This is a genomic window from Sagittula marina, from assembly GCF_014196795.1.
Classification (GTDB): Bacteria; Pseudomonadota; Alphaproteobacteria; order Rhodobacterales; family Rhodobacteraceae; genus Sagittula; species Sagittula marina.
The window spans coordinates 1-55,038 of sequence record NZ_JACIEJ010000018.1 but is presented as its reverse complement, the minus strand read 5'-3'; the positions used below and the strand labels follow the sequence as shown (position 1 = coordinate 55,038).

55 protein-coding genes and 1 pseudogene (1 of these 56 only partly in view) are annotated in these 55,038 nt (G+C 62.9%); 18 read left to right on the top strand and 38 right to left on the bottom strand.

All coding sequences use genetic code 11. The features are described 5' to 3' along the window. Positions 1-514 carry the 3' portion of a FadR/GntR family transcriptional regulator gene (locus GGQ68_RS22510; protein WP_183970008.1) on the top strand. Its footprint begins 212 nt before the window's first position, so only the last 514 of its 726 coding nucleotides appear in the window; its start codon lies off the left edge, out of view; the stop codon is at positions 512-514. Positions 515-603: 89 nt separating this feature from the next. Here GGQ68_RS22510 and GGQ68_RS22505 read toward each other — a convergent pair whose 3' ends face one another. Next, the gene (locus GGQ68_RS22505; RefSeq protein ID WP_183970007.1) at positions 604-1,029 is read right to left on the bottom strand and encodes a glyoxalase superfamily protein; all 426 of its coding nucleotides are present in this window, start codon (positions 1,027-1,029) and stop codon (positions 604-606) included. After that, a complete protein-coding gene (locus tag GGQ68_RS22500; RefSeq protein WP_183970005.1) occupies positions 1,029-2,423 on the bottom strand; it encodes an MATE family efflux transporter in 1,395 nt (464 codons plus the stop codon). Before GGQ68_RS22500 ends, GGQ68_RS22505 begins: the two co-directional genes overlap by 1 nt. A gap of 512 nt (positions 2,424-2,935) precedes the next feature. Between GGQ68_RS22500 and GGQ68_RS22495 the strand changes: the two genes are divergently transcribed. Both GGQ68_RS22495 and GGQ68_RS22490 read left to right on the top strand, forming a co-directional pair. Beyond that, a complete protein-coding gene (locus GGQ68_RS22495) occupies positions 2,936-3,565 on the top strand; it encodes a hypothetical protein (protein WP_183970004.1) in 630 nt (209 codons plus the stop codon). Positions 3,566-3,597: 32 nt separating this feature from the next. Further along, on the top strand, positions 3,598-6,969 hold the full coding sequence (locus GGQ68_RS22490) for a DUF4114 domain-containing protein (RefSeq protein ID WP_183970002.1): 3,372 nt from the start codon (positions 3,598-3,600) through the stop codon (positions 6,967-6,969). 268 nt (positions 6,970-7,237) lie between these two features. On the opposite strand, the gene GGQ68_RS22485 is transcribed toward GGQ68_RS22490, so the two are convergent. The 12 genes and pseudogenes from GGQ68_RS22485 to GGQ68_RS22435 all read right to left on the bottom strand — a co-directional run bounded on the left by GGQ68_RS22485 (position 7,238) and on the right by GGQ68_RS22435 (position 16,846). Beyond that, positions 7,238-7,666 (bottom strand): phasin family protein, encoded by a 429-nt coding sequence (locus GGQ68_RS22485; protein ID WP_183970000.1) that lies wholly within the window; start codon positions 7,664-7,666, stop codon positions 7,238-7,240. Positions 7,667-7,999: 333 nt separating this feature from the next. Continuing rightward, positions 8,000-8,179 carry a hypothetical protein gene (locus GGQ68_RS22480; protein ID WP_183969998.1) on the bottom strand — a complete coding sequence of 60 codons (180 nt, stop codon included), beginning with the start codon at positions 8,177-8,179 and terminating at the stop codon, positions 8,000-8,002. 250 nt (positions 8,180-8,429) lie between these two features. After that, the gene (locus GGQ68_RS22475; RefSeq protein WP_183969996.1) at positions 8,430-9,557 is read right to left on the bottom strand and encodes a zinc-dependent alcohol dehydrogenase family protein; all 1,128 of its coding nucleotides are present in this window, start codon (positions 9,555-9,557) and stop codon (positions 8,430-8,432) included. A gap of 14 nt (positions 9,558-9,571) precedes the next feature. After that, on the bottom strand, positions 9,572-10,504 hold the full coding sequence (locus GGQ68_RS22470) for a cyclase family protein (protein WP_183969994.1): 933 nt from the start codon (positions 10,502-10,504) through the stop codon (positions 9,572-9,574). Between the two features lie 31 nt (positions 10,505-10,535). Then, positions 10,536-11,195, bottom strand: a complete 660-nt coding sequence (locus GGQ68_RS22465) for an ATP-binding cassette domain-containing protein (RefSeq protein ID WP_183969992.1) — start codon at positions 11,193-11,195, stop codon at positions 10,536-10,538. Continuing rightward, positions 11,188-11,940, bottom strand: coding sequence for an ABC transporter ATP-binding protein (locus GGQ68_RS22460; protein WP_183969990.1), 753 nt, complete (start codon positions 11,938-11,940; stop codon positions 11,188-11,190). Before GGQ68_RS22460 ends, GGQ68_RS22465 begins: the two co-directional genes overlap by 8 nt. Further along, the gene (locus tag GGQ68_RS22455; protein WP_221235697.1) at positions 11,937-12,878 is read right to left on the bottom strand and encodes a branched-chain amino acid ABC transporter permease; all 942 of its coding nucleotides are present in this window, start codon (positions 12,876-12,878) and stop codon (positions 11,937-11,939) included. The genes GGQ68_RS22460 and GGQ68_RS22455 overlap by 4 nt, the downstream gene beginning before the upstream one ends. Further along, entirely contained in the window at positions 12,875-13,768 is an 894-nt protein-coding gene (locus GGQ68_RS22450) for a branched-chain amino acid ABC transporter permease (protein WP_183969988.1), read from the bottom strand. The genes GGQ68_RS22455 and GGQ68_RS22450 overlap by 4 nt, the downstream gene beginning before the upstream one ends. Before the next feature lie 74 nt (positions 13,769-13,842). After that, positions 13,843-15,111: an ABC transporter substrate-binding protein gene (locus tag GGQ68_RS22445; protein WP_183969986.1), complete on the bottom strand. Its 1,269-nt coding sequence runs from the start codon at positions 15,109-15,111 to the stop codon at positions 13,843-13,845. A 101-nt stretch (positions 15,112-15,212) separates the two neighbouring features. Continuing rightward, on the bottom strand, positions 15,213-15,866 hold the full coding sequence (locus tag GGQ68_RS22440) for a TetR/AcrR family transcriptional regulator (protein ID WP_183969984.1): 654 nt from the start codon (positions 15,864-15,866) through the stop codon (positions 15,213-15,215). A gap of 31 nt (positions 15,867-15,897) precedes the next feature. Continuing rightward, a pseudogene (locus GGQ68_RS24495) lies at positions 15,898-15,981 on the bottom strand (IS5/IS1182 family transposase); the annotation flags it as partial. A gap of 199 nt (positions 15,982-16,180) precedes the next feature. Further along, positions 16,181-16,846: a TetR-type transcription factor C-terminal domain-containing protein gene (locus GGQ68_RS22435; RefSeq protein WP_221235696.1), complete on the bottom strand. Its 666-nt coding sequence runs from the start codon at positions 16,844-16,846 to the stop codon at positions 16,181-16,183. A gap of 170 nt (positions 16,847-17,016) precedes the next feature. Between GGQ68_RS22435 and GGQ68_RS22430 the strand changes: the two genes are divergently transcribed. From GGQ68_RS22430 to GGQ68_RS22415, 4 genes are all read left to right on the top strand, one after another. Further along, positions 17,017-17,445: a MaoC family dehydratase gene (locus GGQ68_RS22430; protein WP_183969982.1), complete on the top strand. Its 429-nt coding sequence runs from the start codon at positions 17,017-17,019 to the stop codon at positions 17,443-17,445. Positions 17,446-17,536: 91 nt separating this feature from the next. Beyond that, on the top strand, positions 17,537-18,454 hold the full coding sequence (locus tag GGQ68_RS22425) for an SDR family NAD(P)-dependent oxidoreductase (protein ID WP_183969980.1): 918 nt from the start codon (positions 17,537-17,539) through the stop codon (positions 18,452-18,454). A 4-nt stretch (positions 18,455-18,458) separates the two neighbouring features. Next, on the top strand, positions 18,459-18,932 hold the full coding sequence (locus tag GGQ68_RS22420; protein WP_183969978.1) for an acyl-CoA thioesterase: 474 nt from the start codon (positions 18,459-18,461) through the stop codon (positions 18,930-18,932). Further along, a complete protein-coding gene (locus GGQ68_RS22415) occupies positions 18,932-20,134 on the top strand; it encodes an acetyl-CoA C-acyltransferase (RefSeq protein WP_183969976.1) in 1,203 nt (400 codons plus the stop codon). The genes GGQ68_RS22420 and GGQ68_RS22415 overlap by 1 nt, the downstream gene beginning before the upstream one ends. Positions 20,135-20,238: 104 nt before the next feature. On the opposite strand, the gene GGQ68_RS22410 is transcribed toward GGQ68_RS22415, so the two are convergent. From GGQ68_RS22410 to GGQ68_RS22380, 7 genes are all read right to left on the bottom strand, one after another. Next, positions 20,239-20,712 carry a thioesterase family protein gene (locus tag GGQ68_RS22410; protein WP_183969975.1) on the bottom strand — a complete coding sequence of 158 codons (474 nt, stop codon included), beginning with the start codon at positions 20,710-20,712 and terminating at the stop codon, positions 20,239-20,241. Then, complete coding sequence (locus GGQ68_RS22405; RefSeq protein WP_183969973.1) at positions 20,709-21,686, bottom strand: branched-chain amino acid ABC transporter permease; 978 nt, start codon at positions 21,684-21,686, stop codon at positions 20,709-20,711. Before GGQ68_RS22405 ends, GGQ68_RS22410 begins: the two co-directional genes overlap by 4 nt. Position 21,687: 1 nt before the next feature. Continuing rightward, positions 21,688-22,575 (bottom strand): branched-chain amino acid ABC transporter permease, encoded by an 888-nt coding sequence (locus tag GGQ68_RS22400; protein ID WP_183969971.1) that lies wholly within the window; start codon positions 22,573-22,575, stop codon positions 21,688-21,690. Between the two features lies 1 nt (position 22,576). Further along, positions 22,577-23,320, bottom strand: a complete 744-nt coding sequence (locus GGQ68_RS22395) for an ABC transporter ATP-binding protein (protein ID WP_183969969.1) — start codon at positions 23,318-23,320, stop codon at positions 22,577-22,579. Beyond that, positions 23,313-24,101: an ABC transporter ATP-binding protein gene (locus GGQ68_RS22390; RefSeq protein WP_183970016.1), complete on the bottom strand. Its 789-nt coding sequence runs from the start codon at positions 24,099-24,101 to the stop codon at positions 23,313-23,315. The genes GGQ68_RS22395 and GGQ68_RS22390 overlap by 8 nt, the downstream gene beginning before the upstream one ends. Positions 24,102-24,117: 16 nt before the next feature. After that, on the bottom strand, positions 24,118-25,323 hold the full coding sequence (locus GGQ68_RS22385) for an ABC transporter substrate-binding protein (protein WP_183969967.1): 1,206 nt from the start codon (positions 25,321-25,323) through the stop codon (positions 24,118-24,120). 72 nt (positions 25,324-25,395) lie between these two features. Next, positions 25,396-26,142 (bottom strand): enoyl-CoA hydratase/isomerase family protein, encoded by a 747-nt coding sequence (locus tag GGQ68_RS22380; RefSeq protein ID WP_183969965.1) that lies wholly within the window; start codon positions 26,140-26,142, stop codon positions 25,396-25,398. Positions 26,143-26,282: 140 nt separating this feature from the next. Here GGQ68_RS22380 and GGQ68_RS22375 point away from each other — a divergent pair, with 140 nt between their 5' ends. The 3 genes from GGQ68_RS22375 to GGQ68_RS22365 all read left to right on the top strand — a co-directional run bounded on the left by GGQ68_RS22375 (position 26,283) and on the right by GGQ68_RS22365 (position 30,649). After that, on the top strand, positions 26,283-27,914 hold the full coding sequence (locus tag GGQ68_RS22375) for an AMP-binding protein (protein ID WP_183969963.1): 1,632 nt from the start codon (positions 26,283-26,285) through the stop codon (positions 27,912-27,914). 80 nt (positions 27,915-27,994) lie between these two features. Further along, positions 27,995-29,449: an NAD-dependent succinate-semialdehyde dehydrogenase gene (locus tag GGQ68_RS22370; RefSeq protein WP_183969961.1), complete on the top strand. Its 1,455-nt coding sequence runs from the start codon at positions 27,995-27,997 to the stop codon at positions 29,447-29,449. Positions 29,450-29,482: 33 nt separating this feature from the next. Beyond that, entirely contained in the window at positions 29,483-30,649 is a 1,167-nt protein-coding gene (locus tag GGQ68_RS22365; RefSeq protein ID WP_183969959.1) for an iron-containing alcohol dehydrogenase, read from the top strand. Between the two features lie 345 nt (positions 30,650-30,994). On the opposite strand, the gene GGQ68_RS22360 is transcribed toward GGQ68_RS22365, so the two are convergent. From GGQ68_RS22360 to repA, 11 genes are all read right to left on the bottom strand, one after another. Further along, positions 30,995-31,855, bottom strand: a complete 861-nt coding sequence (locus GGQ68_RS22360; RefSeq protein WP_183969957.1) for an amidohydrolase family protein — start codon at positions 31,853-31,855, stop codon at positions 30,995-30,997. Next, positions 31,852-32,988, bottom strand: coding sequence for a mandelate racemase/muconate lactonizing enzyme family protein (locus GGQ68_RS22355; RefSeq protein ID WP_183969955.1), 1,137 nt, complete (start codon positions 32,986-32,988; stop codon positions 31,852-31,854). Before GGQ68_RS22355 ends, GGQ68_RS22360 begins: the two co-directional genes overlap by 4 nt. Next, complete coding sequence (kdgD, locus tag GGQ68_RS22350; protein ID WP_183969953.1) at positions 32,985-33,887, bottom strand: 5-dehydro-4-deoxyglucarate dehydratase; 903 nt, start codon at positions 33,885-33,887, stop codon at positions 32,985-32,987. The genes GGQ68_RS22355 and kdgD overlap by 4 nt, the downstream gene beginning before the upstream one ends. Positions 33,888-33,990: 103 nt before the next feature. Beyond that, positions 33,991-35,511 carry an aldehyde dehydrogenase (NADP(+)) gene (locus GGQ68_RS22345; protein ID WP_183969951.1) on the bottom strand — a complete coding sequence of 507 codons (1,521 nt, stop codon included), beginning with the start codon at positions 35,509-35,511 and terminating at the stop codon, positions 33,991-33,993. Between the two features lies 1 nt (position 35,512). Next, positions 35,513-36,319, bottom strand: a complete 807-nt coding sequence (locus tag GGQ68_RS22340) for an NAD-dependent epimerase/dehydratase family protein (protein WP_183969949.1) — start codon at positions 36,317-36,319, stop codon at positions 35,513-35,515. A 5-nt stretch (positions 36,320-36,324) separates the two neighbouring features. Beyond that, positions 36,325-37,602, bottom strand: a complete 1,278-nt coding sequence (locus tag GGQ68_RS22335) for a TRAP transporter large permease (RefSeq protein ID WP_183969948.1) — start codon at positions 37,600-37,602, stop codon at positions 36,325-36,327. 4 nt (positions 37,603-37,606) lie between these two features. Beyond that, complete coding sequence (locus GGQ68_RS22330; RefSeq protein ID WP_246429507.1) at positions 37,607-38,113, bottom strand: TRAP transporter small permease; 507 nt, start codon at positions 38,111-38,113, stop codon at positions 37,607-37,609. Between the two features lie 76 nt (positions 38,114-38,189). After that, positions 38,190-39,158, bottom strand: a complete 969-nt coding sequence (locus GGQ68_RS22325; RefSeq protein WP_183969946.1) for a TRAP transporter substrate-binding protein — start codon at positions 39,156-39,158, stop codon at positions 38,190-38,192. A gap of 510 nt (positions 39,159-39,668) precedes the next feature. Further along, the gene (gene repC, locus GGQ68_RS22320) at positions 39,669-40,850 is read right to left on the bottom strand and encodes a plasmid replication protein RepC (RefSeq protein WP_183969944.1); all 1,182 of its coding nucleotides are present in this window, start codon (positions 40,848-40,850) and stop codon (positions 39,669-39,671) included. Positions 40,851-41,036: 186 nt separating this feature from the next. Continuing rightward, complete coding sequence (gene repB / locus GGQ68_RS22315) at positions 41,037-42,029, bottom strand: plasmid partitioning protein RepB (protein ID WP_183969943.1); 993 nt, start codon at positions 42,027-42,029, stop codon at positions 41,037-41,039. Between the two features lie 13 nt (positions 42,030-42,042). Further along, entirely contained in the window at positions 42,043-43,227 is a 1,185-nt protein-coding gene (repA, locus tag GGQ68_RS22310) for a plasmid partitioning protein RepA (protein ID WP_183969942.1), read from the bottom strand. A 261-nt stretch (positions 43,228-43,488) separates the two neighbouring features. Between repA and GGQ68_RS22305 the strand changes: the two genes are divergently transcribed. After that, entirely contained in the window at positions 43,489-43,845 is a 357-nt protein-coding gene (locus GGQ68_RS22305) for a TA system antitoxin ParD family protein (protein ID WP_183969941.1), read from the top strand. Further along, positions 43,842-44,429, top strand: a complete 588-nt coding sequence (locus tag GGQ68_RS22300; protein WP_183969940.1) for an ATPase — start codon at positions 43,842-43,844, stop codon at positions 44,427-44,429. The genes GGQ68_RS22305 and GGQ68_RS22300 overlap by 4 nt, the downstream gene beginning before the upstream one ends. A 32-nt stretch (positions 44,430-44,461) precedes the next feature. Here the strand turns inward: GGQ68_RS22300 and kduD are convergent, their stop codons facing one another. After that, complete coding sequence (kduD, locus tag GGQ68_RS22295; protein WP_183969939.1) at positions 44,462-45,205, bottom strand: 2-dehydro-3-deoxy-D-gluconate 5-dehydrogenase KduD; 744 nt, start codon at positions 45,203-45,205, stop codon at positions 44,462-44,464. Further along, complete coding sequence (gene kduI, locus GGQ68_RS22290) at positions 45,205-46,029, bottom strand: 5-dehydro-4-deoxy-D-glucuronate isomerase (RefSeq protein WP_183969938.1); 825 nt, start codon at positions 46,027-46,029, stop codon at positions 45,205-45,207. Before kduI ends, kduD begins: the two co-directional genes overlap by 1 nt. A 140-nt stretch (positions 46,030-46,169) precedes the next feature. Between kduI and GGQ68_RS22285 the strand changes: the two genes are divergently transcribed. Beyond that, on the top strand, positions 46,170-47,054 hold the full coding sequence (locus GGQ68_RS22285; protein WP_183969937.1) for a sugar kinase: 885 nt from the start codon (positions 46,170-46,172) through the stop codon (positions 47,052-47,054). Between the two features lie 66 nt (positions 47,055-47,120). Here GGQ68_RS22285 and GGQ68_RS22280 read toward each other — a convergent pair whose 3' ends face one another. Both GGQ68_RS22280 and GGQ68_RS22275 read right to left on the bottom strand, forming a co-directional pair. Then, positions 47,121-47,441 carry a cupin domain-containing protein gene (locus GGQ68_RS22280; RefSeq protein ID WP_183969935.1) on the bottom strand — a complete coding sequence of 107 codons (321 nt, stop codon included), beginning with the start codon at positions 47,439-47,441 and terminating at the stop codon, positions 47,121-47,123. Between the two features lie 77 nt (positions 47,442-47,518). Next, positions 47,519-48,271, bottom strand: a complete 753-nt coding sequence (locus GGQ68_RS22275) for a FadR/GntR family transcriptional regulator (protein ID WP_183969933.1) — start codon at positions 48,269-48,271, stop codon at positions 47,519-47,521. 219 nt (positions 48,272-48,490) lie between these two features. Between GGQ68_RS22275 and GGQ68_RS22270 the strand changes: the two genes are divergently transcribed. The 5 genes from GGQ68_RS22270 to GGQ68_RS22250 are packed head-to-tail and all read left to right on the top strand — an operon-like array spanning position 48,491 to position 52,983. After that, on the top strand, positions 48,491-49,513 hold the full coding sequence (locus GGQ68_RS22270) for an ABC transporter permease (protein ID WP_221235695.1): 1,023 nt from the start codon (positions 48,491-48,493) through the stop codon (positions 49,511-49,513). Further along, a complete protein-coding gene (gene nikC / locus GGQ68_RS22265; protein ID WP_183969931.1) occupies positions 49,510-50,412 on the top strand; it encodes a nickel transporter permease in 903 nt (300 codons plus the stop codon). The genes GGQ68_RS22270 and nikC overlap by 4 nt, the downstream gene beginning before the upstream one ends. Positions 50,413-50,415: 3 nt before the next feature. After that, complete coding sequence (locus GGQ68_RS22260; protein WP_183969929.1) at positions 50,416-51,258, top strand: ABC transporter ATP-binding protein; 843 nt, start codon at positions 50,416-50,418, stop codon at positions 51,256-51,258. Beyond that, entirely contained in the window at positions 51,255-52,001 is a 747-nt protein-coding gene (locus tag GGQ68_RS22255) for an ABC transporter ATP-binding protein (protein WP_183969927.1), read from the top strand. The genes GGQ68_RS22260 and GGQ68_RS22255 overlap by 4 nt, the downstream gene beginning before the upstream one ends. Continuing rightward, positions 51,985-52,983 carry a CocE/NonD family hydrolase gene (locus GGQ68_RS22250; protein WP_183969925.1) on the top strand — a complete coding sequence of 333 codons (999 nt, stop codon included), beginning with the start codon at positions 51,985-51,987 and terminating at the stop codon, positions 52,981-52,983. The genes GGQ68_RS22255 and GGQ68_RS22250 overlap by 17 nt, the downstream gene beginning before the upstream one ends. Before the next feature lie 66 nt (positions 52,984-53,049). Here the strand turns inward: GGQ68_RS22250 and GGQ68_RS22245 are convergent, their stop codons facing one another. Together GGQ68_RS22245 and GGQ68_RS22240 are read right to left on the bottom strand one after the other, a co-directional pair. Further along, complete coding sequence (locus tag GGQ68_RS22245; RefSeq protein ID WP_183969923.1) at positions 53,050-54,648, bottom strand: ABC transporter substrate-binding protein; 1,599 nt, start codon at positions 54,646-54,648, stop codon at positions 53,050-53,052. A gap of 70 nt (positions 54,649-54,718) precedes the next feature. Beyond that, positions 54,719-55,038 (bottom strand): SGNH/GDSL hydrolase family protein (locus tag GGQ68_RS22240; protein WP_484592951.1); only part of this gene is annotated, 320 nt, incomplete at its 5' end.

The window sequence follows — 55,038 nt, the reverse complement described above, 5'->3', positions numbered from 1 at the left end:
ATCAGGCGTCTACGCGCTGGACCCTGTCAAAGTGCAGCAAAAGCCCTTTGCCGATCTTGATACAGAGCGGCTGTCCGGTGTCATCGAGCTGTTCGAGTTGCGCTCCGCGTTTGAAATCCGGTCCGCTGCGCTCGCCGCGTTAAGACGCTCCGGCGCACAGATCGACAAGATCGTGCGGGCGCAGGAGGATCTCTCGAAGTGCTTTGACACCGGCGTATCGACCCGCGAGGCGGACTTTGCCTTTCACTACGCTATTGCCGAAGCCTCTCAAAACAAAAGGTTTCCCGAGTTTCTGTCGCTGATCCGCTCTGGGTTGGTGCCTCGGGTTGAACTGGAGGCAGGCAACGGGCCAGCGCGCGCCTACGTGCCGAACCCGGATCTGGTGGCAGAACACAACCGCATCATTGACGCGATCATCAACGGCGACCCCGACGCCGCCGAGGCCGCCATGAAGGCCCACCTGGAAGGCGGTCTTGACCGCTATCGCTCTTTGCTGCGGACGTCCTATCGCTGACGATATTGCGCCCGCAGCGCATTGTGATGCGGGGCTTGCACCCTTGATTTTGCCCGTTCAGCGGCGCGCATCCTTGGCTCCGGTCGCAATCAATTCGGAAGGGTGATGACCAGATGTGGTGCCCCGTTGGATGTCTTTTGCGGTGATTTCCCGTCGGCTCCGATGGTGCCCCTGATGTGATGGCGCAAGCTTGAAAAGCTCTCGAACTGCACGACGTCGACCGGGGCATTCAGCTGAAGCGAAACCTGAAAATGCCGGCCGACCCTGGTCAGACCCACGATCCGTCCGGTAAAGTCCTGACCCAGATATTGACCGCGGACCTCGGCATCAATCTGTAGCGGGGCCGGCTCTGCCTTGGCCAATCTGGCCTGCAAGGTGTTCCAGTCCCGTGCGCCGTTTTGACGGGCCACCAGCTCCAATGCTTGGGAATGGCTTATTGCCGTTCCCTGCGTCGCAAGCCCTTCGCGCAGAGCACGCGCTTGGGCCTTGGCAGTATGCAGTGATTTCAGTGACATCACGTGTCCTTTTGAAAGGTCAGGCCGAAGCCGCTGGTTGGAGTGCTGTGCGACCGACTGCTGGCAACGATCCAGAGCGCGATCGCAGCCACGATCCCATCTGCGATCGGGAAAGCATACCACATCGCGCCCTCACCCAAGGCAAGCCCCAAGGTGGCGATCAGAAGCGGGCTCAGCAGGAAGGGCTTTGCCAGCGTCAGGGCAGCCGTCACCGCAGGCCGTCCGATGGCTTGAAAATACATGGCGAGCACCAGAACCGGGCCGGTAAAGAGGTATAGCGCGGCCATTTTGTGCAAGACATTTCCGACGCCGGCAATGACCGCCGTCTCTGATACGAAGGCGGGGCCGATCCATGGCTGGCCCAGCAACATGGCCGCTTCGACCGTTCCGCAATAGACAAAAGCAACGATCAGCGCGAGGCGCAGCACCGCATCCGAGCGGTGATAGAGCCTCGCGCCCACGTTGTTGCCCACGATGGCCTGCGTTGCTAGGGCTATCGCCATCATCGGCATAAACGCAAAGCTGAACATCCGCGTCACGATCCCATAGGCGGCGATACTGTCAACATATCCGGGTCCAGCCGAGAGGCGCAGGGTTGTGATGACGGTGGCCGACACCAGGGCGATTCCGACAAAGCTCAGGCTGACAGGTGCGCCAAGCGTCGTGATGGCCCGCCATCCGCCGATCCAGCGCGCCCGCAAAAGGCCTGGGAGCGTCAGGGGCCCCGTGCCAAACAGTCGAAGCCCAAGCAACAGCGCCAGGCCAAGCCCCTGCGCCATCGCTGTCCCCCAGGCCGACCCCGCCACGCCCATGTGCAGTCGCGCAATCAGCAGGTAATCCAGCACGATGTTGGCAAGGGTCACGCCAAGCGACAACAGCGCCATCAAGCCCGCGCGCCCTTCGTTTCGTCCCGCATCGGCATGGACGCTCAGCAGCAATTGTATCGGCGTCGCGCCGATCAGGATCGCGAGATAGGTATAGGCCATGCGCGCGACCACTGGTTGGTTCGCGGCCAAAGTCCTGGTCGCAAGGCCACCGCCCAGTCCGAACAGCGCGATCGACACTGCCGACAGGAACAACGCCAACCCATGCGCCTGTGCAAAGACGGCCTGCGCGTCGCCGGTTTTGCCCGCCCCCAGATGGCGCGCGAGCAGGCTGGACATGCCACTTCCCACCAGCGTCGAAAGCGCAATGGTGATCATGACGGCAGGGAAAACGACACTGACCGCAGCAAGGGCATCCGTCCCCACGAACCGCCCGAGAAAGGCGGCGTCGACCACCGTCAACACGCCGCTCATCAACATGACGACCAGCATGGGCACGGCATTTGCGACAAAAAGCGGCCCGGTCGGGCGCGTCAAAAATCGGTTCTCGGATGCGTTTTGAGACGACATCGCACACTCCTCGTCTGAGGCATTCCGATTGGGATGGGGGCCTGCATTGCCCACCTACGAAATGCTTCGAGGGTGAGGATCGTCTTCGCTTTGGACTTCACCGTGACAAGGTGTCTGCAGGCGGCAGGTGTCCAAGACCTGCAAGCCGTCTAAAGCGGGGGTGTTGCCGGTGTCAAGCGGGACGGACAACGTGTGGAGAGGGGGATGACGCGTGCGAATCTTCCAATGCCCGGTTTCATCCTGATCCGCGCTTTCATCTTCGACTCTGCAGTCATGACAGGAGGACAAAGGATCGCCCTGGAACTGAACCGCGAATCTTCTCCACTGCAGAAATAGTTAAGGAGCCTAACAAGTTAGCGCCTTGGATGGCGAATAATTTTCGTTGATTCATCGAGAATCTTGTGTAAACTATAGGTAATAGAATGATTCAAATTTATTTTACTTTGCGTTCATGAAGCACTTTATCTCTCCCTGATTTTAGGGGATTTTATTGATGTCTAAGGCAAATTTTAATGCAAACCATTCGTGCGCTGCCTCTCAAGCTGCTTTTGCTCTTTGCGACGCTCTCGTTATTTGCCGCAACTCCGGGCGTCGGCATGGCTGATGATGCGCGCGTGTCATGCTTGCCGGGTATGAGCTTCCAGACCAATGACATTCATGTATCAGTCGGGCGCGACGGAGACGGCTTCTGGGCCGAAGAATTCTGGACCCACCCCAAGAATGCCGCTGCCGAAGACGCCTTGGCGGCGCTTGAGACAGGCTCCGAAATTTCCATCTCGGAGCGTTTCTTTCTGGATTTGATGCCGTGGCATTACCCGGAAACGACACCAGCATGTGGCGAAGATGAAGATTGCGCCATGACGCCACTACAAGTCGTGCACCTCTATGCGCCGGAAGTTGACAGCCTATTGCGGCACATCGTGTTTCGCTCTGAAGCGGATACGTTGGTCATGCGCGAAAACGGCGAGGATATTTTACGTATAACCAGTGAACCCCAGCAGCCCGTCCTCGAAGCAGGAGCCGTATTGAGCGGCAGGGTTTTCTGGGTTTCCGCTCGCTATCGGAAGGCCATTGTTTCAACCCCGGCCAGCCGAAAAGAACTTGCGCGCAAAACCAGCGCGTTATTGGAAAAGTGTAATTAAAATCAAAATTTTATCGGATAGGGCACTGAATTATGGCTAACACCACAACGCATACCGCAACCGACAATACTTTTTTGAAAGGGCTGGAGTCCTCGCCTATCTGGAATTTGGCGGATGTTGGCGACCTGACCTATTCTTTCGCAGGGTCAGGCGAATTGACCACCATCAACACGGCAATTACAGACAGTGGTCGCACCGGCACCGCCGTTGCCGTGACGACTGCCATGCAGGGCCACCTCACGGCCGCCCTCAATGGCTGGGCCGCGGTGTCTGGATTGTCCTTCACGGCCGAAGCAACCTTCGACGATGCGAATTTCCAGTTCGGTTTCGCAAACAGCCTTCAATCACCCTCTGGCGGGTTGAACGGCTTCATGCAGTTTCCGTCGACGGGCGGTGAAAGCTTCGGCGTGTTTTCAACAAACACCGGCATGTCGATCACGCCGGAGACCGGCGCAGGTGCGCCGGTCAACCGGGTCTCACTGCATGAAATCGGTCACGGCCTCGCCATGTCGCATCCGCACGGCGCGCCCGGGGTGCCTTGGGCAATTTCCGCTGCCACCGGTGCCGGCGACCATCAGCTCGACAACAACCGCTACACTGTCATGTCGTACGAACGCGGCGGCCTCGACGTCAAATATGACAACAAGGCTTACGGCTATTCCGTCACGCCCATGGCGCTGGACATTGCCGCAATCCAGGCGATGTACGGCGTGGACACCTCCACCAATACCACCGCGACAACCTACAACCTGACAGATGCCGGCACGACGGCGCTCGACCTTGACGGCAGCGATGGCTCCGTGTCGATCGGTCGTGCCTTTTACGCGATCTGGGACAATCAGACTGACGGCGCGCGCGACAAGATCGCCTATTCCGGCGCGATGCGGGTTCTTATCAACCTCAACGATGCGACGCTCGACACAACGGTGAACGCCGAAGACAAGGCCTGGATCGACGATCTGGCCACCTCCGCCACCGTGGCGTCCGACCTTCCGACGGAATTCAAGCTCGACTTCTTTGATAGCGGGATGGGCGCCTCTGCCGAATATCATGCCGGGGGGTTCTTCTCGCGCGTTTTCAGCTCCGCCACGAGCTACGATCTCGGCGGTTATTCCATTGCCAAAGGCGTGGTCATCGAGGACGCTGACGGCAGTTCCGGCAAAGACGTGCTGATCGGCAACCAGGTGGCCAACACGCTTGACGGTAAGGGCGAAGCGGACGTCATCCACGGTGCGGGCGGCGACGACACCATCATTGGCGGTGCCGGTGACGACGAAATGTGGGGCGGTGCGGGCAACGATGACATCGACGGCGGCGATGGCACCGGCGATGTCGCGGCCTTCTCCGGTCTGTGCGCCGAATACACCGTCGAAAAAGATGATACGACGGGGGTCTTTACCGTTACGCATATCACCGATGGCACCGATGGGACCGACACGCTGCGGAACATCGAAAAGCTGAAATTCGCGGATGGTGTCATCGACATTACCGGTGACGGCCCCTATGGCTGTCCGCCGGTCGATTTCATCTTTCTCGTGGACCTGTCCGGATCCTATTCCGATGATCTGGCCAACTTCGTGTCGAACGCGCGGTCCATCGCGGCCTCTGTTCTGGCCACGTCGCCGGACTCCCAGTTTGCCATCGCGTCCTTCGTTGACAAGCCGGAATCTCCCTACGGCAGCGCGGGCGATTACCTTTACCGCGCCGACCTTCCACTGACGGCATCGGTGGCAGATTTCGAAGCCGGTCTCGCCGCGTTGTCCACGCTCAGCGGTGGCGACACGCCCGAAGCGCAGTACGTCGGTCTTTGGCGCGCGGCGAATGGCGTGGGGCTGAACCTGCGGGAAGACACTCAGAAGATCATTCTCATCGCAACGGATGCGCCGGCGCATAGCGCCGCCGACTACGGGCTCGACGAAAACACGATCAGGGACTTCCTTGAAACCGAGGGCATCGTAGTGGCCGGCGATGATGCGGCGGCTGCCGCGGATGTGGCCGGGGAAGACGTGGCCGATGACCACGAGGTCCACTGGGGCGACGAAGTGGGCGAAACCCCGGTCGACGGAACCGAAGAGTACGGCTACGTCCCGTCACTGCCGGACAGCGGCTCAGAGCTGTTTCTCGAAACCCTGGCCAGCCAGTTCGGTATCGGCAATGTTGCCCCGATTTTCGCCGTCACAAGCGGTGCCGAAAGCTTCTACGAAGGCATATCGTCCGCCTTCCGTCGCAGCAGCGTGGTGCCGATTTCCAGCAGCTCCACCGACATCGGGGACTCGGTGCGCGAGGCGTTGCTGGAACTGACCTCTCCCGGTGCCCTTTTGGGTGACGCGGACGACAACCTTTTCGAGGGCACCCCGGGAAATGACATATACGCCGGCAGCCGTGGGTCTGATACCCTCCGCGGTGGCGAGGGTGATGATCTGCTCGACGGGGGTGCCGATGACGACACGGTCGAGGGTGGCGGAGGCGCCGACACCCTCAGCGGCGGCACTGGCGCGGATGAGATCGACGGCGGCTCTGGCGACGACAGCATCGATCCCGGCGCCGGTGTCGACTTGATCACCTTGGGGGATGGTTTCGACAAGGTACTGGGCACTCTGGCGGAACTGCTGGGCGACACCATCACCGACTTCACGCATGAAGACGCGCTCAAGTTCCGTGGTGCAAGCCTCGTCCGTGAAGGCCTGCTGTACGATGCGCTGACCGGCGTCCTCCAGATTGACAGCGACGGCGACGGCGCGTTTGAAGGCTCGTTGACGATCGGCACCGGGCTGAGCGGTGGCGACTTCATGGCGGCGCGCCTCGAAGATGGCACCGACGTCAGTTTCCATAGCTTCCTGGCCCCACTTGCGGAGGGCAGAGCTGTCGGCGCGAGCGAGATCAATGGTATCGTGAACGCTGACTTCCTGAATGGGTTCAACATCACTGACATGTCTGTGACCTTCGCGGCCAATGCCGCAGCGGGCTTCAGCAACACGGTCGGTTACTATGAAATCGACCCGACCGGACAATTGGTCAATGTCACGATCCTGGCCACCAATGCAAAGACCGCCACCGCGCCGATCGACATCACCGTGAGCGATCCCGACAACGACATCGGTTTCTTCCTCGTTCAGGACGGTGCGCGGCGTATCAGCGAGGCCGAGTTCACGGCTGACAGCTTCGAGTTCGTCGACAACGGAGCAGGTGGCTTTGATCTTGCCAGCCAGGGCACGGTCCTCAGCGGGGTCAACGTGTTTTTCTCGCACGATGCCGACCTGAATCCCGATGGGATGGAGCACGTCATGTCCGGGGTCTCTGACGATGATGAGGGTGCCTTGATCATCGGCTTCGAAGATCTGCTGCGCAATGGACGCAGTGACGACGACTTCCAGGACGTTCTCCTCTACGTGGATGTTGCCTGATACGAGGTGCGGTTGACTGCCGAAAGAATGGGATGGCTCTCATCCGAGAGCCATTTCGCTTGTTTAGGGTCGGTCGCGCGGGTCAGGTGCAGACCCGGACGGATCAACAGCGCCGCCGCCAAGGCCGCCCGTTTATGGACGTCACATGACAAACGCCAGACGAGGCGATTAAGTCTGACCAAATTCAGCTGTTGTCTCTCCAACAAGAACGGCGAGCCCTTTGCAGGACCCGCCGAGTAACATCTTTCGATTTCTGCGACGTGCGGCTTCAGGCTGCTTTTTTGGCCGCCGACTGAACCTTCTGGGCTGCGCCTTCTGCGGCGGTGGTCACCTTTGAGCTGATCTCTTCGCCCGCCTTGGAGGTCAACTCAGCGGCTTCGCTGCCGACTTTCTGAGTTTCGGCCGAATAGCTCTGCACGGCGCGCTGGAGCAGTTCTGTCTGCTTTTTCATGAAATCGGTGTAGGCGTTGCCATACTCGGAGACATCGTCGCGAGTTTGCGTCAGCTCGCGCATGTTCCAAAGCGCTTCCTTCGTGGTGTCGCTGGCGATGTCAGTGGCCCGAGTACCGGCGTCGACGAAGATCGTCGCCATGCGCTCATTCATGGTCGCCCACGTTTTGAAGGCATCCTGAACGCCCTGTGCGTTGAACAGGTTCTGAATGTCGTTTGCAGCGGATTGTGTGTTCTGCTTGGCCATGTCGGGTCTCCTTTCGGGAGTGTTTCGTGTCTCGTTCAATTCTACACTCCATCTATTGCTGCACCGCAGCATTTCAACCCCACGATGCCGCAGTGCAGCGTAAAATTTTTCGCGCCGTTTGGACCAGTACCTCCAGAAGGGACTCTGGGCGCGCGGGAGACTGCTCACCGCATCGGCGCAGCCGGGCCTTGGTTGTAGAAGGGAATTACCCAGCGACCCCCGGCTTTTCTCGCAGAAGCCGAAGGTCACAAACAGGGAGGTTGCTTACGGTCTGGCCTCATGGCCAATAGATGATGGCCGCAGCGAGTGAGATCAGCGCAGGCTGCGCGCCGTTCATCGCGTGTGCTCCGGCGCCGGTCCGTCGAGCGGCACCATGTCGAACGCGTCGATGCGGTCCATGACGCGATCGAACCGGAAGGCTCCCGGCGTCTGCGGATAGCCTCGCAGCTCTGTCGGTTCGCCCAGAGAGTGAAAGAAATCCTCGAACACGCCGGGACAGAGCCAGCCGACCATGCAGGTGTAAGGCCGCAGGACGTATTCCTCGGGTCAGGGCTGCTGCCGCGTGCACCAGCACTTCTAATAAGGTTAATTATGTTATATTCACCAGATGATTGCCGGCGGTCATATGCTGTCTGCACTTGGGCAACTACGCCGCCGAAACACCGGTTTGGAATTCACTGGCGTGACAGTTTGAAAACAATCCCGAACAGCTTTGCCAAGGCCGCCCGGGGTTGGTCAGACACAGACGTCACGCGGACAGTGGTCAGTCGAAGACAATCACCTGGCGGATCGCCTCGCCGGCTGCCAGACGTTCGAACCCTTCGTTGATCTCGTCCAGAGTGATCCGGTGCGTCATCAGCTTTTCAATCGGCATTTCACCGGCCTGCATCAGCCGGGCAAAGCGCGGCACGTCGCGCTTGGGGACACAGGACCCGACATACGATCCGCGCAGGGTCTTTTCGCTGACCGTGAGGGATGTCGCGGGGATGGACAGCATGTCATCGGGATGTGGCAGACCGCCCGTGACGGCGGTGCCACCACGTTTCAGGCAATCATAGGCAAACCGCAGCGCCCGGGCAGAGCCTGCCAGTTCGACGGCCACGTCACAGCCGCCGCCGGTCAATTCCCTGAGCTGTTCAAGCGCGCCCTCTGCGGACGGGTCGATGGCATGGGTGGCGCCCAATTCCAGCGCAAAGTCGCGCTTGTCCTTGGCCAGATCCACAGCGATGAGCGGATAGGCACTGGCCGCGATCGCCGCCAGCAGCCCGGCCAAACCGACGCCGCCCAGACCGACGATTGCGCAGCTTTGCCCCGTCCTGAGGTTGGCGGTGTTCAGCACCGCCCCCGCCCCCGTCAGAACAGCGCAGCCCAGCAGCGCGGCCTTTTCCAGCGGGATGGACTTGTCGATGGCGACGCAACTGCCCTGATCAATCACCACGTAATCGGAAAAACACGACACCCCGACATGGTGGTCAATCACCTCGCCATCCAGATGGATGCGCTTGGCCCCGGACAACAGCGTGCCCTTGCCGCCCGCCACGGCCGCCGGTTCGCACAACGCCGGACGGCCTTCGGCACAAGGCGTGCACTGGCCGCACGATGGCGCAAAGACCAGCACCACGTGATCGCCCTTGGCAAAACGGGTGACGCCCTCGCCGACCCCGTCCACCACGCCCGACGCTTCGTGCCCGAGGGCAAGCGGCAGGTCACGGGGCCGATCACCGTTGATCACCGACAGGTCGGAATGACACAAGCCGGCCGCCGCGATCTTGATACGCAGTTCGCCGGGGCCGGGGTCCTCCAGCTCCGCCTCGACAATGCTCAGAGGTTTCGAGTCCGTGTAGGGCCGGGGCAGCTTCATTTCACGCAGCAGGGCGATGCGGGTCTTCATGCCGGTTGGCCTCCTTATTTGATAGCGATAGGATTGATGAATGCCTGAACCGCGCCTTCGAACCGGGGCTGGCCCAGCACGAAGAAAAAGTCCGTCACGCCGTCAGCGGCCAGACCGGACGTGTCCATGACTTCGAGGATGTAGACGCCGTTCTTGGCCAGAAGCTCCTGGTGCGCGGTGAACAAGGTGCCGTCGGGATGTGGCACCACGTCAAGACCCCAGGTGTCCGCGCCCACGGCAACGACACCCTGTTCGGCCAGCCAAGCGGCGGATGTCGCGTCAATTCCGGGCTCGCCCCCGGCAAAGCGTTGAGGCTCGTCTTCAAGCACCGACAACCAGCCGGTGTGAAACAGAACAATATCGCCAGAGGAAAGCGTCAGACCGGCGTCGGATACAGCCTGCTGAACCTCTTCGAGGGTGAACAGCTCGCCCTCGGCCACGACATCGGTGCCACGCAACTTGGCCATATCCAGCAGGACACCGCGTCCAACGATGGGGGGCACATTGTGGATACCCATCTTGGTCAGACCCGTGGTCGCCACGTAATCTTCGGGCGTGTTCCCGTTGTAGAAATGATTGTCGATACCCAGATGGCCCAGCCCGTCGATCTGGCTGCCCAGTCCGACCCAGCCGACGATCATGTCATCGACATAACTCATCGCATTGGACCCCAGGGTACGGCCACCTTCCTGACCCGGCATCATGATGGTGAAATCCAGCTCGCGCGAGCCGAAGCCGGGTGTATTGCGGCCCACCGGCACACCCAGAGCATAGGTCTTGCCCGTGGTGATCAAATCCTTGGCCGACAGCACATTTTCCGGCGTCAGCAGGTTCGCGGCGCCGATTTCATCCTCTGCGCCGTAGGTCGAGGGGTACCACGGGGCATCGTCAGTCTGTGCAAATGCAGGGCTTGCCGCCAGCAGAGCCGCCATGATCACGGTTTTCATGTCTTTTTCCTCCCAGAAAAGTGGCCGGACTTTATGCCTCGGCCGTGCGTTTTTCGCGAACTTCGCCGCGTTCGATGACGTAAAGGGAATCCAGAAGATGCGTCGAATGCACGGCGTCGGATTCTGACAACAGGACCGACAGCCCTTCGCTGCGCAACGTGCCAATCACCTCCATCAGGCGCTGCGCCAGTGCGGGCGCCACGCCCTCGAACGGTTCGTCCAGCAGCAACATCTGTTTGCCGATGATCAGCGCCCGACCCAGCGCGACCAGCTTTTGCTGGCCCCCGGACAATTGCAGCGCCCTGCGATCCTTGAACCGTCCGATTTCGGGCAGTAACTCGTAAACCCAGTTCAGGCGCTTCTGGTCAATCGGCGCGTTCACGGCCCGGATCGGCAGCAAAATATTGTTTTCGACCGTGAATTCCGGAATCAGCCGACGGTCCTCCGGCATATAGCCGACCCCCATGAAGGCCCGCGTGTGCGCCGGTTGGTCCGTGACATCCGTGCCGTCGATCAGGATGCGGCCACTGTCCGCGCGCAGCAGTCCCATGACAGCGCGCATTGTCGTGGTCTTGCCCGCGCCGTTGCGTCCGACCAGCCCGACCGTCTTGTTGTGCGGTACGTGCAGCGCAGCCCCCCGGAGGATCTGCGTCCCGGCGATGGCCGCGTCGAGTCCCTGGATCTCAAGCATGCGAGTCTCCGATCACATATTTTCGCACTTTTTCGTCTTCCAGCACCACGGCGACATTGCCATCGGCCAGAACAGTGCCTTCGTAGAACGCAATCACGCGGTCGGCGTAGCGGCGCACCACATCCATGTCGTGCTCGATGAACAGGATCGTCGCACCGCTGGCGTCCAAGGGGGCAATCGCCGTGTCCATCATCGCCATCTTTTCATCCGCCGACACACCAGAGGTGGGCTCGTCCAGCAGGACCAGACGTGGATCACCCACCGCCGCCATTGCGATATCAAGCTGCTTGCGCGTGCCCTGTGGCAGGGTGCCCGCAGGCGTGTCCGCGATCACCGACAGACCGAACCGGTCCAAGGCGCTGCGCGCAATGTCGATCCGCTCGGGCGTGATGGCCGCCCGCGCCGAAGGTCTGCCGTCCTGTCCGGCGATCAACGCGATCAGCATGTTTTCCAGCACCGTCATTTCGGCAAAGACCTGCGCGATCTGAAACGAACGACGTATGCCGGCCTGCGCTGTCTGGCGCGGGTCCAGCCCGGTGATGTCATGCCCGTCGAACAGGATCTGACCAGCCGAGGGCGTCAGGTATCCGGTGACCATGTTGACGAAGGTCGTCTTGCCCGCGCCGTTCGATCCGATGATGGCGATGCGCTCACCGGACATGACGTCGATGCTGATATCCTTGGCCGCGACCACGCCGCCAAAGGTTTTCTCAAGGCCGATGGTGCGGAACAGTGGCGCGCTCATGTCCGCGCCCTCGCAACCAAAGACCACAACCCGCGCGGCAGCAGCACGATCACCGCCAGCATGGCTGACCCCAGGATCAGCTGCCAGGCGTTCGGCGCAATATCGAGCGCGTAGGTGCGCAACAGTTCCAGCAGGAAATAGGCCATCACAGGGGCCACGACGCTGCCACGCCCCGCCAGCAGCGCGACAAAGACAAACTGGCCCGAGGTGGTCCAGTAGGTCATCTCGGGGTCGACGTGACCGCTCGATATGGCCCACAAACCGCCCCCCAGGCCCGATAGCACAGCGGCCACCGCATAGACCACAAAGACCAGAACACGCGGCGAGGTGCCAAGGTAGCTCAGGCGGATTTCGTTTTCACGCACGGCGTCCAGCATGGCACCGGCCCCTGACCGCAGGTAGGCAAGTGCGCCCAAGCAGCCCGCCAGAACGACAACGCCGGTCAGGGCATAGCTCCAGTCAGGCCGCGCCGCCTGATCGGGAACAAAGCCGAAATAGCTGACGGCGGGGATGTTGAACCCATCGGTGGACCCCAGCGACGCGGCCTTGACCAGCAGGCCGTACAGGATCATCGACACCGCCAGCGTCAGCATTGCGTAAAAGATCTCGCGGTACCGTGACAGCAGCAGCCCCAGCACCAGCCCGATGACCAACGCCGCCAGCGCCGCGGCAGGCAGCAGCAGGGCCACATCGGTGATCCCTGCCTTGGCCGCCAGCAGACCCACGGCATAGCCGCCGATGCAGAAAAACAGACCCTGCCCAAAGGACACCAGCCCCGCGCGCATTTGCAGCATCACACCCAGCGCCACCAGGCCCGACGCCATCGCCGTCTGGATCAGGAACCGCATCCACGAGGGCAGGAAAAAGCCGACAATCACCAGCAGGGCCAGCACAGCCACGAACAGATGATCGCGGCGAAAATCGAGAGTAGGCATCATATCTTGCGTCCTTCGGCCCGCGCAAAAAGTCCATGCGGGCGGATCGCCAGCACCACGGCCATCACCGCATAGATCGCGAACAGTTCGAATTGAGGGGCCACGTGTACACAGATCGCCCGCGCATAGCCGGCAAAGATCGCGCCGACCACGGCACCGGGAATAGAGCCCAGCCCGCCGATCACCACGACGGCAAAGGCGAGGATGATGACCTCTACTCCGATGCCGGGGGTGACAGCGATCTTGGGCGCGGTTGCGGCCCCTGCCACGGCGGCCAGCACCGTGCCAATGGCAAAGGTCAGCGCAAAGATCCGGGTGACGTTCACGCCCATGGCAGCGGCCACTTCGCGGTCGGCCACGACGGCAGTCATCAAGATGCCGGTCCGCGTCCGGTTCAGCCAGTACCACAGACCGATGCCCGCCACGATCGCCAGCCCGACCACCAGCAGGTCATAGACCTGATAGGGAAGATTGCCGAACTCGATATATCCAAAGTAGGCGTAGGGCTGAAACACATAGTAGCTTTCGACGCCCCAGGTCAGCTTCACCGCGTCCGACAGGATCAGGAAAAGCGCATATGTGACCAGCACCATGATGACCTCGTCCTGACCATACAGTTTGCGCAGCACAACCCGTTCGATCAGCAGGCCGACGACAAAGCCCGCGACAAGCGCAGACAGTCCCATCATCAAAAAAGCACCCGCTTCCGGCAGTCCGGCACTGTAGTACAGCCCCAGTGCCGAGGCGCAAACATAGGCACCGATGGCGTAGAACGCACCATGCGCGATATTCAGGATGCGCATGACGCCGTAGATTAACGTCAGACCCACGGCGACAAGGAACAGCCAGGCCGAATAATTCAGCCCGTCCAGCAGGATCGCGACAAGTTTCATGAAGGCACCTCAAGGGTCAGAAGCCCGGGCGGACATCCTGTCAGGACACGCCCGGGCGGTTGCTCGGGGTCAGATCAGTTACAGCTCGCGCCGGGGAAGCCCGCTTCGATCCAGGCCGCCGCCGTGGTGTCGTTGGGCGGGTTCACGCACTCCGCCGCATAGGCGATAACATTTTCCACACCCGGATTGCCGTCGGCATCCTGTTTGTACGTCCCATAGGCGATGCCCTGGACCGCCTGATGACCATTGCCGATGGCCATGCGCACCGTTCCCGCCGGCGTTTCGTACTCAAGGTTCTCGAACGCCTTGGCGATGGCCGCAGGGTCGTCGGACCCAGCCTTTTCCCAAGCGGATTTCAGACCCAACAGCGCCTGCGCCATTTTCCACGCGGGATAGGACGGCGGCTGACCGTGCGCCTTTTCATACGCATCGCGGAACCAGGTGGCCAATTCGCTTTCGGGCGCGAAATAGCTGTACGGCCCACGTGCGCCAATGATCGCGCCTTCGGGGATCTCGTTGGGCAGGCGTTGCATCGCCGCCTCGCCGGTGGTCATGACGACCGCGGACCGGGCGAACAATCCGCGCGGAGCGGCCTGCAGGATGAAGGCTTCGAGATCACCGCCCCAGAACGAGGTGTGGATCGCCTTGGCCCCCGATGTCAGGAGCGCAGAAATCTCGGCACCGTACTGGCCCGCGAACACTTGGGGGAACTGTTCCGTCGCGATGTCGGACCCGGTGTCCAGCGCGATCAGGGAGCCGGTGAAATCCGCCCAGGCATCCTGTCCCCAGGCATAGTTCTGGTTGATGCCCGCAACTTCGGACATGTCGACACCGGTATCCACCAGATATCGCGCCGCGCCCACGGAATCGATGGTGCCTGTCGGCCCGGTCCGGAACAGATAGGTCGGGTCTGTGACAACGCTTTCAAAGATCTGCGGTGTGCCGCAATCCACCAGAACGGTCAGCTGCTGCAATTCTTCGGCCAGTGGCGCGACGGCCTTGCAATTGCCGGACGAGGTATAGCCGACCACGGCATCCACACCTTCGCGTTCTGCCATGTTGCGATATTCCTGAACCGCATCGGCAGCTTCATCGACATAATTGGCCTCAACCATGCGGCCGTTGATGCCCTTGGTGTCATAGGGCGCGGGCAAATTGCCTGCGTTCAGCTCTGCAATGATCACCTCGGCGGCGTTGCGCTGCGGCAAACCGAACGGCCCGGATGCCGCGCCCGACAGGAACACAGGAATGCCCAGAGTGATCGGCTCCTGATCCTGCGCCTGCACGGCTCCAGCGATCAGGCACAGCGAAGCCGTGCCCGCAAGGACAGTTTTCAACGTCATGATTTCCTCCCGTTACGCGCATGCTGTTGGTCGCACGCTGCGTTTCATACCCGGGAGTATGAAAGTATTTTGCGGGAATGCAACATAAGTCTGCAGAATTTTCAATCTGTCCGAGAAAGGATCCCATGCACCTGACCGCGCGCCAGGGTCTGCGCGATCTGTTCCCGGGACGGGCCCTGTCCATCAAGCGATTGACGATACCAGATGGCCATCCAGTTGATTGCGCCCAGCATGGCCTTGACTGCCAGAGATGCGTCGTCTTGGCGCACCGACCCGTCCTCGATTCCGGCGTCAAAGGCATGGCGGAACCGCATCTCGAACTTCTGGCGCGCCGCGTTCAGATCGGACAGGATGCTGCGCTGTTCATCGGACAGCCCGGACATGCGCTGCATCTGCACCCCTTGAATCACAACACTGACAAAGTCGGTGTCGGTCATCATCGTCATCGCGTGCGCGCGCAGCATGCTTTCAAGTCGCAGCGCGCCGCTTTGCTCGGGCTTGTCCGCCGCGTCAATGCCGGCGAACAGCCGCGTCATCGCGACAGTATAGACTGCGAGCAACAGGTCCGTCTTTGACTTGAAATGGTTGTAGACCATCCCTTTGGTCGCCGAGACATGCTGCGCCACCATTGTCATGGTGGTCCGTTCATATCCGTGCTCCGCGAAACAGGCCGCCGCCGCGGCGACAATCTGATCCACATCCACGCGCTGCGGGCGGCCAATAGACGGGCGTCCACAGCCCTCAACCTTCTCCATGAATCCCACTCCAATAGTCTCGGGTCAGGCTTCATAACCAATAAATGACAATGGATGCGAGGGCGATGGCTGAGAGGAATGTCATGGGACAGGAGTCGCGGCGGGCCGCAACTCGTCACCATGCGACCCTTTCTGCCAATCGACTGAAACGTAACGCCGCATTTATCAATGAAAGAGCAGCGCCGACCAACGGACCGTTTGATTTGACGCCGAGCGGCACGCCCTCGGTTGAAAACGTAACCTGACCGCAACAGATCACTGGCCGGAAAAGCGCCCGCTCCAGCCTGCTTGCATGGCCGAGCACACGCCGTCTGTCAGGCGATTCCGCTGACCTGCAACTCCGCGACGTGTCGGGCAATCAGCTGTTGTTGTTCGGGGGTTTCATCCGGGCGCGGGCGATACCAGATCGCCATCCAGTTCACCGCCCCCAGCAAGCCCTTCACCGCCAGCGACACGTCCGCGCCTTCGCGAACGCTGCCGTCTGCCTGGCCTTCGCGCATCGTCTCGACAAAAAGCTGTTCGAAGCGGTGCCGGATGTCCATCAGCTCATCCAGGCTGACGCGCTGTTCTGGGGTCGTGGCGCTGAGCCGATGCATGTGCACGCCCTGCACGACGACCGCCTCATAGGCCGTGTTCTGCATCATGGTCAGGGCGTGCGCCTCGATCATGTGCAGAAGTTTTTCGCGCCCCGTGCCGCCTTGCGACATTGCAGAGTTCACGGCATCCATAAGCCGCCGCATACCCTCGCGGTGCACCTCGAAGAACAGGTCCGTCTTGGAGCGGAAGTAGTGGTATATTCGCCCCTTGGTTGCACCAAGGCGACGGGCGACGTCGTCGATGCTGGTGCCCTGAAATCCCATTTCGGTAAAGCAAAGCGCAGCGCAATCCAGAATTTCGGCAACGCTGTCTGCCAGATGACCCGAATCTTCCTGACCTCGCGTTTTCGAAGCCCATTCGCGGTGCATGTCGTGGTTCGCCACCTGGCTCCTCCTGAAGGCAATTCAATTTGGTCACGTCCTTTCAGCCATAGAGCCGATCGCAAAATCGAACAACCTTGTTCGCGATCCGCAAGGGGTCTGGACAGTTCCCACCTCGCATACTACTGAGTATGTCGCAAGATGAAAGTCACGCCCGACCAAGGACCTCCGCAATGCAAGATGCCCAAGCAACGCTCGTTTCCGACTGGATTGAAGTTGATCAAAAGATTGTCGACGGCTTCGCCGACGCGATCAACGACCACCAGTTCATCCATGTCGACCCTGCGCGCGCAAAGGCCGAAACCGCATATGGCGGCACCATCGTGCACGGGTTCTACCTGCTTTCCATGCTGACAGCCTTTACCCGAAGCGCCCTGCCGCCCCCGGCGCCCGGCTCGGTCGAGGTGAACTACGGCTTCGACAAGGTGCGCTTTCTTGCGCCGGTGCCGGTGGGATCGCGCCTGCGCGCCAGCTTTGTCCTGCAGACAGAGACGCCCAAGGCAGGCGGCATGCTGCGCAACTATGCCGTGAGCGTGCATATCGAAGGCACCGACCGCCCGGCCCTAGCGGCAAGCTGGCTGGTGCTGGAGACCCGCGGCTGAACGCCCGCCCGGTCACGACACGGCCCGGGCGCCGCCGCGCGCCCCGGCCCCCCAATTGGACAACACACAGACCACATCGGAGGAGATGGACATGCCGGTTTCATTCAAGGATCAGGTGGCAATCGTCACCGGGGCGGGCGGCGGGCTTGGCCGCTCGCACGCGCTGACCCTGGCGCGCCACGGCGCAGCGGTCGTGGTGAACGACTTCGGCGGCGCGCGCGATGGCAGCGGCGCCGCGACCGACGCCGCGCAGGCTGTGGTGCAGGAAATCACCGACGCCGGCGGGCGCGCCATCGCCAATGCCGGCAACGTCGCATCGCAGGATGACATGGCCGCAATGGTCGATCAGACGCTGTCGGCCTTCGGTCGGATCGACGTGCTGATCAACAACGCAGGCATCCTGCGCGACAAGAGCTTCGCCAAGATGGACATGGAGGATTTCCGTCGCGTGGTCGAGGTGCACCTGATGGGCACCACCATCGCGACACAGGCGGTCTGGGCGCAGATGCGCAAGCAGGAATACGGGCGCATCCTTGTCACCTCGTCGACCTCGGGCAGCCACGGCAATTTCGGCCAGTCGAACTATGGCGCGGCCAAGATGGGCGTGCTTGGCCTGATGAACGTGTTGCATTTCGAGGGCGCGAAATACGGCATCCACGTGAACGCCATCGTCCCCACCGCCGCCACGCGCATGACCGGCGACATGATGGACCCCGAGATGCTCGACCTGCTGGCGCCCGAACTGGTGTCGCCCGCGGCCGTCTGGCTGGTCAGCCGCGATGCCCCCTCGCGCACGGCGCTGCTTGCCGGGGCGGGCACCGTCGCGCGGCTTGCGCTGGTCGAAAGCCAGGGCGTGTGCTTTACCGGGCAGGACTTCACGCCGGACGCCGTCGGCGCGCGCTTTGACGAGATCGCCGATCTTGACGGGCAGATCGAGGTTCAGGCCGGGCTGGACCATGTGGCGCGCATCGTTGCCAATGCCCGCGCCGCGCTGGCCGCGCAGGGCTAGGGCGATGACCGAGCGCCTCCCCCCCCTGCCCCACGCGGCCTATGCCTGGCATTACGAAACGGCCCCCAGATGGGCCGATTCCGACATCTACGGCCATGTGAACAACGTGACCTACCTGTCGTATTTCGACACCGCGATGAACATCGCCCTGGTCGAGCACGGCGCGCTTGACCTGTCGGCAAGCGCCAGCGCCCCGATCGGGCTGGTCGTCCAAAACGGGGCGCAGTTCTTTCGCGAGATCACCTTCCCCGCCAGCCTCAGCGTCGGGGTGCGCATCGAGGCAATCGGGCGCACCAGCCTGACCTGGGGCTTTGGCCTGTTCGATCTGGGCGCCGGGGCCTGCGCCGCACGCGGGCGCATCGTTCACGTCTATGTCGATCGCGCGTCCCGCAGGCCCACACCGCTGACCGCCGAGCTGCGCCACTGCGCCGAGGCGCTGTTCCGCGACCCCGCCAATGACACAGAGGAGACAAGCTGATGAGGGAAGCCGTCATCGTTTCGACCGCCCGCACCCCGATCGGCAAGGCCTATCGCGGGGCGTTCAACGCCACCACCGCGCCGCATCTGATCGGCCACGCCATTCACCACGCCGTGGAGCGGGCCCGCCTCGCCCCCGCCGAGGTCGAGGACGTGACCGTCGGGGCCGCCCTGCAACAGGGCACCACCCACATGAACATCGCGCGCACCGGGCTGCTGCGCGCGGGCCTGCCCGTCACCGTGCCGGGGCAAAGCGTCGACCGGCAGTGCGCCTCGGGGCTGATGGCAATCGCCATCGCGGCGCGCCAGATCATCGCCGACGGCATGTCGGTGACGATCGGCGGCGGGGTCGAACAGGTCTCGCTGGTGCAGACGCCGGACATGAACACCCGGCACTGGCACGACCCCTGGATCGACCAGCACCTTCCCGCGACCTACATGTCGATGGTCGAAACCGCCGAGATCGTCGCCCGCCGCAACGGTGTGAGCCGCGCGGCGCAAGATGCCTATGCCCTGCAATCCCAGCAGCGCACCGCTGCCGCGCAGGACGCCGGCCGCTTCGATGACGAGATCGTTCCCATCACCACCGTCATGCAGGTGCGCGACCGTGACACCGGCGAAACCTCGATGCGCGAGGTGACGCTTGCGCGCGACGAAGGCAACCGGCCCGGCACCACGCTGGACGGGCTTGGCGCGCTGGCGCCGGTGTTCAGGGACGGCCAGCAGGTGGCCGAGGGACAGTTCATCACGGCCGGGAACGCCTCGCAGCTGTCGGACGGGGCCTCTGCCGCCGTGCTGATGGAACGGCGCGAGGCCGAGCGCCGGGGCCTTGCGCCGCTGGGGCTGTACCGCGGGATGGCGGTGGCGGGCGTTGCGCCCGACGAAATGGGCATCGGCCCGGTGCCAGCGGTGCGCAAATTGCTGGCGGCCCACAATCTGCGCGTCGATGACATCGACCTGTGGGAGCTGAACGAGGCTTTCGCGGCGCAGGTCATCCCGTCGCGCGATCAGCTGGGCATTCCGGACGAGCGGCTCAACGTCAACGGCGGCGCGATCTCGATCGGGCATCCCTACGGCATGTCGGGCGCCCGCATGGTCGGCCACGCCCTGATCGAGGGCAAGCGGCGCGGTGCGCGGCGTGTGGTCGTCACCATGTGCGTGGGCGGCGGCATGGGCGCGGCGGGCCTGTTCGAGGTGCTCTGACACACCCCTCCCGAATGCACTGAAAAGGCCGCCGGAAACCGGCGGCCTTTGTATTTCTGCCCCACTCGGCACTGGGGCCGGGCGCGCGTGGTCAGGCCCGTCCGTCAGCCAAGCCCGGTGCGCCGGTCGAGCCATGCTGGCCGCGCCTCGTCCCGCTGCGCGGTTTCCAGCGCGCCCAGACGCGATGCGGCAGCAGGCGGGAACGGCGCGGCGCGGGGCGTGCCTCCCTTGCGCGCAACATGCAACAGCACCTGTTCGCACCAGGCAAGGCGGCTGCCATCGCTGCCCAGCATCTCCTGATACAGATGCATTCGCTTGGCATCGACGGCCAGGACCCGGGTGGCAAGCGACAGCGCATCGCCCTCGTGACATTCGCGCTGATAGCCGATCCGCATTTCCAGCGTGTACAGGGTCGCCTCGTTTTCGGCGCGATAGCTCTCGTCCAGGCCGATCTCGTCCATCAGCGCGGTCACCGCCTGCGAGAAGACGATGCCATAGGCGTAATCGCCCATGTGGCCGTTGTAATCGACCCAGTCGGGCAGGACGCGAAAGCTGCGCAGGGGAATGTCGGGGGTCATTTCTTGCTCCGTGCGGCAGGCAGGCGGTGGCGCAATTCTCCCACGATGCCGCGCCGGAACAGCAGCACGCACAGGATGAAGGTCGCGCCAAGCGCAGTGGTCACGGGAAAGCCCGTGGTGGCAAGGTAGTTTTGCAGCGATACGACCAGCGCGGCACCGACGATGGGCCCCGCGATGCTGCCGATGCCGCCAATCAGCGTCATCAGGATCACCTCGCCCGACATGTGCCAGTTGACGTCCGTCAGCGTGGCGAACTGGAACAGCAGCGCCTTGAGCCCCCCGGCCAGCCCCGCAAAGCCCGCCGACATCACGAAGGCACCCAGCTTGTAGCGCTGCACCGAATACCCCAGCGAGATCGCCCGCTGTTCGTTTTCCCGGATCGCCTGCAGGATCATGCCATAGGGCGAATGCACGATGCGCCAGATCGCAAAGACGCTGGCCACGAAGACGGCGGCCACCGCGTAATACAGGACGGTGCTGTCGGACAGGTCGATCAGCCCGAACAGGTGCCCGCGCGAAAAGCCCTGGATGCCGTCCTCGCCTTCGGTGAACGGCACCTGAAGGCAGAAGAAATAGAACATCTGCGCCAGCGCCAGCGTCACCATCGCGAAATAGATCCCCTGCCGGCGGATCGCCAGAAGTCCGATCGCCAGCCCCAGCACAAGTGCCGCGACCACGCCTGCCAGGATCGCCAGCTCTGGGGTCAGCTCCCAGACCTTGAGCGCATGGGCGGTGACATAGGCGGCCCCGCCAAAGAACGCGGCGTGGCCAAAGGACAACAGCCCCCCGTAGCCCAGCAGCAGGTTGAAGGCCGACGCAAACAGCGCAAAGCACATCAGTTTCATCAGCAGCACCGGGTAGACCCACAGCGGCAGCACCATGAGCACGGCGATCAGCGCCACCACGACGATCCGTTGCATCCGGTGGGGACGGGTGGTTTCGGCCACCGTCTCGAAATCCTCGGCCTTGATCATCTCAGTATTCCTTTCCGAACAGACCCGCGGGGCGCAGCAGCAGCACCACCGCCATGAGCACGAAGATCACGATATTCGCGGCCTCGGGGTAGAACACCTTGGTCAGCCCCTCGACGATGCCCAGAAGGTAGCCGGTGGCGATGGCCCCCAGGATCGAGCCCATGCCCCCCACCACGACCACGGCAAAGATGATGATGATCAGGTTCGACCCCATCGTCGGGCTGACCTGAAAGATCGGCGCGGCCAGTACGCCGGCGATCCCCGCAAGGGCGCAGCCAAAGGCATAGGTCAGCGTCAGCAGCAGCGGCACGTTGACCCCGAAGGACTGCACCAGCGTGGCATCTTCGGTCGCGGCCCGCAGGTACGAGCCGATCTTTGTCTTTTCGATCAGCGCCCAGGTGCCCAGACAGATCAGCAGCGACGCCACCACGACCCAGCTGCGATAGATCGGCACGATCACGAAATCGGTCCGCACGATGCCGGTCAGGGCCTCGGGGGCCGAAAACGGTTTGCCCGACGCGCCAAAGACATGCTGGAACGAGCCTTCAAGCAGCAACGCCAGCCCGAAGGTGAACAGCAGCCCGTAGAGGTGATCCAGCTCGTAGAGATGGCGCAGCATGGTGCGTTCGACCACCGCCCCGACACAGCCCACGATCAGCGGCGCAATCACCAGCGATGGCCAGAAGCCAAGGCCAAGGTACTGCCCCAGCATCCACGCGGTGAACGCGCCAAGCATATAGAACGCCCCGTGCGCAAAATTCACCACGCGCAAAAGGCCAAAGATCACCGCCAGCCCGAGCGAGAGCAGCGCATAGAACGAACCGTTGATCAGGCCGATCAGCATCTGCCCGGTCAGCACCATCAGCGGCACACCAAATATCATTGTCATGTCAAACCCCCAGGGCCTTGTTCAGCGCTTCGCGCTTTGCGGGCAGTTCGCCCACGGCGAAGCTGTCGATCATCTCGCCATGATCCATGACGTAGAAATGATCCGCGATCTTGGCGGCGAAGCGAAAGTTCTGCTCGACCAGAAGCACGCTCAGCCCGTGGGCCTTCAGCGACTTCAGCATCTCGCCGATCCGGTTCACGATCACCGGGGCCAGCCCCTCCGTCGGCTCGTCGAGCAGGATCATGCTGACGCCGGTGCGCAGGATACGCGCGATGGCCAGCATCTGCTGCTCGCCGCCCGACAGCTTGGTGCCCGGACTGTGACGCCGGTCCAGCAGGTTGGGAAACAGCGTGTAGATCTCGTCGAGCGACATCTCCTTGCCGCTGCGCGCCACCACCGGCGGCAGCATCAGGTTCTCTTCGACGGTCAGAGAGGCAAAGATGCCGCGCTCTTCGGGCACAAAGCCCATGCCGGCGTGGGCAACGCGGTGCAGCGGAAGGCGCAGGATCGACCTCTCGTCGAATTCGATCTCGCCGGTGCGCTTGCGCAGGATGCCCATCAGGGTGCGCAGCGTCGTGGTCTTGCCCACGCCGTTGCGCCCCAGCAGCGTGACAGTCTCGCCGGGATAGACATCAAGATCGACGCCATACAGCGCCTGGCTTTCGCCGTACCAGGCCTCCAGCGCGCGCACCTTCAGTTGTGCCGGCCCCCTGCCCTCGCGCCGCAATGCGGATACGTCAGTCATCGTCCTCGGTCCCCATGTAGGCTTCGCGCACGCGCGGATCGGCACTGACCTTGGCATAGCCGCCCTGGCTCAGGATCTCGCCGCGTTGCAGCACGGTGATGTCGTGGCCGATGTCGGCAACGACGCTGATGTTGTGTTCCACCATCAGGACGGCGCAGTCCCGGGCCACGTCGGCAATCAGACCGGCCATCGTTTCGACGTCCTCCTGCCCCATGCCCGCCAGCGGCTCGTCCAGCAACAGAACCCGCGGGTCCAACGCCAGCGTGGTCGCGATCTCGAGCGCGCGCTTGCGCCCATAGGACAGATCCGCCGCGCGGTGGTCGGCCATGTCGGCCAGCCCGACACGATCCAGCAGGTCCATCGCCCGGGGCCGCAGCCGGGTCAGGCTGGACAGCGGGCGCCAGAACTGCACCGCAAGCCCATTGGGCCGTTGCAGCGCCACGCAGACATTGTCGACCAGCGACATGTCCCCGAAGGTGGCAGAGATCTGGAAGGACCGCGCCACCCCAAGCCGCGCCACATGGGCCGGGTCCATGCGGGTGATGTCGGTTTCGCCGTACATGATCTTGCCGGCGCTGGGTTGCAGGAATTTGGTGAGCAGGTTGAACACCGTGCTCTTGCCCGCCCCGTTTGGTCCGATCAAAGCGTGGATCCGGCCATGGCGGATGTCGATATCGACATCTTTCACCGCCTGGAAATTCCCGAAGCTCTTGCTCAGCCCCCGCGCCGACAAGGCAGCGCGGGGGCGTGCCGGCGCGTCATGCGCCGAAACATTCGCCATCATCATGATGTGGCCTTTACCGGTCGAGGAGCGGGCAAGCGCTCTGTTCGATCGGGCGGAACGCCTCGTCCCCGGGGATGGTGCGCAGAACCTTGTAATAGTCCCACGGACCTTTGGATTCCTCGGGTGTCTTCACCTGCACGAGATACATGTCATGCACCACGCGGCCGTCCTTGCGCAGATAAGCGTTGTGGTTGAAGAAATCGTCGATATCCATGTCGCGCATGGTGTCCATGACCTGGGTGCCGCTCTTGGCCTGGCCGGATTTCTCGGCCGCCTTGAGATAGTTCGACACCGCCGAATACACCCCCGCATGCACCATCGTCGGCATCTTGCCGTCCATCCGTTCGGCAAAGCGCTCGGACCAGGCGCGGGTTTCTTCGTTCATGTCCCAGTAGAACGCGGTGGTCAGGGTCAGGTTCTTGGCAATGTCCAGCCCCACGCCATGCACGTCGGTCAGAAACAGCAGCATCCCGGCGATGTCCTGGCCCAACGCCGTGACGCCGAATTCCTCGGCCTGTTTCAGCGCGGTCATCGTGTCGCCCGAGGCATTCGCCAGCGCGATCACGTCGGCCCCCGATCCCTGCGCCTGCAACAGGTAGGACGAGAAATCCGAGGTTTCGCGCGGGTGTGTGACAGAGCCGACCACGGTGCCGCCCGCAGCCTCGACCGCGGCGGTGGTGTCGGCCTCAAGCGCATTGCCGAAGGTGTAATCGACGGTCAGGAAGAACCATGTCTTGTCGCCTTCCAGCGTCATGGCCCGGCCCGTGCCGTTGGCCAGCGCGTAGGTGTCCCATGTCCATTGCGCGGTCGAGGGCGAGCAGGACGCACCTGTCAGCTCGGACGACCCTCCGGTCGAAATCAGCAGCGCGGTGTCGCTCTGGCGGGTGATTTCCTGCACCGCAAGCGCCACCGACGAGGTCGGCAGGTCGACCACGGCCACCACGTTCTGCTCGTCGATCCAGCGCCGCGCGAGCGTCGATCCCACGTCCGGCTTGTTCTGGTGATCGCCGACGATCACCTCGATCTGCTCACCCAGCAGCGTGCCGCCGAAATCCTCGACCGCCATGCGCGCCGCCACTTCCGATCCCTTGCCCGAAAGGTCGTAGTTCATCCCCGACATGTCGGTCAGAACGCCGATCCGGTAAGGTTCGGCCTGTGCGCCCGCAGCCAGCGCGCCACAGACCACCGAGGCCAGAAGGGCCCTTGTTACTGTCGTCATTTGTATATTCCTCCCATTTTCACACCGCTTCGGGTGCATTGAAAACCGCACGCTCCCACGCGCGGGCGTTCATCAGGCCCCGCTGCCGCGCTCGGCAAGCAGCTTGGCCAGCAAAAACTGGTCGCCCTCGGCGCCCTCGGCCCAGTTGCGCCGGGCATGGGCATCGACGGCGGACTTGGTCATGCGCAGCGACATCGCCGGGGCGCGGGCGATCTCACCCGCCCAGCCCTGCGCCGCCTCAAGCGCGGCGCCCGCCTCGACCGTGCGGTCGGCAAGCCCGAGCGTCAGCGCCTCTTGCGCATGGATCGTCTCATCGCAGCACAGGATGCGCTTGGCGCGCCCCGCCCCGACCCGTTCGGTGAGCAGCGCCAGCCCGCCCCACCCCAGCGTCATGCCAAGGCGCACCTCGGGAAACCGAAGGTAGGCATCAGCGGCCATGACCCGGAAATCAGCGCAAAGCGCCAGGATCGCGCCGCCCCCGATGGCCGGCCCCTCGATCGCGGCAATGACGATCTGCGGCAGGCGGCGCCAGGCCGCGCTCATGCGCCCGCCTGCGTTCATCGCAAGATGCCGGGCAACGTCGCCCGCCTCGGGGCTCCACAGCCGCGCATCCTTGAGATCGACGCCAGCGGCAAAGATCCCGGGCGTGCCCGCCAGCACGATCACGGACACATCGGGGTTGCGCGACAGCTCTGTCGCCGCCGATTCCAGCGCGTCGATCATCGTGGAATCCAGCGCATTCGCCTTTCCGCCACGGTCGAATCGCACGGTCGCGATAGCCCCCTCAGTCTCGACAATCACACCTGACATTGCAGCCATTTCTCCTTGTCCCGGTCCCGCCGCCATGCGACATACTACCAAGTATGTTGCACATCGAGTCGCAACAATGCAATATGAAATCTGACAGCGCAGAAAACCGGCGCGCCCATGAACCCGACCTTTTCCAGGAGGAGGAGAAGATGCCCCAGACGCCCACGGACACGGTCCGCCCGTTTGACGCAGCGCAGGATCCCGCGCTTGATCGCACCCGCTCTGTTCTGCGCTATATTCTTGATGGATATGCACAAACTCAGGCCGACGCGCCCTTTGTGCAATTCTGGCCCGGCCCGACATGGAGCTATGGCGAGCTGCACCGCAGGGTCCGCATCCGGGCCAGCGCCCTGGCCCGCGCCGGGGTGAAACGGGGCGATCACGTGCTTTGCCTGATGGGCAACAGCCCCGATCTTCTGTGCAGCTGGTTCGCGATCAACTACCTTGGCGCGGTCTATGTGCCGATCAACACGGGCGCGCGCGGGCAGATGCTGGAACACATCCTGCTGGATGCCGACGCCCCCGTCCTGATCGCGCAGGCCGCGCTGGTGGATCGCCTCGCCGATGTCGCCCCCGGCCGCGTGACAACCGTTCTGACCGTCGAAGGCGATGCCCCTGCCATGCCCGGCTACGACATCCGCCCGCTGGTCGATCCCGACACCGAGGATGCCGCCGCGCTGGAACTGTCAGAGCCGATCGAGCCCTGGGATCTGCATGCAATCATGTACACATCGGGCACCACTGGCAACGCCAAGGGCGTGATGAGCAGCTATGCCCAGCACTACACCATGGGGCCCGATGCCTTCGATTGCGTTGCATCCGATGACCGCTGCCTGATCTGCGGCCCGGTCTTTCACTGCGGATCGACGCTTTACGTCAACGCGATGCTGGCGCGCGGCCTGTCGATCGGAATGATGCGCGAGTTCAAGACCGACACCTTCTGGCAGGCGGTGCGCGAAACCGGCTCGACCTATTGCCTGCTTCTGGGGGTGATGGCCGCCTTCCTGCTCAAGGCGCCGGCCAGCGCCGATGACCGCGATCATTCGCTGCGCCGCGCCTTCATCACGCCTTTCGGCGAGGATGGCCCGCTGTTTGCAGAGCGGTTCGGGGTCGAGGCCTGGACCATCTACAACATGACCGAGATCGCAAGCCCGATGCACGCCGGCCCCGGCATCACCCGCAAGGGCATCGCAGGCACCCCGCGCCCCTGGTGCGAGCTGAGGATCGTCGATCAGAACGACATCCCCCTTCCCGATGGCGAGGTCGGCGAGCTGATCATCCGCTCGCACCGCCCCTGGGCGCTGATGTCGGGCTATTACAACAACCCCGCCGCCACGGCCGAGGCCATGCGCAACGGCTGGTTCCACACCGGCGACAGCTTCCGCCGCGAGGCGGACGGCACCTATTACTTCGTCGACCGGCTCAAGGACGTGATCCGGCGGCGCGGCGAGAACATCTCCTCCTTCGCGCTGGAAAGCGAGGTTCTGAACCTGCCCGAGATCCGCGAATGCGCCGCCGTTGCCGTGCCCAGCGAGTTTTCAGAAGACGAGGTGCTGATCGTGGTCTCGCCCGCCGAAGGGCAGCGCATCGACCCGGCCTCGATCAGCGAACGGCTGGCCTCGGCCCTGCCGCGCTTCATGGTGCCGCGCTACCTGCGGGTGCTTGACGAGTTGCCCAAAACCGCATCGGGCAAGGTGCAAAAGCACCTGCTGCGCAAGGAGGGCGTGACCTCCGACACCTGGGATCGCGAGACGGCGAAGGCGCCCCGTTCGCGGGCCTGACACGCCGTGCATCTGCCGATCCCTTGACCCCAGACACCCGGTTTGCGCGTGGCGCCCACCGACCCTCAGCAGGAATTGAAATGTCCACACAGAACCACCTCAGCGACCCGACGCTCCTGCGCGAGGCCTGCCTGATCGACGGCACCTGGTGCCAGGCCGCCTCGGGCAAGACCATCGCCGTTCTCAACCCCGCCGATGGCGCAACCGTCGGACATGTACCGCAGATGGCGCCCGAGGAGATACCCGCCGTCATCGAGGCAGCGGCGCAGGCCCAGGCCGAGTGGGCGCAATGGGCCGCGTGCGAACGCGCGGCCGTGCTGCGCCGCTGGTTCGATCTGATCAAGGCCAATGTCGACGATCTGGCCATGATCATGACGCTTGAGCAAGGCAAGCCGCTGGCCGAAGCGCGCGGCGAGATCGCCTATGCGGCCTCTTTCGTCGAATGGTTCGCAGAGGAAGGCAAACGCATTTACGGCGAAACGATCCCGGCCCCCCGCCGCGACCAGCGCATCACCGTGATGCGCCAGCCTGTCGGGGTCACCGCAGCGATCACGCCGTGGAACTTCCCGGCGGCGATGATCACGCGAAAGGCAGCGCCCGCGCTGGCGGCGGGATGTTCGATGATCCTGCGACCCGCCGACCTGACACCCCTTAGCGCCACTGCGCTGGCAGAACTGGCGCAGCGCGCCGGGCTGCCCAAGGGGGTGCTCCAGGTCGTGACCGGCCCCGCCTCAACGCTTGGGAAGGTGCTGACTGACAGCCCGGTGGTGCGCAAACTCTCCTTCACCGGGTCGACAGAGGTGGGGCGGCTCCTGATGGCGCAATGCGCGGGCACCATCAAGAAGCTCTCTCTCGAACTGGGCGGCAACGCCCCCTTCATCGTCTTCGACGATGCCGATCTGGACAAGGCCGTCGAAGGGGCCATGACGTCGAAGTACCGCAACGCCGGGCAGACATGCGTCTGCACCAACCGTTTTCTGGTCCAGTCCGGCATCCATGACGCTTTCGTGGCCAAGCTCAGCGAGCGCGTGTCCGCGTTGAAGGTCGGCAACGGCACAGCGGAGGGCACCGAGATCGGTCCGATGATCGAAGCCAAGGCGCTCGACAAGGTCGAGGACCATATCGCGGACGCAGTCGCGCAAGGTGCGAACCTTCTTCAAGGCGGCAGACGCCTCGGCGGCCTGTTCCTGGAGCCTGCCGTGCTTACGGGCGTCACGTCAAACATGAAGGTCGCGTCGGAAGAGACCTTCGGCCCGCTCGCCCCCGTCTTCCGGTTCGAGACCGAGCAACAGGCCATCGCCATGGCCAACGACACGATCTTCGGCCTTGCTGCCTATTTCTTCACCCGCGACCACGCCCGTGTGGTGCGCGTGTCGGAGGCGCTCGAATACGGCATGGTCGGGCACAACACGGGCCTGATCTCCAACGAGGTGGCCCCCTTCGGCGGGATCAAGCAATCGGGCCTCGGGCGCGAGGGCTCTCGCCATGGCCTCGAGGAATACCTCGAACTGAAATACCTCTGCAGCACAGTCTGATCGCCCTGCCACTTTCAAACCAAGGACCCACACATGACGGATGGCATTGCCTCTTTCTCCTTCGACAGCCCCGGTTCGATCTTCGTGGATTGGGGCGGAGCACGCCGGATCGGCGAAACCCTCTCTGGCTGGTTCTCGGAGCGTACCCTGCTGATCGTGACGGATCGCTTCCTGCACGAAAGCGGTGCGCTGGATGACGCACTGGCGTCGCTGGCGGCAAACGGTTTCTCGGTCACCGTCTTCGATCAGGTCGTCGCGGACCCGCCGGAATCCGTGTTGATGGCCTGTGTCGGGCAAGGCAAGGCCGCCGGGGCCGACCTTGTGCTCGGGTTCGGCGGTGGATCGTCTATGGACATCGCCAAGCTGGCGGCGGTGTTGCTGGTCGGTGCGCAAGAGCTGTCGGATCTCTACGGTATTGGCAAGATCAGCGGCGGCCGCGTCCCGCTGGTGCAGGTGCCGACCACGGCGGGGACCGGATCGGAGATGACCAACATCACCATCCTGACAACCGGCGAGACGACCAAGATGGGCATCGTCGGTCATCAGCTTTATGCAGACCGCGTGCTTCTCGACGCCGAGCTGACCCTCGGCCTGCCTGCCCTCCAGACCGCCGCAACCGGGATCGACGCGATGGTCCACGCCATCGAGGCATTCACCAGCCGTCATCGCAAGAACCCGCTGTCAGACGTCTTCACGCGCGAAGCGCTGCGCCTGATGGCGCCCAACCTGGTCACCGCCTGCACAGAGCCGGACAACCGCGCCGCGCGCGAAGCCATGCTGCTGGGCGCGGCCCTCGCGGGGCAGGCCTTCGCCAACAGCCCGGTGGGGGCCGTCCATGCCCTCGCCTACCCGCTTGGCGGTCATTTCCACCTGCCGCACGGGTTGACCAATGCGCTGATGCTGGGGCCCGTGCTCCGCTACAACATGCACGCCGCTGCGCCGCTTTATGCCGAGCTTGCCGATGTCGTCCTTGGCGCGTCGGAGGAAGGCCTGCAGGCGCGCGCGGCCGCCTTCGTGCAGTTCATGGAGGATCTGATGGACCGCTCCGGCGCACCCCGTCGCCTGCGGGATTGCAAGGTCACCGAAGACAGCCTGCCGATGCTTGCCCGGGACGCCATGCTGCAAACCAGACTGCTGGTAAACAACCCGGTCGAGGTCACCGAAGCGGACGCCTTGGCGTTGTATCGCGAGGCGTTCTAGTCCGTCGCATCCCCTTTTTGGTGGCGTTTGGAATGGCTGTACGCCTGCGAAACGCTCGTGTTGCACAGCACCCGTCAATTCAGAGAGGGCACTGATTTCCTGATGGATGGGACCCACTGATGCCGCGCACAGTCAATGACGCGCGGCATCACACCGTCAAGAAGACGTCTCGGATATCGAGACTGGGCCGACTGCACCCGAAGGCAACGACCCGGGCTTTTGAAGGCCAAGGAATTGGTAGGATCACGCCGCCATTTCGGCGGTGTAACCGGCCCGGAGCCTGCGCCCTGCCCCGTCCGGATCATGCCCCCACGGCCAGACCGCCCTCAAAGGCAATCGCACTCTTCACACGGGATCAAATCCGTAAAGCGCGCGCGGCGTGTCTACCAGCGCGGCCTGGCGCGCGGTATCGTCCGGCAACCACGACATCGCCAAATCCAGAAGCTGCGCGTCGTCCGGGTAATCTTCGCTGCGGTGCGCCGCATTGTGCGGCCAGTTGGTGCCCCAGACAATGCGGTCGGGCGCGTGTGCCGCAATCTCTCGGGCAACGCTGGCAATGTCGGGATAATCCGGCCCGCCGTCGCGGGAGCTTTCGTAACAGCCCGCGAACTTGAACCAGCAGCGCCCGCCATCCATCAACCGCTTGATGACGTCGAGATGCGCCGGTGTCGCGCCGTCAAATATCTTGGCGTGATGATCCAGCACCCAGCGCGATTTCAACGCGGCAAGACGCGGCTCCAGCTCCGGCAGATGCGAACCGTCGAATTGCACGGCCATCATCCAACCCGCATCCGCAGCCATGGCATCGACCGCCTCAAGCGCATCAAGGCCCACCGCCCCACCCGGCAGATCCATGATGCGCGCGCCCACGATCCCCCCGTCTGACAGGCGCGCGATCTCCTTTGCCGTGGTGTCCGGCGTGATGACCGCAACGCCGCGCGCGCAGTCCCCCATCTCCCGCAGGCAAGCGAGCAACGCGGCATTGTCTGCCCCATGGGCGTTGCCTTGCGTGATCACCACCGCATCAAGGCCAAGCCAGCGCATCGTCTCGCGGTACATGTCCGGCGTCGGCAAGGGATCGGCGGGCCGCCCCGCGCCATCCGCGCGCATGGCGAACCCCGGCAGATACATGTGCATCTGCGTGTCCACAGCGCCCCTCGGCATCGGCGTCAAAGGCGCGGCACCGTTCAGCTTTCGCGTAATCATGCGGCCTCCGGGGCAAAGCGTTTCAGGGCGTCGCGGTCGATCTCGATCCCGAGGCCGGGGGCGTCGGGAATGCTCAGCACACCGCCGTCATGTTCGAAGGGCGTCTTGACCACCGCCTGACGAAACGGATTGTGGGTGCGGTCGAATTCCATGATCGGCTCGACCGGATTTTTGCGCACCGGGTTCGGAACCATCGCCGCCATGAACTGTAGCGCAGCGGCGATATGCACTGCCGTGCCCCAGACATGCGGCACAAGACGCACCCCGTGCAGCGCGCACAGATCGGCCACGCGCTTTGCCTCGGTGATCCCGCCGACCCCGCACAGGTCCGGCTGGGCAATGTCGACGCACCCCGTCGACAAGGGCTCGGCAAAGCCCCAGCGCGTGTGCCACGTCTCGCCCCCGGCCACCGGGATCGGCTGACCGGCGCGCACCTTGCGATAAGCGCCAAGCTGTTCGGGCACCACGGGTTCCTCGAACCAGTCGATGCCGAATTTTGCCGCCGCCTGCCCCAGCCTGATCGCCTCGATCACGTCATAGCCGTGGTTGGCGTCGATCATCAGTCTGGTGTCCGTGCCGATGGCATCGCGCACCGCCTCGATCACCTTCAGATCCTCGTCCACGCCGAAGCCGATCTTGATCTTCACCGCATGGAACCCCGCCTTGGCATGGCCCGCGCATTCGGCGGCGTTGTCGGCCACGCGGTCGACCCCGTCACGTTTGAAGCTGCCGGTGGCATAGGCGCGCACGCTTTCGCGCCAGCGCCCCCCCAGCAGGACAGACACCGGCTGACCATAGGCCTTGCCCTTGATGTCCCACAGCGCGATGTCGATCCCGGACAAGGCCGTGACGCTGATCCCACGCTGTCCCTGGTCCCGCATGGCGTTGTACAGCGTGGCCCAGATCTTTTCGTGCTCCAGCGCGTTCATGCCCTTCAGCCAACCGCCATAGGCATGCACGGTGGCCGCGTTCGGCCCCGCCGGGCCAAGGCATTCGCCCCAGCCCGTGGTGCCATCCTCGCAGATCACCTCGACCAGCAGATGCACACGCTTGTCAAACCGCATGGAGGCGGATTCAAACGCGGTGTCCAGCTTGTGCTCGAGCAGATGCGTGCGGATGTCTGCAATCTTCATGAATGGGCCTCGATCAGATCCTTCAGGATCTCCTCCTCTTCGCCGGTCAGATCCGACAGCGGCGAGCGTACCGGACCCGCGTCAAAGCCCACAAGGCGCACACCTGCCTTGATCGCAGACACGGCATAGCCCTTGCGGCGTGCCCGCAGGTCCATGAACGGGTAAAAGAAGCTGTTCAGGATGCTCTCGCAGGTGGCGCGGTCACCGGCGCGCAGCGCGGCGTAGAACTTGTTCGCCAACGCGGGCACGAAGTTGAACACAGCGGAGCTGTAGGTGGTGAACCCCGCGCCCAGATAGGCTTCGGCAAACAGTTCCGCCGTGGGCATCCCGCCAAGATAGGTCAGCCGGTCGCCCATCTTGGCCGTCACCTGCCGCACGAGGCCGATGTCGCCGGTGCCGTCCTTGAACCCGACAAGGTTCGGGCACGCATCACACAGCCGCGCCAAGGTGTCCGCCTGCAACACCGCGTTGTCCCGGTTGTAGACCATGACGCCCATCTCGGTGGCGTCACAGACCGCTTTGACGTGGGCATACAGCCCCTCTTGCGGCGCATCGATCAGGTAGTGCGGCAGCAGCAGAATACCGTCGCCGCCCGCCTTTTCCACGTCCCTGGCGATGGAAACCGCCATTTCCGTGCCATAGCCACAGCCCGACACGATGGCCGTGTCCCCGGCGACCTCCTTGGCAGCGGAGACGATCGCCGGGATTTCGTCGGGGCTGAGCGAAAAGAACTCGCCCGTGCCGCCAGCGGCGAACAGGACCGGCGCGTCAAAGCCGGACAGCCATTCCACATGGGCCTTGTACGGCTCGGGCGCGAAACGGTTTTCAGCGTCGAACGGCGTCACCGGGAAACTCAGCAGGCCAGAGCCGAGAGCAGTCTTGATATCTTTGGGGTCCATAGGAACGGTCCTTTGCAGGCATGGGGAGGGTGTCGGGGGGCGTCGCCCCCCTTGGCCATTGCGGCCGCACCCTCCAAGGTTTTGATAAACAGTTAAGTGGCGGTCAGCCCCAGTCGCCGGGCATCAGCGCATCCGGCATGTTCTGGTAGCAAACCGGACGCAGGAAACGGCGGATCGACAGGGTGCCGACAGAGGTCGCGCCAAAGTTGGTGCTGGCCGGATACGGGCCACCGTGAACCATGGCATCAGCCACTTCGACCCCGGTGGGGAAGCCATTGACTAACACGCGGCCTGCCTTGCGTTCCAGAACCGGCGCAAGTCGACGACCAAGCGCCGTATCGCCGTCATCCATGTGGATCGTCGCGGTCAGCTGACCTTCAAACCCGCTGGCAAGCGCAAGCATGTCATCCGGGCCGGTCACGCGCACCACGAGGCCCAGCGGGCCAAAGACCTCTTCGCCAAGCGCGTGATCCTGAAGGTAGCTGTCGGCATCGGTTTCAAACAGGTTCGGCGCGGCGTTGCGACCTTCGCTGTCGGTGGTCAGCAGCGGGCGCACGGCGTTGCGCCCGTCAAAGCGGGACTTGCCGTCCTTGTAGGCCTGCGCAATGCCGTCGGTCAGCATGGTCTGCGGTGCGGCAGAGGTCAGCGCCTCAGTGGCCGCTGCCACAAAAGCGTCCCCCTCGGGGCCGGTCCCGATCACGGCAATGCCGGGGTTGGTACAGAACTGCCCTGCCCCCATGGTGAGTGACGCGGCCCAGCCTGCGCCGATCTCCGCGCCGCGTGCCTTCGTGGCCTCCGGCAGCACGAACATCGGATTGACGCTGCCCAGCTCACCGAAAAACGGGATCGGCTCCGGCCGCTGTGCACACAGATCAAACAGCGCGCGCCCACCGCCCAGCGACCCGGTAAAGCCCACGGCCTTGATCAGCGGGTGCTGCACCAAAGCCTGACCCACATCACGCTTGCCGCCCTGGATCAACGAGAAGACGCCCTTTGGCATGCCGCAGCTCTCGATGGCGGCGGCGATGGCCTCGGCCACGATCTCGCCGGTGCCGGGGTGCGCAGAGTGGCCCTTGACCACCACCGGACAGCCGGCCGCCAACGCGGCAGCGGTGTCCCCGCCTGCCGTGGAAAACGCCAGCGGGAAGTTCGACGCGCCAAAGACGGCAACCGGGCCGATAGGCCGCTGCAGCATCTTGAGGTCGGGGCGCGGCAGCGGCTGGCGGTCGGGCAGCGCCTCATCGTGGCGACGGTCAAGGTAATCGCCCTTCAGAATATGCTCTGCAAAAAGGCGCAGCTGGCCTGTGGTGCGGCCCCGCTCGCCGTTCAGCCGCGCTTCGGGCAGGCCGGTTTCCTGCGTGCCGATCAGGGTGATCGCATCGCCGCGTGCCTCGATTTCATCCGCGATGGCGTTCAGAAAACGCGCGCGGTCTTCACGGCTGGAATAGCCGTAGGTGGTGAAGGCCTCTTCGGCGGCCTTGCAGGCGGCATCGACCAGATCGGGCGTGCCCACGCAATATGCGTGCGCCGGGCCGCTTGCCGGATCAGAGGTAAAGGTCGTCTCGGATGCGATCCACGCGCCTGCGATAAGGTGTTTGCCGTGCGGGGTGAAACTGTCAAGCATGTCAGTCCTCCTTTGAGGGGTGAATGGGTTCATCGGTGAAAACGCCGCCCTGATAGCGGGCGACGGCCTCATCCCGGCCCGGTCGGGGCACGGTGCGGGCGATCTCTTCGGCATAAGCGGCGGCGTTGTCCTTCGGGTGCCAGCCGAGGAAAGCGGCGTGGGTATTGTCCCACCAGCCGTGGTCGTTTTTGGAGGCGCCCCAGACCATCGTGCAGCCAAGGCGCGGCGCCGCGAAAACGGCATCGATCAGCGACACGAAATCGTCCTGACTGAACCATGTGGCCAGCATCCGCCAGTTCTCGGGGCGCGGCGTGCAGGAGCCGATGCGCACGAGTGCGCTCTCCTGGCCGAACTTGTCATGATACAGGCTGGCCACCGCCTCGCCAAAGATCTTGGACACCCCGTACAGGCCGTCGGGCCGATACGGCGCGGTGTGGTCGAGCCGCGTGGTTTGGTCGTGAAACCCGATCGTGTGGTTCGAGGAGGCAAAGATGATGCGCGGCATCCCGTTTGCCCGCGCCGCGTCGTACAGGTTGTAGACACCGCGCAGGTTGGCGGCCTCGATCAGATCAAAGCTGCGCTCCACACTGATGCCGCCAAGATGCACGATGCCGTCACATCCTTCGACCAGCTTCCTCACCGCCGCGCCATCGGCCAGATCGCAAGGCACGACCTCTTCGCCGTCTCGCGCCGCAGGGATTTCGGCAATGTCCGACAAGCGCAGCACCGCCGCATGGCCCCGCAGTTTTTCGCGCAGCATCGTGCCAAGCTGGCCTGCCGCGCCGGTGATCAGAATACGGTTCATCATATCGTTCACTCCATCAGGCCAGGCAGCGTCATCGACACTGCCGGCACATAGGTGACCAGCATCAGCGCGACAAAAATCGCGAGGTAAAACGGCCAGATCGTGCGCACGGCCTCATCAATGCGGACACCGCCCACGACGCAGCCGACAAACAGGCAGGCCCCCACGGGCGGCGTGCACAGCCCCAGCCCGAGGTTCATCATCAAGATCACGCCGAACTGGATCGGGTCCATGCCAAGGCCAACAACCACCGGCAGAAAGATCGGCGTGCAGATCAGGATCAGCGCCGCCATGTCCATGATCATCCCAAGCCCCAGCAACACGATGTTGAGCAGCAGCAGGATGATGATCGGATTGTCGGAAATCCCGGTCACGGCCACCGCCAGCAGATCCGGCACGCGGTACAACGTCAGCAGGTACGAAAACGCAGAGGCCGTCGCCACCAGCAGCATCACCAGCGCGGTGGTCCGCACAGAGGTCACAACCGCGACGCGGAACTTCTCCCATGTCAACTCACGGTAGACGAACACCGTCACCAGCACAGCCCAGATCGCGCCGAACGCGCCGCTTTCGGTCACCGTCATCACGCCGGACAGCACACCGCCCACGATGATCACCGCCGTCATCAACCCCGGCAACGCCACGATGGTCGAGATCGCCAGCGTCCTGAACCCGGGAAAGGTCTCCGCCGGGTAGCCGCGCTTGACCGCGATGACATAAGCCACCACGCCCAGACACAGGCACATCAGGATCCCCGGCACGATGCCCGCAATGAACAGCTTGCTGACCGATACGCCGCCCGCGGCCACGGCAAACAGGATCATGTTGTGCGACGGTGGGATCACCACCCCCGCCACCGACGACGTCACGGTGACGTTGACGGCGTAATCCGCGTCATACCCCTTTTCCTTCATCACCGGCATCAGGATCGACCCCAACGCCGAGGTGTCCGCCACCGCCGACCCGGAAATTCCGCCAAACAGCATCGACGACGCGACATTGACCACGCCAAGCCCGCCGCGCATCCAGCCCACCGCGTAGCTGGCCAGTCGCACCAGCCGCCCCGCGATACCGCCCTGCATCATCAACTCGCCGGCAAAGATGAAGAACGGGATCGCCAGCAGCGAAAACACCGAGATCCCCGACAGCACGCGCTGAAAGGCGATGAACAGCGGCAGCCCTTCGTACAAAAAGCCCCCGACCGTCGCGAGGCCAAGCGCGAAAGCCACCGGCATCCCGCTCAGAAGGCCCAGGAAAAACAGCCCGAAAAGTAATGCCAGCCCCATGGGTTCAGTCCTTGCCAGTGGCCAGCGCCACCGCTTGTTGAAGTGTGAACAGCGCCGTCAGCGCGCCGCAGATTGCCATTGGCACCGCCCGAAGCCCCTCCGGGATACCCAGCATCGGCACCCGGCGGGTCCATGTGCTTTCGGCCAGCGTCCAGCCCTGCCAGAACAGCACAACGCCAAAGACCAGCATCCCGGCCAGCGCCATCCAATGCAGCGGCATCCGCAACCAACGCGGCATCATTTCACGCACAAATTCGATGGAGAGGTGGCTTTGCGTCTGCACACCGGCAGCGCCGCCCAGAAAGGTGATCCACACCACCAACAAAAGCGCCACCTGCTCGACCCAGGTGGGCGTGTCGTTCATCACGTAGCGCCCCCAGACGAGCCAGCCAAAGATCACGACCAGCGTCACCAGCCCTGCCCCCGCCACGGCCACGCAAGCCTTGGACAGCAGGTCCAGCACACGTTCAACGTGCCCCATCTCTGCCACGGGCTTATCCCGTTCAAACATCGCCAACTCCCCCCATGAACATGTTGCGCGCGCACCTCGGATCCTCAGGAGGCGCGCGCACGGTAACAGCCGATGTTTATTCGATCGCCTGAATGTCGCGGATCAGCTGTTCCAGATCGGGGTTCGCCTCGATGAACTTGGCATAAACCGGCTCCATCGCGCTTTGAAACGCCGCAGAGTCAGTCACCTCGTTGACCGCGACACCGCTGTCGATGACCTGCTGTTTGGAGGCGTCAGACCGCTCGGCCCAGAGTTCACGCTGTTCCTGCGCGGCGGCCACGGCGGCCTCGCGGACCATCTCCTGCATCTCAGGCGATGTTTCGTCCCAGACCGATTTCGCCACGCAAATGCACTCGGGGATGATCAGGTGGTTGGTGATGGAATAATATTTGGCCACCTCGTAGTGGTTCGAGGATTCAAAGCTGGGGTAGTTGTTTTCTGCCCCGTCGATCACGCCTGTCTTCAGCGACTGGTACACTTCGCCGTAGGCCATCGGGGTCGCGTTGCCGCCAAGGCTGTCGACCATCTGCACATACAGATCGTTGCTCATGACGCGGAACTTCAGCCCGGCCATGTCTTCGGGGGTCTGGATCGGCTTCTTGGTGTTGTAGAAGCTGCGGGAGCCACTATCCATCCAGCTCAGCGCGACGATGCCTTCTTCGGACAGCGCGTCGGAAAAGCGCTGGCCGATCTCACCGTCCATGGCCGCGTGCATGTGATCCACATCGCGGAAGATAAACGGCAGCGACAGCACGTTGGTCGCGGGCACGATCTCCCCCATCGGGCCCATGTTGAAATTGCCAACAGCGATAGCGCCGGCACGAAGCTGCTCGATGGCGTCGGGCTGTGCGCCCAACACGCCACCGGGATAAACCTGCGGTTCGATCTCGCCGTCGGTCATGGCCGCGACGTCCTCGGCAAAGCTCTGCAATGCGGTGACGTTCGGGTAGCCCTCCGGGTGAATGGCCCAGGTGCGCCAAGTTTCAGCGGCAACAGGTGCAGCAAGCAGCGCAAGCGCGATGGCCGAAGTGGTCATACGAAACATTGTGGTGTCCTCCCTGACATCAGGCAGCTGTTCTCGCCACCTGCAATGTTATATGACCAACTTGTATGATGAATGTCAACGTTGTCGTGATCAGCCGATTATATCACTCAGTCTCAATGGCTTGGGGAAAGCGACCTCAGAGCCGGGTGCTTCTGCGTGGCGGATAAATTCAAGATAAGGTCATGGAGAAACATTGAGATGAGCTACCAAATACGCCCCTGCCCCGCCTCATTTGGGACCTCGCAATCCGCGGTTACCGGTCGAGTAGCGACACTATCAGCGGAGCCTCCAACCACTTGATCTTCCTCATCTGCGTTGATCGGACCAGATCAACGCTCACGCATGTGCCATGGGATCTGCGCACGTCGGTCACACGATAAAGCCACGCATTACCTTTAGCAGTTCCAGTGCTCACCCTGACAAGCAGCGCGGTGAAGGGCAGGCAAGTGCCGCGATGCCCAGACCTTCCAAAACGAGTTCACAGCTGTGAACTTTGCTGACTACACTGGTTCACAACTGTGAACCGTGGGGATTCCTCAATGCCATTATCATTGCGGCACAGGAGAATCTTCCATCGCGGGATTTCCGAGCAAGGTGGCGAAGGTAGCCGCCTGGTGATCGAATGGCGCTCAAACGTTCGAACATAGCAGCCAAAACCACAGCTGTTTGTTCCGGTCCCATTGCCGCTCGTGCTTCTTCCCAAGCAGAACTTGAAATGCCGATCATCGGGCGAAGCATCTCGGATATATTCACGAGTTCATGCCAATGACGGATTGGGTTCTGACTAAAGGACTGAATTTCAGGGCAGCATGCCAAGATCATTCGAAGCGGTAGCGCCGGTGTATGATCTTTCTCATCGATTTGGCTGCGATCCTTTTCTTCAGACCAATAAGAGTCTTTATCTGAATTCTGGTGGTGCTGCTCAGATTGAGCAGCACTGGTGCCCATTTTGGCTGAAACATCGGCGGCAGTTTCGGTATTATCCACAGGTTCCAGAATATCACGCAGCCTATCCAGCGCGCTCATCAGTTGGTCGTGAAGGCTGTTCAACGTTTGTTCATCCAGCTTCCGGCGCAGGTCACGCGCAGCAAGACGCGCAAGGTCGGAGTAGGCATCCCATATCGCCAAATCAGGCCGGTCGCACTGTCCCCAATCCGCCAACGCCGCCAAATCCCGACGCATCAGGCTGACGGTTTCCCTTAGGCGTTTGACGCGGTCCTGGCGGGCGCGGATGTCTTCTGCGGCGGCACAGTGATCAGCGTGCCGCATAACCAGCGGGCGCAGATCAAATCCAAACGCGATCCGGCCGACAGAGGTGCAGCGGGTGTAACGCTTGCCGTTTGGACTGTCTCGGCGGATCAAAAGCCCGGCGTCGATCAGTCGCGACAGATGACGGCGCATGGTGGAATTCGCCATGCCATTAAGCCGTTCACAAATCGAGGTGTTGGAAGGAAAGACCACCAAACCCGCTTTGGCGTCCAGAGAAAGGTCAGTTTCGGGATGGAAGCTCAAAAGCGCCTGAAGCACGGAGAGGTCCCGATCGCTGAGACCATATATTTCCCGCGCTAAGGTCAGTTCGCGCAGGGCTTCCCACTTGTTCACAGACACGTCCGGGGTGGGCCGTGATGGCTTGGGCGCCGTTTCGACGCGGGTGATCGGACGCCGAAACGACGTCAGTGGCTCATATCCCATATTTTTTTCACGAAGACATAAGAAAACCCTGCTCGCGAATCACATAGGACTTGCGAGTTGCGGCTCCGGGTCGTACCTTCAGGGTGCAAATCTTGGAAGGGTCTCGTGGAGCAGTGCTTTGCGGGGCCTTTTCTTTTGTCGGGCTCGTGCCTCCTTTTTGGGTTGCTCGATTAGGTTAAGGTCGGATCAACGCTGCGCTCGGTAGCGGGCGTGTAACTCTTCGAAAATCTCGTCTGCGCCGTCGCGCAACCAGTCAGCGAAGCCCCCGTCGGTCAGATCGACAGCAAGCCCTTTTGACGTGCGGCGAAGACGGCCCGCCGGGCTGCCATCCAGGGTCAGGGTCTGCGGGGGTGGCGATGCCGGGGCAGGGCGCTTGGCAGCCCGGTGGACTGCTTTCTCCACCGCCTCGAAAACGCTTACTGAAATGTCTTGTTGTGCGTCGCCTTCCGGGGCGTTGCTGCGGGCATCCATGGCCGTGACGCGGGCCTGGCGGGCCACGTGCAGCAGGTCTTCTGGGGTGCGAACATGCTCTGCAATCCCGCGCGCCAGCGCCTCCCACCTTGGACGGCCGATGCCGGGGGCCGGGCCGATGCAACCGGCGAGCTCGGTACCAACGCCGCGCAGCACCGCGTTCGCCATGGAGATCCATGATTTCGTGACGTTGAGGACTTCGGCCACCTTGTCCTGTGTGCCAAAGCCGGTGCGCGCCAACTGATGCGCAAACATGGCTTTTTCGATGTAGGATAGATCGCGCCGTTCGGAGTTTTCGGCAACTTGAGCCCGCAGGGCGTCGTCTTCATCAAGGGTGGCGACGAGGGCGCGCACTTTGGTGATCTGGTCACTTTCGGCAATCGCGGCGAGACGACGGCGGCCGTAGACCAGACCGTAGCGTTCGCTTTGCCCGGGCAGGCGACGCACCAGGATCGGGACAGCCTGTCCATTTTCCTCGATCGAGCGTCGCAAGTCGGAGAGATCGCCCAGATCCATCCGGTCATTGAGGCGCAGATCGTCGATGCTGTCAGGATCGAGTTCCCAGACATTGTGCCCATCCACCGCATTGCGTGCGGACCGCAACGCGCGGTTCGACGACATCATCGGCTGCGGTGCTGCGGCAGGCCCCATGCCGGCCCCGGCGAGGCTGTCGAGCATGGACAGGCGGCTTTTCTTTTTGTCGGTCATGTCGTCCTCTCCCTCAGCGGCCCCAGGTGGACTGGATCAAAGCGCCGATCTCGTCGTTCACGGCGTTCAGGCTTTCGATGGCGCGGTCATAGGTCGACCGTGTGAAGGCCGAGCGTTCCACCTCGTACAGGGTCTGTTTGGTCAGTCCTGCATCCGAGATGGCGGTGGATTTCAGCATCGGCGCGTTCAGGACTTTTTCGCCGTACATGGTGCGCAAAAACGCGGTGATCCGGTTTTGTGGCGCGTCGGTTGGTTCGTAGCGGGTCAGAACGTAGCGCATCCAGTCGTGGCTCATGTCCGCGCCGGACTCTGCGATCACATCCATCAGGTCCGCCGTCATGCGCAGGAATTGCGACATGGACATCACGTCGAGCATTTCCGGATGAATGGTGACCAGCACGCCCGTCGCGGCGGAGAGCGCGGACATGGTGAGAAAGCCCAGTTGCGGGGGGCAGTCGATCACCACCACATCGTAGCGATCGTCCACCTGTTGCAGCGCTTCGCGCACACGAAAGAAGAACAGCCCGGCGTTGCCCTGCGCCAGCGCGCGGGGGGTGTCGTGTTCGAACTCCATCAGTTCAAGATTGCCGGGGATCAGATCGAGGTTGAGAATATAGGTCGAGCGGATCACATCCGCGATCGGCACCGGATCGGTGTAGCGGATGGCATCGTACAGCGTGCCGCCCTCGGGCAGGTCGTATTCGGGTTGCACCCCGTGCAGCGCGGTCAGCGAGGCCTGCGGGTCGAGGTCGATGGCCAGAACGCGATGACCTTTGAGCGCGAGCCGTTGCGCGAGGTGGGCGGAGGTGGTGGTTTTGCCGGAGCCACCTTTGAAATTCATCACGCCGATGACCTGCATGTGGTCGCCCTCACGGCGACCGGGCAAGTAGTCGCCAGGCTTGCGGGCGGTCTTTTCCAGCAGATGGCGGACCGCCTGCATGTCCTCGACGGAATAGAGCCGCCGATTGCCTGCGGTGACCTCGGGGGAGGGGCCTTTGCCATCCAGATGCAGCTTGCGGAGGTAGCTGTCATTGACGCCAATGAGCTGCGCGGCCTCGCCAGAGGTGAACTTGCGCATCTGCTTTGCGGCGTCCGGGGGGAACAGGCTTTCTCGCTGGGCATGGAGTTGCCCGGCAAGGATCTCGGAATGGGCCCGGATGACCGCATTGAGGTCTTCGGTGTCGGTGGTATCCTGCATCTGCCCTCTTTCCAGCGCCGCGAATTCACGGATTGTGGCGTTTTCTCGCCCTTTTCCGTGACTATTGTCCGAGGGGTTGGATTCGTGCAAGGGGTTTTCCACAGGATTGGGTCCGCTTTTGGCACAATTCTGGAAGGTTCGTGGTGAAAACGCCGACCTCAAAGCGTTTGACGCCCGATTTGAGCGCGCGGTGGGCGAATCTGTCAGGCTTGACTTTTGGGTGGCAAAATGCCACCTTCGGCAAAAGTGTTGGAGGTCCGAATGGCGCAATCCGTGAAACTTGCCGATGAAATCATGGCGCTCGTCCGGCGCGAGGCGGATTTGCACAGCCGGTCCGTGGCCGGGCAGATCACCCATTGGCTCAAGATCGGTCGCGCCATCGAACATTCCGGCAGCTACGATTACGCCCGCATCACGGCGGCGTTGCAAGGACAGCTGGACACGAAGAACCTGCACGACGGCGAAGAGGCGGCGTGGCTCGACGCTTTTACCGAAAAGATGGGCGAAGCGTCGCAGGCTGAAGAGGCTTTCTATGCCAAACGGCAGGCGATCGGATTGGGTGTGGGCCTGGATGCTGGCGGCAACCTTGTCTATGCAAAGGACGCTGCCGCCCGATGAGGCCAAGTCTCGTCCTGCTCGCAGGCCCGAATGGTTCAGGAAAATCAACGCTGTATGAGACCCGTGTCGCGCCAAGTTTCGCCGGACCGTTCATCAATGCCGATCTGATCCAACGCGATGAACTGAAGATCTCGACCATGGAGGCCGCTTACGAGGCGGCGCGGATTGCGGAGGCGCGACGGGCGGAGCTGCTGGAGGCTCGCCAGAGCTTTGCCACGGAAACGGTTTTCTCGCATCCCTCCAAGTTGGAGATCATCGAGACAGCCCAGGCGCGCGGCTACATCGTCATCGTCATGCATGTGGGGGTCGAAAGCCCGGAGCTGTCCGTTGGCCGCGTCCGGCTGCGCACCGAAGAAGGCGGACATGACGTGCCGGAGGACAAGATCCGGGCGCGTTTCCTCCGCAGCCAGCCGTTGATACGCGACGCGATTATGCGCGCGGATCGCGGGATGGTTTTCGACAATTCTGTTCTGAACGTGCCACCTCGACAGATGGTCGTCTTTTCTGGCGGGCGGTTGAGCCAGGCGGCGCCACGGCTTCCACGCTGGGTCCGCGATGTGTATGCCGCCGATCTGGTGATCTGAGGGCAGGGCGGAGCCTGCCCCCTGAAAGGCATTTACCGGGCGAGCCAGCCGCCGTCGACGTTCAGCACTGTGCCGGTGATGTACTCCGCCGCAGGTGAGGCGAGGAAGGCCGCCGTGCCACCGATGTCCGAGGCTTTGCCCCAGCGCGCGGCGGGGATGCGATCAAGGATGGCCTTGGACCGCTCCGGATCGTTTCGCAGCGCCTCTGTGTTGTTCGTCTCGATATAGCCCGGCGCGATGGCGTTGACGGTGATCCCGTGAGGGGCCCACTCGTTGGCAAGGATCTTGGTCAATCCGGCCACGCCGTGCTTGGCCGCCGTATAGGCGGGCACGCGGATGCCGCCCTGAAACGACAGCAGCGAGGCGATATTGACCACGCTGGCGGGCGTTTTCGCGGCCATTGCCGCCTTGCCAAACGCCTGCGTGGTGAAGAACAGCGCCTTCAGGTTCACATCCATGACCGCATCCCAATCCGCCTCGGAGTAGTCGACGGAGTCTTCGCGCCGGATGATGCCGGCGTTGTTGACCAATATGGTAAACCCTTGATCTACAAAGGTGTTCTGTGCGGCCATCGGATCGGCAAAATCCAGGATCAGCTCCGACGCCGTACCATCCGCCGCCGCAATCTGGGCCACGGTGTCAGCGCAGCTGCGCCGTCCGGCACAGACCACCTCAGCACCTTGACCGGCCAGGGACATCGCAATGGCCTGCCCGATGCCGGTGTTTGCGCCGGTCACAAGCGCACGGCGCCCGTCGAGAGAAAACGGGCCAGCCATCAGCGCATGTCCTTGGGCTGGATGAAGTCCATGTCGGTGTAATCGACGTTGTCGCCTGCCATGGCCCAGATGAAGGTGTATTTGCCGATGCCCGCGCCGGAGTGGATCGACCACGTGGGCGACAGCACCGCCTGTTCGTTGGCGACGAACAGGTGCCGGGTCTCCTGCGGCTGGCCCATCAGGTGCAGAACGCGGGAGTCCTCATCCATGCCCCAGTAGAGGTAAGCTTCCATCCGGCGGTCGTGAATATGGCTGGGGATCGTGTTCCAGACCGAGCCTTCTTCGAGTGAGGTGTAGCCCAGGATCAGCTGGCAGCTTTCCATGACCTGCGGATGGATGAACTGCTTGATCGTGCGTTTGTTCGAGGTCTCAGCCGCGCCAAGCGTGACTTCGACACAATCGGCAACCGTGACGAGGCGCGAGGGCAGGGCGCGGTGCGCCGGGGCGGATGTGATGTAAAAGCGGCCCTGGCCGGAAAACGTCACAGCGCCGGTGCCCATGCCGAGGTAGAGCACGTCGCCACGATTCATGGCATAGGTTTCGCCGCCAGCCTCGACCGTGCCGGCCTCGCCAATGTTGACGATGCCCATCTCGCGGCGGTCGAGGAACGAGGGTGTTTTCGTCTCTGCGACCTCGTCGAGGGTCAGCGTGCCACCTGCGGGCACCGCGCCGCCCAGCGTGAAGCGGTCGTAGTGGCTGTAGACAAGCCGAATTTGCTTGTCAGCGAACAGGCCCTCGCCAAGAAAGTTCTCGCGCAGGGCGGCGGTGTCCATGCCCTTGGCGTGGTCCGGGTGAATGGCGTGCCGGGTTTCAACGGTAAGCATTGGGGAGTGTCCTTTCTAATGGCCACATGAAAAAGGCCGGTCTAAGCAGACTGTCGGCCGCTTGCTTGTATGATGACATTGCCTTTTTGGCGTAATCTGTACTATAGGTCAACCGGGCGCAATCGAGTGGGGCCAGAGGAATGGCGGTCAAGGTGGCTTTCGCCGGTGAGGCGATGATTGAAATGGCGCGGCAGGGCGACGGCGCGCGTCTTGGCGTTGCGGGTGACGTGTACAACAGTGCGGTTTACCTGCGGCGGTTGATGCCTGAGGCCGATGTGCGCCTTGTCACCGCGTTGGGTGATGATCCTTATTCCAATCGGATCGCAAAGGCGGTGGTGCATGCAGGTCTGTCGGATGCCGGACTGCGGCGTGTCACGGGCGCGACCTGCGGGCTTTATGCCATCGACACCGACGATGCAGGTGAGCGCCGCTTCACCTATTGGCGCAGCGTCTCTGCGGCGCGGGGGCTGTTTTCGCAGGAAAGTGATTTCGATGCGGTGGCGCACTGCGACGTGGTTGTCCTGTCCGGTATCACCTTGGCAATCATGCAGAACTCCGCGCGAGAGGCTTTGGTGAGTTGGTTGACCGCTGAGCGGGGCAGGGGGGGCAGGGTCGCCTTCGATTCCAACTATCGCCCAGCGTTGTGGAGCAGCCGCGACGAGGCAGCGACATGGTGCGAGAGGCTCTGGCGCATCTGTGATTTTGCCTTCCCCTCGGTCGATGATGAGCAAGCCTTGTTCGGGGATGCCAGCCGCGACGCTGTTCTGAAGCGGTTTATCGACTACGGAGTCGGCGGTGGCGCGCTGAAAGCCGGGGCGGAAGGCGCGTTCCTGCTGGGCGACGCCAGCGGCCAGGTTCCGACGCCGCCGGTCGCGCGCGTGGTGGACACGACGGCGGCCGGGGACAGCTTTAACGCGGGCTTTCTGGCCGCGGCCCTGCGCGGTGCGGCGCCAGAAGACTGCGCCCGCGCAGGTCATGCTTTGGCGGGTAAGGTCATCCAGCATCGCGGTGCGATTCTGCCCTAAGGTGTCGAGATCTATTAGAACTTGCCCAGGCATAAGACAGGTTCCGATAAATGTGCGCTTTCGAGGTTACAGAAAGTCATCCCGGCGGGGGGTGAAGCAATCCACCAGCTGGCCGGGTGCCAGGCAAACGCATCCGTGTTCCGCCCCTGACGGGATCACAAAGCTGTCGCCGGGGCCGACCTCAAAGTCTTCTCCGGAGAGGGTGAACCGGAAACGCCCGCTTTCAACGTAAGTAGACTGCACGTGAGGGTGACTGTGGAGCGCGCCTTGCGCGCCTTCGTCAAAGCGAAACGAGACGACCATGAGGTCGGGCGCATCCGCCAGAACCTGCCGGGTGACGCCGGTGTCCGGGGAAACCACGGGGAATTTGCGCAGCCTATCCTGCATGACATGTCCTTTCGCAAAGCGCGGCCACAAGGGCCATCATATAATTTTGCAAAAAATGTATGACAGGATGCGGAGCGTCAAGCGCTTCGGGTATTTCCGGCACGCAAAAGCGCCCGGTAACGGGTCTGGCTGCTTTTGAGGTGGCTGCGCATTGCGGTGCGTGCGGCATCTTCATCACCATTCAGGATGGCATTTACGATTTCCTCGTGCTCCGCCTGAATGACGTCCAGATACTCTGGCGCAACGGGTTCGGCATCGGTTTCGGCCAGGGCCTTGCGCGGGATCAGATTGGTCCCGATCATGGACAGAAATTCGCTGAACCGCGGGTTGTTCGTGGCGCGGGCAATTGTCAGATGCAGAGCAAAATCGGCTTCCATCGTTGGCGTACCGGCCGTCGCTGCGCGTTGCACGTCGTGCATACAGCGAATGATTTCCTCCTCTTGCGCAGGAGAGCGGCGCGTCGCGGCCAGTCCCGCTGCCTCGACCTCTACCGCGGTGCGCAATTCCAGAAGCTCGATCACGGAGGAGATTCGGTCGAGGTCGATGTTTTGAAAAGGTGGCTTCACCTGCGCGGTCGGCTCCAGCACAAAGACCCCGGCGCCCTGGCGCGGTTCCACCAGCCCGTCAGCGCGGAGCGAGGCGACGGCCTCGCGGATCACCGTCCGGCTGACCTCGAATTCCTGCGTCATCTGAGCTTCGCTCGGCAGCCGCTGTCCGGTGGGATAGCGGCCGGACTCGATCTGTGTGCGCAGCTTTTCCCGAACAATTTCGACCAAGGTCCGGCGTGTGGTGGGTTTCTCGGACGGACTGGGCTGGGCGTGTGATACCATTGGCGTTGTCCCCACTTCTCATACAGGATCATATCATTGGTTATGACATCTTGTCGGGGGCCTGTCCACGCGCTGAACGATATAATGCAAGGTGAAACCGTTCTCCGAAGGCGGTTGACGGTTGACAGACGCCAAGTGACGGCCTTAAAGCTGTATAACAAGTAACGGACATATGTATGACCGAAGAAACGGCCGCCTTTGGCCGTGAGGGAGGGGAATATGCGGCTGTCTCGACGCCGTCTGAATGGTTTAACGGAGCACGGGTTTTCGATCCTGATCACTTTGTTCGGTTTGTTGATACTGACCTTCGTGATCGGGCGTATCATGCCAACCGATCCGGTGCGGGCCATGGTGGGCGAAGACGCAAGCCGCGAGGTCTATGAGCACGTCTACCAGCAACTCGGGCTGGACAAGCCGATGTGGCAGCAGTTCCTGCTGTACTTGCGCGACGTGGTCACGCTGGACTTCGGCACGTCGATCCGCACGGGCCAGCCTGTGTTGCAGGATATCGCCCGCGCACTGCCCGCCACGATCGAGCTGGCGACCTTTGCCATCATCATCGGTGCCGGTTTGGGCACACCCATGGGCGTCATCGCCGCCGTGAACAAGGACAAATGGCAAGACCAGGTGATCCGGGTGCTGAGCCTGATGGGGCATTCCATGCCAATCTTCTGGACCGGCATGATCGCGCTTTTGATCTTTTACGCCAACCTCGGCTGGGTCGGCGGATCGGGCCGGATGAGCCAGTTCTATATCGGGCTGGTGCCGGAACGGACCAATTTTCTGCTGATCGACAGCATCCTGGCGGGCCAATGGGATGTGTTCTGGTCCGCACTGAACCACCTGATCCTGCCGGCGGCGTTGCTGGGGTATTCGTCCTCGGCCTACATCACGCGCATGACGCGCAGCTTCATGCTGGACCAGATCAACCAGGAATATGTGACCACCGCGCGGGTCAAGGGGCTGAGCCGCCGCCAGACCATCTGGCGCCATGCCTTTGGCAACATCCGGGTGCAACTGGTGACCATCGTGGCGCTGGCCTACGGGTCGCTGCTGGAGGGGGCGGTGCTGATCGAGACGGTCTTTGCCTTCCCCGGTTTCGGCCAATACCTGACGTCGAACCTGTTGATCGGTGACATGAACGCCGTGATGACCTGCGTCTTGATCGTCGGCGTCATCTTCATCGGGCTGAACATCCTGTCCGACATTCTGTACCGCGTATTCGATCCGAGGACGAGATGAGCATGACACAAGAGACATCCGCCGCCTTGCCGCGCCGGACAATGCCGCAAGGTCTGATCGCGGCGCGCAATATCGTGGTGTTCCTGACGCGGTCACCGACATCGCTGTTCGGGTTGGTCGTGTTGGGCTTGCTGCTGATCCTTGCGCTGTTCGCACCGCTGATCGCCACCCACGACCCCTATATGCAGGACCTGCAAAACACCCTGCACCCGCCATCAAGCGACTACCTGTTCGGCACGGATGAGCTGGGGCGCGATATCTTTTCCCGGCTGGTGCACGGGTCGCGCATCACGCTGACCATCATCTTCCTGGTGACAATCGTGGTGGGGCCGTTGGGGCTGATCTTTGGCACGGTTGCCGGATATTTCGGTGGCAAGGTGGACACGGTCCTGATGCGGATCACCGACATCTTCCTGTCCTTCCCTTCGCTGATCTTGTCGCTGGCCTTTGTGGCCGCGCTTGGGCCGAGCCTGAACAATGCCATCATCGCCATTGCGCTGACCGCCTGGCCGCCCATCGCGCGCCTGGCACGGGCGGAGACCATGACCTTCCGGCAGGCGGATTATATCTCGGCGGCGCGTCTGCAAGGCGCATCCCCGGCGCGGATCATCTGGCGGTCGATCGTGCCCATGTGCCTGCCCTCGGTGCTGATCCGGCTGACGCTGAACATGGCGACGGTGATCCTGACGGCGGCTGGCCTGGGCTTTCTGGGCCTGGGCGCGCAGCCGCCGCTGCCGGAATGGGGCGCGATGATTGCGACGGGCCGGCGCTACATGATCGACAGCTGGTGGCTGGTGACCTTTCCCGGTCTTGCCATCCTGAGCGTCAGCCTGGCCTTTAACCTGCTGGGCGACGGTCTGCGCGATGCGCTTGATCCCAAACAGATGAACCGGAGGTAAGCCATGGACCCGATTTTGGATATCCGGAACCTGTCGATCCGCTATCAGGGATCTGCGGAGCCAGCGGTGCGCAATGTCAGCTTTACGCTGGGGCGCGAACGGCTCGGCATCGTTGGCGAAAGCGGCTCGGGGAAGTCCACCGTCGGCCGCGCGATCATGCGCCTGCTGGACACCGCGGAGCTGACGGCGGACAAGATGACCTTTGAGGAGGTCGACCTGCTGAACGCCTCGGAACGGCAGATGCTGAAGGTGCGCGGGCAACGCATGTCGATGATCCTGCAGGACCCGAAATTCTCGCTCAATCCGATTCAGCGCTGTGGCCACCAGATCGCAGAGGCGTATCGCACCCATGTGCGATGTACCAAGGCGGAAGCGCGGCAACGCGCGGTCGAGATGCTGGAGCAGGTCCACATCCGCGACCCCGAGCGGGTCTACGACATGTATCCCCACGAGGTGTCCGGCGGCATGGGGCAGCGTGTGATGATTGCCATGATGCTGCTGACCTCGCCCGATCTGGTGATTGCGGATGAGCCGACCTCGGCGCTGGATGTGACCATCCGGTTGCAGGTGCTGCGCATCCTTGACGGGTTGGTGCGCGACAAGGGCATCGGTCTGGTGATGATCAGCCACGACCTGAACCTTGTGCGGGCGTTCTGTGACCGGGTGTTGATCATGTACGCCGGTCGGCTGGTGGAAACGCTGGACGCGAAACATCTGGACCGCGCGCAGCACCCCTACACCCAAGGGCTGCTGGCGGCACAGCCGCGCATCGGCGGGCCGCGCGGTCCGCTGTCCGTGCTGGACCGTCAGGACAGCTGGCTCAACGCGCAAGGAGAGGTGGCATGAAGCCGATCACCATCAACGACCTGTGTATCACCTTTGGCGCGGTTCAGGTGCTGCACAACATCAGCCTCGATGTGAAAGCGGGGGAGTGCTTTGGCCTTGTGGGGGAAAGCGGATCGGGAAAGTCGACGATCTTGCGCTGTATCTCGCGGCTCAACGACAGTTGGACAGGCGACGTGCGCATCGGCGACAGCGCGGTGCGCGATATGGAGGTCTCTGACCGGTGCCGCATGATGCAGATGGTGTTCCAGGACCCCTACGGCTCCCTGCACCCGCGCCATTCCATTCGCACAACGCTCGAAGAAGGGTTGCGCATCAACAAGCTGGACGACCGCGAAGGCCGGATGATCCGTGCCATGCGGGACGTGGGGCTGCCGGTGGAGTTTCTCGACCGCTATCCGCACCAGCTGTCGGGGGGGCAGCGCCAGCGCGTGGCCATCGCCCGCGCCCTGATCCTGGAGCCGGATGTGTTGCTGCTGGATGAGCCGACCTCTGCATTGGATGTATCGGTGCAGGCCGAGGTGCTGAACCTTTTGGTGCGGCTGCAAAAGGAAAAGGGGTTCACCTACCTGATGGTGAGCCATGACCTCGCCGTGGTGGATCATATGTGCGACCGCTTTGCGATCATGCAGCATGGCCGTGTGGTCGAGGTTCTGCCGCGCGAAGCCATCACCCAAGGCGGCGCGACACAGACCTACGCGCAGGACCTGATCGGAGCGAGCCTTGAGTATGAACACGCCATCTGAGCTGCCCGCCTTTCTGGAGGCGCGGCGACTGGAGTTGCCCATGGATCTGGCCTTCGCTTTCGAGCGGGGGCCTTTTGATGTGGGGGCAAGACGTCTGGCGCGGGTCTGGCAGGCGAGCCTTCCTCCGTGGCGTGAGGCTGCGACAGGCACAGTGCAGGGTGAGGTTGTCACTTTGCGCTTTGCCACCGGGGCGGAAAGCACGGGTCGGTTCGTTCGACCAGCAGGGCAGGGGCCGCATCCGGCGGTTCTGTTGTTGCACGACCATGGCGGCGCATTCGACCACGGCTGGCAAAAGCTGTTCGATGATCCGGGAACGCAGGGCAGCCGGGGCACGCATTATGATGGGCAAGCGCCCGCGCAGGCCTTTGTCGACGCTGGTTTTGCAGTGCTGTGCCTCGACGCGCTTGGCTGGGGCGCGCGGCAGACCGGGGGCTATGCGGGGCAACAGGCGCTGGCGGCGAATGCGCAGGCGTTGGGCTGGTCACTTGCGGGGCTGGTGGCGGCAGAGGACGCGCAGGCCGCCGCGTGGCTTGCGGCACAACCGGGCATCGACGCAGGCCGCATGGGCGCCTTCGGGTTTTCCTTCGGTGGATTGCGGGCGTGGCAGGTGGCGGCGCTGAGCGCACACATTGCGGCCCACGCCAGCCTGTCGTGGATGGCCTGCTGCGTCGATCTGATGCGGCCGGGCGCACCGTTGTTGGCGGGCCAGTCGGCGTTCTACATGCTGCATCCAAAAATTGCCGGGCGGGCGGACTTTCCCGATCTGGCAGGGCTTGCGGCGCGCAAACCTCAGTTCTACCGCTCTGGCCGGGGGGATCGCCACATGCCAGAGGACAGCGTGATCCGCGCCTGGGGCAGGATCGCCCGGATCTGTCGCGCGGCCGGAGGGCCGCGCCCGGACACCGCGTTGCATGATGCGGGCCACACCTGCCCCCGCGAGACGCTGGCCGAGGCCGTGGCCTTTCTGAAAACCCGTCTTTGAGCAGCAACGCAAAAGGGGCGCGGAAGATGCCCGCGCCCCGTCTGGTGTCTCGAACCGAGGGAAGACTTAGCGGTTCTTGACCACATCCTCGAACCGGGCGACCCAAGGATCGACGATGATGCCATCGACGTCGTCCTGATAGGCAGCTGTCACCACGCGTTCGGAAAACGGTTGGATCGACGGCACCGCGGCTTCCATCTCTTCCTGGATGTCCTGATACAGTTTGGCCTGTTTCTCGGCGTCAGGTTCGACCAGTGCCGCCTCGATCATCTCGTTGAGACCTTCATCCATGAAGGAGGTGCGCCACCCCTGATAGTTGGTCAGGCCGGCCTCTTGCGAGTTGTCCGGGTTGTAGATCAACGCACGCAGGTTGCTGTCGGGGTGCGGCAACTGCCCGCCGCCGCCACGGCCCACCAGCAGCTCGAAGTTCCGCTCGCGCATGGCGCCATAGATCTGGCCGCCGCCGCCGGTGATGATCTCGGCGTTGATGCCCGCCTGCGCCAGCGTCCCTTGTATCGCGGTGGCGCTGTCGAGGAACTCCTGGGTGGAGATCACGTGGATCGTGGTGTCGAAACCATCGGGGTAACCGGCCTCTGCCAGCAGGGCCTTGGCCTTGTCCACGTCCAGCGTGTACTCCAGATCGGGCAGCGCGCCAAAGGCACCGGAGTTGATGGGGCGCTGACGTTCGACGCCGAAATACGGCATGATCGCGGTGTTGATCCCGTCGTAGTCAATCAGGTAGCGCAGCGCTTCGCGGACCTTGGGATTGGCAAAGCGTTCGTCTTCCATCGACACGGCGAGGTAATAGAACCCGGCCGAAGGGACAGTTTCAACGGTGATGTCTTCGTTGGTTTCCAGCGCTGTCAGGTCAGCTGCGGCGAGGGAGTAGCCGATGTCCAGATCGCCCTGTTCCAGCGCCAGCCGCTGGGTCTGGCTTTCGGGCAAGTGACGCATCAACACGCGGCTCATGGCGGGCGCGCCGCCCCAGTACTCGGCGTTCTGGTTCAGGATGACGAATTCATTCGCGCGCCACTGCCCGATGGTGAAGGCCCCCGACCCGGCGGAATTATTGGTCAGCCACGCGGTGCCGTTGTCGCCGTCGTCGTGTTCTGCGACCAGCTTGCTGTCGAGGATCGAGCCGGGCCCGTTGATGGTCAGGACCATCATGATCAGACGCGGGTCGTCCGGCTGCGGCAGGTGCAGCCGGAAGGTCTTGTCATCGACCACTTCGAACATTTCGCCGATGTTTTCCGGGGAATACCCCCGGCTGACCAACCATGTGGACTGCGCCAGGGTCAGCTCGATCGGGCGGGAGAGGCTGAAGCGCACGTCTTCGGCGGTGACGGGGTTGCCCGAGGCGAAGGTTGCGTCCTGATCAAGATAGAAGGTCACGGAGCGGTTGTCCGGCGCAATTTCCCAGCGTTCCGCCAGCGAGGGGGTCAGCTTCTTGGTGTCGGGGTCGAGCCGCACGATCGTGTCGTAGACGTTGTTCAGGATTTGAACAGCATCCGACCCGGTGATGGCCGCGGGGTCCATCGTCAGCACGTTGTTCATGTTGAACCCGACGATCAATTGATCGGCCGGCGTTTCCGCCTGGGCCTGCTGGGTCAGCGAGGTGGTCGCGACCAGCGTGCCAAGCACGGTGGAAAGCAGTAGATGTTTCATGGTGTCCTCCCTTTAAGTTTCTTTATCCGTCTTGCCGGTGGCCCGCCCGTCCTCCTGACGGACCACCGGGTTATTCAGCGAGCAGGGTGCGGCAGACCGGGGCCAGAGCGCGTCCCAAAGCCTGCGTGTTGGCGGCATCCAGATGAGTGCCGTCGACGTCCGAGGCGCGACAGGCCGTCGCCGCATCGAAAAACGCCGTGTCAAAGCGCCGCGACAGCCCTTCGTAAAGCGAGGCGAACTTCCGGCTTTCGGCGATACGGGTGTCGGAGTGGCGGCCATCGGCAATCACATGCGGCGGCGGGGCCACGACCAGAATCCTGGGGATCTCACAGCGTGGTTTATCGAAAGGAAAGGTCTGAACGATGCGGATCAGCCGCTGCATCCCTTTCT

What these genes read in the sequence shown, in the direction of transcription:
- GGQ68_RS22505 (WP_183970007.1), bottom strand. Translation starts at nt 1,029, where the DNA reads ATGTCACTGAAATCACTGCATACTGCCAAGGCCCAAGCGCGTGCTCTG.
- GGQ68_RS22500 (WP_183970005.1), bottom strand. Translation starts at nt 2,423, where the DNA reads ATGTCGTCTCAAAACGCATCCGAGAACCGATTTTTGACGCGCCCGACC.
- GGQ68_RS22495 (WP_183970004.1), top strand. Translation starts at nt 2,936, where the DNA reads ATGCAAACCATTCGTGCGCTGCCTCTCAAGCTGCTTTTGCTCTTTGCG.
- GGQ68_RS22490 (WP_183970002.1), top strand. Translation starts at nt 3,598, where the DNA reads ATGGCTAACACCACAACGCATACCGCAACCGACAATACTTTTTTGAAA.
- GGQ68_RS22485 (WP_183970000.1), bottom strand. Translation starts at nt 7,666, where the DNA reads ATGGCCAAGCAGAACACACAATCCGCTGCAAACGACATTCAGAACCTG.
- GGQ68_RS22480 (WP_183969998.1), bottom strand. Translation starts at nt 8,179, where the DNA reads ATGGTCGGCTGGCTCTGTCCCGGCGTGTTCGAGGATTTCTTTCACTCT.
- GGQ68_RS22475 (WP_183969996.1), bottom strand. Translation starts at nt 9,557, where the DNA reads ATGAAGACCCGCATCGCCCTGCTGCGTGAAATGAAGCTGCCCCGGCCC.
- GGQ68_RS22470 (WP_183969994.1), bottom strand. Translation starts at nt 10,504, where the DNA reads ATGAAAACCGTGATCATGGCGGCTCTGCTGGCGGCAAGCCCTGCATTT.
- GGQ68_RS22465 (WP_183969992.1), bottom strand. Translation starts at nt 11,195, where the DNA reads ATGCTTGAGATCCAGGGACTCGACGCGGCCATCGCCGGGACGCAGATC.
- GGQ68_RS22460 (WP_183969990.1), bottom strand. Translation starts at nt 11,940, where the DNA reads ATGAGCGCGCCACTGTTCCGCACCATCGGCCTTGAGAAAACCTTTGGC.
- GGQ68_RS22455 (WP_221235697.1), bottom strand. Translation starts at nt 12,878, where the DNA reads ATGATGCCTACTCTCGATTTTCGCCGCGATCATCTGTTCGTGGCTGTG.
- GGQ68_RS22450 (WP_183969988.1), bottom strand. Translation starts at nt 13,768, where the DNA reads ATGAAACTTGTCGCGATCCTGCTGGACGGGCTGAATTATTCGGCCTGG.
- GGQ68_RS22445 (WP_183969986.1), bottom strand. Translation starts at nt 15,111, where the DNA reads ATGACGTTGAAAACTGTCCTTGCGGGCACGGCTTCGCTGTGCCTGATC.
- GGQ68_RS22440 (WP_183969984.1), bottom strand. Translation starts at nt 15,866, where the DNA reads ATGGAGAAGGTTGAGGGCTGTGGACGCCCGTCTATTGGCCGCCCGCAG.
- GGQ68_RS22430 (WP_183969982.1), top strand. Translation starts at nt 17,017, where the DNA reads ATGCAAGATGCCCAAGCAACGCTCGTTTCCGACTGGATTGAAGTTGAT.
- GGQ68_RS22425 (WP_183969980.1), top strand. Translation starts at nt 17,537, where the DNA reads ATGCCGGTTTCATTCAAGGATCAGGTGGCAATCGTCACCGGGGCGGGC.
- GGQ68_RS22420 (WP_183969978.1), top strand. Translation starts at nt 18,459, where the DNA reads ATGACCGAGCGCCTCCCCCCCCTGCCCCACGCGGCCTATGCCTGGCAT.
- GGQ68_RS22415 (WP_183969976.1), top strand. Translation starts at nt 18,932, where the DNA reads ATGAGGGAAGCCGTCATCGTTTCGACCGCCCGCACCCCGATCGGCAAG.
- GGQ68_RS22410 (WP_183969975.1), bottom strand. Translation starts at nt 20,712, where the DNA reads ATGACCCCCGACATTCCCCTGCGCAGCTTTCGCGTCCTGCCCGACTGG.
- GGQ68_RS22405 (WP_183969973.1), bottom strand. Translation starts at nt 21,686, where the DNA reads ATGATCAAGGCCGAGGATTTCGAGACGGTGGCCGAAACCACCCGTCCC.
- GGQ68_RS22400 (WP_183969971.1), bottom strand. Translation starts at nt 22,575, where the DNA reads ATGACAATGATATTTGGTGTGCCGCTGATGGTGCTGACCGGGCAGATG.
- GGQ68_RS22395 (WP_183969969.1), bottom strand. Translation starts at nt 23,320, where the DNA reads ATGACTGACGTATCCGCATTGCGGCGCGAGGGCAGGGGGCCGGCACAA.
- GGQ68_RS22390 (WP_183970016.1), bottom strand. Translation starts at nt 24,101, where the DNA reads ATGGCGAATGTTTCGGCGCATGACGCGCCGGCACGCCCCCGCGCTGCC.
- GGQ68_RS22385 (WP_183969967.1), bottom strand. Translation starts at nt 25,323, where the DNA reads ATGACGACAGTAACAAGGGCCCTTCTGGCCTCGGTGGTCTGTGGCGCG.
- GGQ68_RS22380 (WP_183969965.1), bottom strand. Translation starts at nt 26,142, where the DNA reads ATGGCTGCAATGTCAGGTGTGATTGTCGAGACTGAGGGGGCTATCGCG.
- GGQ68_RS22375 (WP_183969963.1), top strand. Translation starts at nt 26,283, where the DNA reads ATGCCCCAGACGCCCACGGACACGGTCCGCCCGTTTGACGCAGCGCAG.
- GGQ68_RS22370 (WP_183969961.1), top strand. Translation starts at nt 27,995, where the DNA reads ATGTCCACACAGAACCACCTCAGCGACCCGACGCTCCTGCGCGAGGCC.
- GGQ68_RS22365 (WP_183969959.1), top strand. Translation starts at nt 29,483, where the DNA reads ATGACGGATGGCATTGCCTCTTTCTCCTTCGACAGCCCCGGTTCGATC.
- GGQ68_RS22360 (WP_183969957.1), bottom strand. Translation starts at nt 31,855, where the DNA reads ATGATTACGCGAAAGCTGAACGGTGCCGCGCCTTTGACGCCGATGCCG.
- GGQ68_RS22355 (WP_183969955.1), bottom strand. Translation starts at nt 32,988, where the DNA reads ATGAAGATTGCAGACATCCGCACGCATCTGCTCGAGCACAAGCTGGAC.
- kdgD (WP_183969953.1), bottom strand. Translation starts at nt 33,887, where the DNA reads ATGGACCCCAAAGATATCAAGACTGCTCTCGGCTCTGGCCTGCTGAGT.
- GGQ68_RS22345 (WP_183969951.1), bottom strand. Translation starts at nt 35,511, where the DNA reads ATGCTTGACAGTTTCACCCCGCACGGCAAACACCTTATCGCAGGCGCG.
- GGQ68_RS22340 (WP_183969949.1), bottom strand. Translation starts at nt 36,319, where the DNA reads ATGATGAACCGTATTCTGATCACCGGCGCGGCAGGCCAGCTTGGCACG.
- GGQ68_RS22335 (WP_183969948.1), bottom strand. Translation starts at nt 37,602, where the DNA reads ATGGGGCTGGCATTACTTTTCGGGCTGTTTTTCCTGGGCCTTCTGAGC.
- GGQ68_RS22330 (WP_246429507.1), bottom strand. Translation starts at nt 38,113, where the DNA reads ATGTTTGAACGGGATAAGCCCGTGGCAGAGATGGGGCACGTTGAACGT.
- GGQ68_RS22325 (WP_183969946.1), bottom strand. Translation starts at nt 39,158, where the DNA reads ATGTTTCGTATGACCACTTCGGCCATCGCGCTTGCGCTGCTTGCTGCA.
- repC (WP_183969944.1), bottom strand. Translation starts at nt 40,850, where the DNA reads ATGGGATATGAGCCACTGACGTCGTTTCGGCGTCCGATCACCCGCGTC.
- repB (WP_183969943.1), bottom strand. Translation starts at nt 42,029, where the DNA reads ATGACCGACAAAAAGAAAAGCCGCCTGTCCATGCTCGACAGCCTCGCC.
- repA (WP_183969942.1), bottom strand. Translation starts at nt 43,227, where the DNA reads ATGCAGGATACCACCGACACCGAAGACCTCAATGCGGTCATCCGGGCC.
- GGQ68_RS22305 (WP_183969941.1), top strand. Translation starts at nt 43,489, where the DNA reads ATGGCGCAATCCGTGAAACTTGCCGATGAAATCATGGCGCTCGTCCGG.
- GGQ68_RS22300 (WP_183969940.1), top strand. Translation starts at nt 43,842, where the DNA reads ATGAGGCCAAGTCTCGTCCTGCTCGCAGGCCCGAATGGTTCAGGAAAA.
- kduD (WP_183969939.1), bottom strand. Translation starts at nt 45,205, where the DNA reads ATGGCTGGCCCGTTTTCTCTCGACGGGCGCCGTGCGCTTGTGACCGGC.
- kduI (WP_183969938.1), bottom strand. Translation starts at nt 46,029, where the DNA reads ATGCTTACCGTTGAAACCCGGCACGCCATTCACCCGGACCACGCCAAG.
- GGQ68_RS22285 (WP_183969937.1), top strand. Translation starts at nt 46,170, where the DNA reads ATGGCGGTCAAGGTGGCTTTCGCCGGTGAGGCGATGATTGAAATGGCG.
- GGQ68_RS22280 (WP_183969935.1), bottom strand. Translation starts at nt 47,441, where the DNA reads ATGCAGGATAGGCTGCGCAAATTCCCCGTGGTTTCCCCGGACACCGGC.
- GGQ68_RS22275 (WP_183969933.1), bottom strand. Translation starts at nt 48,271, where the DNA reads ATGGTATCACACGCCCAGCCCAGTCCGTCCGAGAAACCCACCACACGC.
- GGQ68_RS22270 (WP_221235695.1), top strand. Translation starts at nt 48,491, where the DNA reads ATGCGGCTGTCTCGACGCCGTCTGAATGGTTTAACGGAGCACGGGTTT.
- nikC (WP_183969931.1), top strand. Translation starts at nt 49,510, where the DNA reads ATGAGCATGACACAAGAGACATCCGCCGCCTTGCCGCGCCGGACAATG.
- GGQ68_RS22260 (WP_183969929.1), top strand. Translation starts at nt 50,416, where the DNA reads ATGGACCCGATTTTGGATATCCGGAACCTGTCGATCCGCTATCAGGGA.
- GGQ68_RS22255 (WP_183969927.1), top strand. Translation starts at nt 51,255, where the DNA reads ATGAAGCCGATCACCATCAACGACCTGTGTATCACCTTTGGCGCGGTT.
- GGQ68_RS22250 (WP_183969925.1), top strand. Translation starts at nt 51,985, where the DNA reads ATGAACACGCCATCTGAGCTGCCCGCCTTTCTGGAGGCGCGGCGACTG.
- GGQ68_RS22245 (WP_183969923.1), bottom strand. Translation starts at nt 54,648, where the DNA reads ATGAAACATCTACTGCTTTCCACCGTGCTTGGCACGCTGGTCGCGACC.